Annotated in this window: 62 protein-coding genes and 1 tRNA gene (2 of these 63 cut by a window edge); 36 read left to right on the top strand and 27 right to left on the bottom strand. The window is 63.2% G+C overall.

Translation table 11 applies throughout. The features are described 5' to 3' along the window. The 7 genes in view from JVX98_RS28185 to JVX98_RS28155 are tightly spaced (at most 17 nt apart) and all read left to right on the top strand, a layout consistent with a single transcriptional unit that may run on beyond the window. Positions 1 to 75 carry the 3' portion of a dATP/dGTP pyrophosphohydrolase domain-containing protein gene (locus JVX98_RS28185; RefSeq protein WP_246764973.1) on the top strand. 645 nt of this gene lie to the left of the window's left edge, so the window shows 75 of its 720 coding nt (coding positions 646-720); its start codon lies off the left edge, out of view; it ends in the stop codon at positions 73 to 75. Between the two features lie 4 nt (positions 76 to 79). Beyond that, complete coding sequence (dnaN, locus tag JVX98_RS28180) at positions 80 to 1,255, top strand: DNA polymerase III subunit beta (protein ID WP_205238195.1); 1,176 nt, start codon at positions 80 to 82, stop codon at positions 1,253 to 1,255. Further along, the gene (locus tag JVX98_RS28175) at positions 1,252 to 1,422 is read left to right on the top strand and encodes a hypothetical protein (RefSeq protein WP_205238194.1); all 171 of its coding nucleotides are present in this window, start codon (positions 1,252 to 1,254) and stop codon (positions 1,420 to 1,422) included. The genes dnaN and JVX98_RS28175 overlap by 4 nt, the downstream gene beginning before the upstream one ends. Continuing rightward, on the top strand, positions 1,419 to 1,946 hold the full coding sequence (locus tag JVX98_RS28170; protein WP_205238193.1) for a hypothetical protein: 528 nt from the start codon (positions 1,419 to 1,421) through the stop codon (positions 1,944 to 1,946). Before JVX98_RS28175 ends, JVX98_RS28170 begins: the two co-directional genes overlap by 4 nt. Next, complete coding sequence (locus tag JVX98_RS28165; RefSeq protein ID WP_205239540.1) at positions 1,946 to 2,320, top strand: HNH endonuclease signature motif containing protein; 375 nt, start codon at positions 1,946 to 1,948, stop codon at positions 2,318 to 2,320. Before JVX98_RS28170 ends, JVX98_RS28165 begins: the two co-directional genes overlap by 1 nt. Further along, positions 2,320 to 2,559: an AlpA family transcriptional regulator gene (locus JVX98_RS28160; protein WP_205238192.1), complete on the top strand. Its 240-nt coding sequence runs from the start codon at positions 2,320 to 2,322 to the stop codon at positions 2,557 to 2,559. The genes JVX98_RS28165 and JVX98_RS28160 overlap by 1 nt, the downstream gene beginning before the upstream one ends. Positions 2,560 to 2,576: 17 nt before the next feature. Then, entirely contained in the window at positions 2,577 to 3,671 is a 1,095-nt protein-coding gene (locus JVX98_RS28155; protein ID WP_205238191.1) for a tyrosine-type recombinase/integrase, read from the top strand. 57 nt (positions 3,672 to 3,728) lie between these two features. On the opposite strand, the gene JVX98_RS28150 is transcribed toward JVX98_RS28155, so the two are convergent. Beyond that, positions 3,729 to 3,804, bottom strand: a tRNA-Ile gene (locus JVX98_RS28150). Between the two features lie 262 nt (positions 3,805 to 4,066). Between JVX98_RS28150 and JVX98_RS28145 the strand changes: the two genes are divergently transcribed. Further along, a complete protein-coding gene (locus tag JVX98_RS28145; protein WP_205238190.1) occupies positions 4,067 to 4,807 on the top strand; it encodes an SIMPL domain-containing protein in 741 nt (246 codons plus the stop codon). 739 nt (positions 4,808 to 5,546) lie between these two features. On the opposite strand, the gene JVX98_RS28140 is transcribed toward JVX98_RS28145, so the two are convergent. The 4 genes from JVX98_RS28140 to JVX98_RS28125 all read right to left on the bottom strand — a co-directional run bounded on the left by JVX98_RS28140 (position 5,547) and on the right by JVX98_RS28125 (position 7,732). Beyond that, positions 5,547 to 5,933: a hypothetical protein gene (locus JVX98_RS28140; RefSeq protein ID WP_192446862.1), complete on the bottom strand. Its 387-nt coding sequence runs from the start codon at positions 5,931 to 5,933 to the stop codon at positions 5,547 to 5,549. A 393-nt stretch (positions 5,934 to 6,326) separates the two neighbouring features. Beyond that, on the bottom strand, positions 6,327 to 6,731 hold the full coding sequence (locus JVX98_RS28135; RefSeq protein ID WP_205238189.1) for a ketosteroid isomerase-related protein: 405 nt from the start codon (positions 6,729 to 6,731) through the stop codon (positions 6,327 to 6,329). 98 nt (positions 6,732 to 6,829) lie between these two features. Next, complete coding sequence (locus JVX98_RS28130; RefSeq protein ID WP_205238188.1) at positions 6,830 to 7,252, bottom strand: secondary thiamine-phosphate synthase enzyme YjbQ; 423 nt, start codon at positions 7,250 to 7,252, stop codon at positions 6,830 to 6,832. A gap of 126 nt (positions 7,253 to 7,378) precedes the next feature. Beyond that, positions 7,379 to 7,732, bottom strand: coding sequence for a DUF1428 domain-containing protein (locus tag JVX98_RS28125; protein ID WP_043613276.1), 354 nt, complete (start codon positions 7,730 to 7,732; stop codon positions 7,379 to 7,381). Positions 7,733 to 7,892: 160 nt separating this feature from the next. Here JVX98_RS28125 and JVX98_RS28120 point away from each other — a divergent pair, with 160 nt between their 5' ends. Then, positions 7,893 to 8,345 (top strand): VOC family protein, encoded by a 453-nt coding sequence (locus JVX98_RS28120; RefSeq protein ID WP_205238187.1) that lies wholly within the window; start codon positions 7,893 to 7,895, stop codon positions 8,343 to 8,345. A 44-nt stretch (positions 8,346 to 8,389) separates the two neighbouring features. On the opposite strand, the gene JVX98_RS28115 is transcribed toward JVX98_RS28120, so the two are convergent. Continuing rightward, on the bottom strand, positions 8,390 to 8,959 hold the full coding sequence (locus JVX98_RS28115) for a hypothetical protein (RefSeq protein WP_192446866.1): 570 nt from the start codon (positions 8,957 to 8,959) through the stop codon (positions 8,390 to 8,392). Between the two features lie 254 nt (positions 8,960 to 9,213). Here JVX98_RS28115 and JVX98_RS28110 point away from each other — a divergent pair, with 254 nt between their 5' ends. Continuing rightward, positions 9,214 to 9,627, top strand: a complete 414-nt coding sequence (locus JVX98_RS28110) for a lysozyme inhibitor LprI family protein (protein ID WP_205238186.1) — start codon at positions 9,214 to 9,216, stop codon at positions 9,625 to 9,627. Then, on the top strand, positions 9,603 to 10,448 hold the full coding sequence (locus JVX98_RS28105; RefSeq protein WP_205238185.1) for a DUF2066 domain-containing protein: 846 nt from the start codon (positions 9,603 to 9,605) through the stop codon (positions 10,446 to 10,448). The genes JVX98_RS28110 and JVX98_RS28105 overlap by 25 nt, the downstream gene beginning before the upstream one ends. A 55-nt stretch (positions 10,449 to 10,503) precedes the next feature. Here JVX98_RS28105 and JVX98_RS28100 read toward each other — a convergent pair whose 3' ends face one another. The 3 genes from JVX98_RS28100 to JVX98_RS28090 all read right to left on the bottom strand — a co-directional run bounded on the left by JVX98_RS28100 (position 10,504) and on the right by JVX98_RS28090 (position 13,855). Then, complete coding sequence (locus tag JVX98_RS28100; RefSeq protein WP_034803438.1) at positions 10,504 to 10,797, bottom strand: GYD domain-containing protein; 294 nt, start codon at positions 10,795 to 10,797, stop codon at positions 10,504 to 10,506. A 193-nt stretch (positions 10,798 to 10,990) separates the two neighbouring features. Next, the gene (gene rpoD / locus JVX98_RS28095; RefSeq protein WP_043613292.1) at positions 10,991 to 13,048 is read right to left on the bottom strand and encodes an RNA polymerase sigma factor RpoD; all 2,058 of its coding nucleotides are present in this window, start codon (positions 13,046 to 13,048) and stop codon (positions 10,991 to 10,993) included. A 462-nt stretch (positions 13,049 to 13,510) separates the two neighbouring features. After that, on the bottom strand, positions 13,511 to 13,855 hold the full coding sequence (locus JVX98_RS28090; protein WP_043613295.1) for a GFA family protein: 345 nt from the start codon (positions 13,853 to 13,855) through the stop codon (positions 13,511 to 13,513). Between the two features lie 217 nt (positions 13,856 to 14,072). Between JVX98_RS28090 and JVX98_RS28085 the strand changes: the two genes are divergently transcribed. Continuing rightward, positions 14,073 to 14,531 carry a hypothetical protein gene (locus JVX98_RS28085; RefSeq protein ID WP_205238184.1) on the top strand — a complete coding sequence of 153 codons (459 nt, stop codon included), beginning with the start codon at positions 14,073 to 14,075 and terminating at the stop codon, positions 14,529 to 14,531. Between the two features lie 36 nt (positions 14,532 to 14,567). On the opposite strand, the gene tdh is transcribed toward JVX98_RS28085, so the two are convergent. Then, entirely contained in the window at positions 14,568 to 15,602 is a 1,035-nt protein-coding gene (gene tdh, locus JVX98_RS28080; RefSeq protein ID WP_192446870.1) for an L-threonine 3-dehydrogenase, read from the bottom strand. Between the two features lie 11 nt (positions 15,603 to 15,613). Next, positions 15,614 to 16,801, bottom strand: coding sequence for a glycine C-acetyltransferase (locus JVX98_RS28075; RefSeq protein ID WP_205238183.1), 1,188 nt, complete (start codon positions 16,799 to 16,801; stop codon positions 15,614 to 15,616). On the opposite strand from JVX98_RS28075, the gene JVX98_RS28070 reads away from it, so the two are divergent. Next, positions 16,800 to 16,940 carry a hypothetical protein gene (locus JVX98_RS28070; RefSeq protein WP_192446872.1) on the top strand — a complete coding sequence of 47 codons (141 nt, stop codon included), beginning with the start codon at positions 16,800 to 16,802 and terminating at the stop codon, positions 16,938 to 16,940. The genes JVX98_RS28075 and JVX98_RS28070 overlap by 2 nt on opposite strands. A 64-nt stretch (positions 16,941 to 17,004) precedes the next feature. On the opposite strand, the gene recQ is transcribed toward JVX98_RS28070, so the two are convergent. Further along, on the bottom strand, positions 17,005 to 18,882 hold the full coding sequence (recQ, locus tag JVX98_RS28065; protein WP_205238182.1) for a DNA helicase RecQ: 1,878 nt from the start codon (positions 18,880 to 18,882) through the stop codon (positions 17,005 to 17,007). Between the two features lie 198 nt (positions 18,883 to 19,080). Between recQ and JVX98_RS28060 the strand changes: the two genes are divergently transcribed. Further along, positions 19,081 to 19,920, top strand: a complete 840-nt coding sequence (locus JVX98_RS28060) for a hypothetical protein (RefSeq protein WP_043624522.1) — start codon at positions 19,081 to 19,083, stop codon at positions 19,918 to 19,920. Between the two features lie 58 nt (positions 19,921 to 19,978). Here JVX98_RS28060 and dnaG read toward each other — a convergent pair whose 3' ends face one another. Then, positions 19,979 to 21,991 (bottom strand): DNA primase, encoded by a 2,013-nt coding sequence (gene dnaG / locus JVX98_RS28055; RefSeq protein WP_205238181.1) that lies wholly within the window; start codon positions 21,989 to 21,991, stop codon positions 19,979 to 19,981. A 215-nt stretch (positions 21,992 to 22,206) separates the two neighbouring features. Between dnaG and JVX98_RS28050 the strand changes: the two genes are divergently transcribed. Beyond that, the gene (locus JVX98_RS28050) at positions 22,207 to 23,112 is read left to right on the top strand and encodes a hypothetical protein (protein WP_246764972.1); all 906 of its coding nucleotides are present in this window, start codon (positions 22,207 to 22,209) and stop codon (positions 23,110 to 23,112) included. Positions 23,113 to 23,118: 6 nt separating this feature from the next. Here the strand turns inward: JVX98_RS28050 and JVX98_RS28045 are convergent, their stop codons facing one another. After that, positions 23,119 to 23,568: a GatB/YqeY domain-containing protein gene (locus JVX98_RS28045; protein ID WP_192446875.1), complete on the bottom strand. Its 450-nt coding sequence runs from the start codon at positions 23,566 to 23,568 to the stop codon at positions 23,119 to 23,121. 328 nt (positions 23,569 to 23,896) lie between these two features. Between JVX98_RS28045 and carA the strand changes: the two genes are divergently transcribed. After that, a complete protein-coding gene (carA, locus tag JVX98_RS28040; RefSeq protein ID WP_205238180.1) occupies positions 23,897 to 25,102 on the top strand; it encodes a glutamine-hydrolyzing carbamoyl-phosphate synthase small subunit in 1,206 nt (401 codons plus the stop codon). Between the two features lie 81 nt (positions 25,103 to 25,183). Here the strand turns inward: carA and JVX98_RS28035 are convergent, their stop codons facing one another. Continuing rightward, entirely contained in the window at positions 25,184 to 26,074 is an 891-nt protein-coding gene (locus JVX98_RS28035; RefSeq protein WP_192446877.1) for a LysR substrate-binding domain-containing protein, read from the bottom strand. A gap of 117 nt (positions 26,075 to 26,191) precedes the next feature. Here JVX98_RS28035 and JVX98_RS28030 point away from each other — a divergent pair, with 117 nt between their 5' ends. From JVX98_RS28030 to JVX98_RS28020, 3 genes are all read left to right on the top strand, one after another. After that, positions 26,192 to 26,953, top strand: coding sequence for an SDR family oxidoreductase (locus JVX98_RS28030; protein ID WP_205238179.1), 762 nt, complete (start codon positions 26,192 to 26,194; stop codon positions 26,951 to 26,953). Positions 26,954 to 26,977: 24 nt separating this feature from the next. Beyond that, positions 26,978 to 27,844, top strand: coding sequence for an NAD(P)-dependent oxidoreductase (locus tag JVX98_RS28025; protein WP_205238178.1), 867 nt, complete (start codon positions 26,978 to 26,980; stop codon positions 27,842 to 27,844). 117 nt (positions 27,845 to 27,961) lie between these two features. Then, positions 27,962 to 28,267 (top strand): hypothetical protein, encoded by a 306-nt coding sequence (locus tag JVX98_RS28020; protein ID WP_043624500.1) that lies wholly within the window; start codon positions 27,962 to 27,964, stop codon positions 28,265 to 28,267. A 128-nt stretch (positions 28,268 to 28,395) separates the two neighbouring features. Here JVX98_RS28020 and JVX98_RS28015 read toward each other — a convergent pair whose 3' ends face one another. Continuing rightward, on the bottom strand, positions 28,396 to 29,598 hold the full coding sequence (locus JVX98_RS28015; protein WP_192446880.1) for a pyridoxal phosphate-dependent aminotransferase: 1,203 nt from the start codon (positions 29,596 to 29,598) through the stop codon (positions 28,396 to 28,398). Positions 29,599 to 30,057: 459 nt separating this feature from the next. Between JVX98_RS28015 and JVX98_RS28010 the strand changes: the two genes are divergently transcribed. From JVX98_RS28010 to JVX98_RS28000, 3 genes are all read left to right on the top strand, one after another. Next, the gene (locus tag JVX98_RS28010; protein WP_205238177.1) at positions 30,058 to 32,409 is read left to right on the top strand and encodes a marine proteobacterial sortase target protein; all 2,352 of its coding nucleotides are present in this window, start codon (positions 30,058 to 30,060) and stop codon (positions 32,407 to 32,409) included. After that, a complete protein-coding gene (locus JVX98_RS28005) occupies positions 32,315 to 33,067 on the top strand; it encodes a class GN sortase (RefSeq protein WP_205238176.1) in 753 nt (250 codons plus the stop codon). The genes JVX98_RS28010 and JVX98_RS28005 overlap by 95 nt, the downstream gene beginning before the upstream one ends. Positions 33,068 to 33,151: 84 nt before the next feature. After that, positions 33,152 to 34,339 carry a PQQ-dependent sugar dehydrogenase gene (locus tag JVX98_RS28000; protein WP_192446883.1) on the top strand — a complete coding sequence of 396 codons (1,188 nt, stop codon included), beginning with the start codon at positions 33,152 to 33,154 and terminating at the stop codon, positions 34,337 to 34,339. A gap of 18 nt (positions 34,340 to 34,357) precedes the next feature. Here JVX98_RS28000 and JVX98_RS27995 read toward each other — a convergent pair whose 3' ends face one another. Beyond that, positions 34,358 to 34,780, bottom strand: a complete 423-nt coding sequence (locus tag JVX98_RS27995) for a hypothetical protein (protein WP_205238175.1) — start codon at positions 34,778 to 34,780, stop codon at positions 34,358 to 34,360. A 172-nt stretch (positions 34,781 to 34,952) separates the two neighbouring features. Between JVX98_RS27995 and JVX98_RS27990 the strand changes: the two genes are divergently transcribed. Then, positions 34,953 to 35,849 carry a DMT family transporter gene (locus JVX98_RS27990; RefSeq protein WP_205238174.1) on the top strand — a complete coding sequence of 299 codons (897 nt, stop codon included), beginning with the start codon at positions 34,953 to 34,955 and terminating at the stop codon, positions 35,847 to 35,849. Positions 35,850 to 36,047: 198 nt separating this feature from the next. Here the strand turns inward: JVX98_RS27990 and JVX98_RS27985 are convergent, their stop codons facing one another. Next, positions 36,048 to 36,320 carry a hypothetical protein gene (locus tag JVX98_RS27985; RefSeq protein WP_205238173.1) on the bottom strand — a complete coding sequence of 91 codons (273 nt, stop codon included), beginning with the start codon at positions 36,318 to 36,320 and terminating at the stop codon, positions 36,048 to 36,050. A 208-nt stretch (positions 36,321 to 36,528) separates the two neighbouring features. Between JVX98_RS27985 and JVX98_RS27980 the strand changes: the two genes are divergently transcribed. Together JVX98_RS27980 and JVX98_RS27975 are read left to right on the top strand one after the other, a co-directional pair. Then, a complete protein-coding gene (locus JVX98_RS27980) occupies positions 36,529 to 36,744 on the top strand; it encodes a cold-shock protein (RefSeq protein ID WP_043618050.1) in 216 nt (71 codons plus the stop codon). 145 nt (positions 36,745 to 36,889) lie between these two features. Then, the gene (locus JVX98_RS27975; RefSeq protein WP_043618053.1) at positions 36,890 to 37,336 is read left to right on the top strand and encodes a BA14K family protein; all 447 of its coding nucleotides are present in this window, start codon (positions 36,890 to 36,892) and stop codon (positions 37,334 to 37,336) included. Positions 37,337 to 37,412: 76 nt separating this feature from the next. Here JVX98_RS27975 and JVX98_RS27970 read toward each other — a convergent pair whose 3' ends face one another. Both JVX98_RS27970 and JVX98_RS27965 read right to left on the bottom strand, forming a co-directional pair. Further along, positions 37,413 to 38,054 (bottom strand): MBL fold metallo-hydrolase, encoded by a 642-nt coding sequence (locus tag JVX98_RS27970; protein ID WP_104667505.1) that lies wholly within the window; start codon positions 38,052 to 38,054, stop codon positions 37,413 to 37,415. A 172-nt stretch (positions 38,055 to 38,226) separates the two neighbouring features. Next, positions 38,227 to 38,391 carry a hypothetical protein gene (locus JVX98_RS27965; protein WP_205238172.1) on the bottom strand — a complete coding sequence of 55 codons (165 nt, stop codon included), beginning with the start codon at positions 38,389 to 38,391 and terminating at the stop codon, positions 38,227 to 38,229. A gap of 150 nt (positions 38,392 to 38,541) precedes the next feature. On the opposite strand from JVX98_RS27965, the gene JVX98_RS27960 reads away from it, so the two are divergent. Together JVX98_RS27960 and JVX98_RS27955 are read left to right on the top strand one after the other, a co-directional pair. Beyond that, entirely contained in the window at positions 38,542 to 39,165 is a 624-nt protein-coding gene (locus JVX98_RS27960) for a DUF1236 domain-containing protein (protein WP_192446889.1), read from the top strand. 321 nt (positions 39,166 to 39,486) lie between these two features. Further along, on the top strand, positions 39,487 to 39,753 hold the full coding sequence (locus JVX98_RS27955; protein WP_043618063.1) for a hypothetical protein: 267 nt from the start codon (positions 39,487 to 39,489) through the stop codon (positions 39,751 to 39,753). 80 nt (positions 39,754 to 39,833) lie between these two features. Here the strand turns inward: JVX98_RS27955 and JVX98_RS27950 are convergent, their stop codons facing one another. Then, on the bottom strand, positions 39,834 to 40,724 hold the full coding sequence (locus JVX98_RS27950; RefSeq protein ID WP_192446890.1) for a branched-chain amino acid aminotransferase: 891 nt from the start codon (positions 40,722 to 40,724) through the stop codon (positions 39,834 to 39,836). A gap of 268 nt (positions 40,725 to 40,992) precedes the next feature. On the opposite strand from JVX98_RS27950, the gene JVX98_RS27945 reads away from it, so the two are divergent. From JVX98_RS27945 to JVX98_RS27930, 4 genes are read left to right on the top strand one after another with little or no spacing between them, the layout of a single operon-like run. Continuing rightward, positions 40,993 to 41,472, top strand: a complete 480-nt coding sequence (locus JVX98_RS27945) for a MarR family winged helix-turn-helix transcriptional regulator (RefSeq protein WP_205238171.1) — start codon at positions 40,993 to 40,995, stop codon at positions 41,470 to 41,472. A gap of 45 nt (positions 41,473 to 41,517) precedes the next feature. Then, complete coding sequence (locus tag JVX98_RS27940; protein ID WP_043618070.1) at positions 41,518 to 42,219, top strand: response regulator; 702 nt, start codon at positions 41,518 to 41,520, stop codon at positions 42,217 to 42,219. A gap of 32 nt (positions 42,220 to 42,251) precedes the next feature. Beyond that, complete coding sequence (locus tag JVX98_RS27935; RefSeq protein WP_205238170.1) at positions 42,252 to 43,634, top strand: ATP-binding protein; 1,383 nt, start codon at positions 42,252 to 42,254, stop codon at positions 43,632 to 43,634. Between the two features lie 56 nt (positions 43,635 to 43,690). Continuing rightward, positions 43,691 to 44,194, top strand: coding sequence for a tetratricopeptide repeat protein (locus JVX98_RS27930; protein ID WP_205238169.1), 504 nt, complete (start codon positions 43,691 to 43,693; stop codon positions 44,192 to 44,194). A 4-nt stretch (positions 44,195 to 44,198) separates the two neighbouring features. Here the strand turns inward: JVX98_RS27930 and JVX98_RS27925 are convergent, their stop codons facing one another. From JVX98_RS27925 to JVX98_RS27900, 6 genes are all read right to left on the bottom strand, one after another. After that, positions 44,199 to 44,762, bottom strand: coding sequence for a protein-tyrosine phosphatase family protein (locus JVX98_RS27925; RefSeq protein WP_043618079.1), 564 nt, complete (start codon positions 44,760 to 44,762; stop codon positions 44,199 to 44,201). 4 nt (positions 44,763 to 44,766) lie between these two features. Next, positions 44,767 to 45,108 carry a tRNA-binding protein gene (locus JVX98_RS27920; protein ID WP_192446893.1) on the bottom strand — a complete coding sequence of 114 codons (342 nt, stop codon included), beginning with the start codon at positions 45,106 to 45,108 and terminating at the stop codon, positions 44,767 to 44,769. A gap of 38 nt (positions 45,109 to 45,146) precedes the next feature. Then, entirely contained in the window at positions 45,147 to 46,106 is a 960-nt protein-coding gene (locus tag JVX98_RS27915) for a LysR family transcriptional regulator (RefSeq protein ID WP_205238168.1), read from the bottom strand. Between the two features lie 349 nt (positions 46,107 to 46,455). Next, a complete protein-coding gene (proC, locus tag JVX98_RS27910) occupies positions 46,456 to 47,274 on the bottom strand; it encodes a pyrroline-5-carboxylate reductase (protein ID WP_205238167.1) in 819 nt (272 codons plus the stop codon). A 2-nt stretch (positions 47,275 to 47,276) separates the two neighbouring features. Beyond that, positions 47,277 to 47,777, bottom strand: a complete 501-nt coding sequence (locus JVX98_RS27905) for a YbjN domain-containing protein (RefSeq protein WP_034788736.1) — start codon at positions 47,775 to 47,777, stop codon at positions 47,277 to 47,279. 447 nt (positions 47,778 to 48,224) lie between these two features. Then, the gene (locus JVX98_RS27900) at positions 48,225 to 48,485 is read right to left on the bottom strand and encodes an accessory factor UbiK family protein (RefSeq protein ID WP_043618160.1); all 261 of its coding nucleotides are present in this window, start codon (positions 48,483 to 48,485) and stop codon (positions 48,225 to 48,227) included. 217 nt (positions 48,486 to 48,702) lie between these two features. Between JVX98_RS27900 and lgt the strand changes: the two genes are divergently transcribed. The 5 genes from lgt to JVX98_RS27875 all read left to right on the top strand — a co-directional run. Next, entirely contained in the window at positions 48,703 to 49,539 is an 837-nt protein-coding gene (gene lgt, locus JVX98_RS27895) for a prolipoprotein diacylglyceryl transferase (protein WP_205238166.1), read from the top strand. A gap of 61 nt (positions 49,540 to 49,600) precedes the next feature. Continuing rightward, a complete protein-coding gene (locus JVX98_RS27890) occupies positions 49,601 to 50,704 on the top strand; it encodes a class I SAM-dependent methyltransferase (RefSeq protein WP_205238165.1) in 1,104 nt (367 codons plus the stop codon). A 151-nt stretch (positions 50,705 to 50,855) separates the two neighbouring features. Continuing rightward, positions 50,856 to 51,650, top strand: coding sequence for a peptidoglycan editing factor PgeF (pgeF, locus tag JVX98_RS27885; RefSeq protein ID WP_205238164.1), 795 nt, complete (start codon positions 50,856 to 50,858; stop codon positions 51,648 to 51,650). Position 51,651: 1 nt separating this feature from the next. Further along, the gene (locus JVX98_RS27880; protein WP_205238163.1) at positions 51,652 to 52,803 is read left to right on the top strand and encodes a Xaa-Pro peptidase family protein; all 1,152 of its coding nucleotides are present in this window, start codon (positions 51,652 to 51,654) and stop codon (positions 52,801 to 52,803) included. 89 nt (positions 52,804 to 52,892) lie between these two features. After that, positions 52,893 to 53,365 carry the 5' portion of a hypothetical protein gene (locus JVX98_RS27875; RefSeq protein ID WP_205238162.1) on the top strand. It continues 367 nt past the right edge of the window, so the window shows 473 of its 840 coding nt (coding positions 1-473); the start codon lies at positions 52,893 to 52,895; its stop codon lies off the right edge, out of view.

The raw sequence follows: 53,365 nt of genomic DNA, 5'->3' as shown, positions 1-53,365 counted from the left end.
TCCCGCGAATTTAACCTTGCCCCCCCGTCCCACGCCAAGGCGGTTGCGGGTCTGCTCACGGGCGCGGAGGGCTGAACTGATGGCCGAGATCTGGTTCACCATCCACCGCTCCAACCTGCACCAGGCGCTCGCGCGCGTCATGGGGGCGATCGACAAGAGCAGCACAATCCCCATCCTGTCGCACGTGCTTCTGGATCCCCTGGCCGAGGGCGTGCTGTTGCGCGGCTCAAATCTCAGCTTGCAGATCGACGCAGAATGCGAGGCGATCTCAATCAGGGAGCCGATACCGTTCGCCATCCCCGCCGACAAGTTCAAGGCAATCCTCGCCAACCTGCCGGAAAATGCCGAAGTCAGCTTCGGCCCCGGTCGCAGCAAGGATAGCATCGCCATATCTGCCGGCAGCTCCCGGCACTCCATCCCCTTCCTGCCGGCGCAGGATTTCCCGCTGATCCCGATCAAGGTCGAACTCAACTGGACGGAGATTTCGGGCAAGCCGCTCGCGGCCGCGCTAGACAAGGCAACTTTCCCGCTGAAGAAGACCGACGACCGCCCTTGGATTACGGGCTATTGCCTGCACCCCGAGAAGGGCGGCGATGGCATGGTGGTCGCGACCACCGACGGCCTCAGCCTCGCGCGGGTTGTCGCCGCAACGGGCGGATGCCCCGCCCTGCCGTCGCAGCACGCGGCATACCCGCAGGTCATACTGCCGCAGCGTGCGGCTGAGAGCGTTCGCAAACTGCTCGACAACGCCGCCCATGGCGTGCTGATCGCTGCGACTGATTTCATTCTCGCGGTGAAGTTCGACGGGGTGACCATCACAGCAAAGCTGATCGACGGCACCTATCCCGAGTACGAACAGGTCATTCCCTCGCCGGGGGACAACAGCATCGGCGTCAAGATGGACGCGCTGTCGGCCTCCATCAAGCGCGTTTGCGTCGTGATCGACGACGCTGCGGTGGACGCGCTCTATCTCCGGCCGCGTGCCGGCCGCATCAACGTCGACATCGTCGGACGCGACGGCGGAGCCGCGCACGATTCCCTCGCTGGCGAAATCGAAGCGCCCGAGGATCTGGAAATCTGTCTCAACGGCGAACAGCTGTCGAAGATGCTGGCGAGCATCACCAGCCCGGAAATCAGCCTACACCCCATCATGCAGTCTGAGCGCGTGCTTGTGCGTCCGGTTGGCTCTCCCGGCGAGACCTACGTACTCAGCACCATGCGACCGCGCTACTCGGCGATGGAGCGAGCGGAATGAGTAGCGAACCGAAGCGCCGACGCAACGCAGCGTACCGCAAGGGCTTTCACGATGCGCTTTCGCGCGCGATCGCAATCGTAAGCCGCTGCGTCGAGGCAGAAGGTGACGACGATCCGGCCGAGCTGCCGGCACGTCTTCGCGCGATCACGCTGGAGGAGCGTCAGTGAACCTTCAAATCGCGAAGGAGAAGTATCGCGACGCGCGCCAGCTACTCGGCCTCGCCAGCGAGGAGTGGTGCGCCTCCTACGATGTCGAGCGCGGCCAGACCGAACTTTGTTCCAAGGAACCGATGACCGGCGAAGTTGAGGCAATCGCGCTCATCTTGCCGGAATGCAGCAGGGAAAACCGCCGCTTGATGGCGCACGCCCCAACGTACATGCGCGCGATGGATTTTCTGCTGCAGTACGCGTTCGATGAGATTACAAGGCTACGCCGACACATCGAGCAGCGCGCCGAGAAGCCGCGGAATTTTGCCGCCGAGTGCTCCATGAAATGCGCGGAACCGGCCTTCAAGAAGTATCTCGAAGAACGGCACGGGCTCGAAGCACCCCTGACCAATGACCGCGCAGCGACACGCGTGCGCTCCGTCCTCGCGATTTCGTCCCGCAGGGAGTTAAACGAAGATCCGGGCGCCGCCGAGCGATGGAAGCAGCTTCGCTCCGATTTCGACGCATGGAGGCGGCACGGATGATGATGAGCCGCCGCGAGCAGATCCGCGAAAAGATCATGGAGAGGGTCGTCGTCGACCCTGTAACCGACTGCTGGATCTGGCAAGGCCCGACATCGGGGAAATCCGGCCGAGGCAAGGACTACCCGCGTATGTCGCTTAGCGGCCAGACGGTCGCCGTGCATCTGGTCATGTGGACCAACGAGCACGGCTATATTCCGGGCAAAAAGCAGATCGACCACAAATGCCGCAACCGCCTTTGTGTCAATCCGGACCCGAAGCATACGGAGATGGTGACGCACAAGCAGAACCAGAAGCGCCGCGACCAGGCGCGCGCCGCCGCGGCAATGATCGGCCACAACGGCGGGCCCGCACTCGAATGTGAGGAGATTCGCTAGTGGCGAAATCCGATTTGATAGCCTATCCGCCCCGCGGGCTCAGTCGCCCGGAGGCTGCGCGCTACATCGGCGTCGGTGAGACCAAGTTCGACGAAATGGTGTCGGACCGGCTCATGCCCCGCCCCAAGCGGATAGGCGGACGCGTCGTCTGGGATCGCATCGCCCTCGATGTGGCGTTTTCTGCTTTGCCTGACGAGAGCAGCAACCGCATCGACGACTTGTTGTCAGGACGTGCATAGACGCCTATCTTCCCGCCATGAGCGAAGATCAAGAACCCCGCCCCTACCTTTCGTCCTACGAAGACCGCCACGGAAAAACCCGCTGGCGGTTTCGTCGTGCTGGCAAGACGATCCAGATTAAAGGCCTTCCCGGCGAGCCGGAGTTCGAGGCCGCCTACAGGGCGGCGGTAGAGGGCCGAGAATACAAGCCGGCCGTAATCGTGGATCTGCCCGGCAAGGCTCTCCCAGGCAGTTTCAGAGACGCATGGAAACGAGTTCAGAAGACGCCGGAATGGTTAGTGTTCGATCCAGCCACCAAAGACCAGAACACCCGCCTTGCAGACGAGTTCCTGAAGCTAAAAGTGGTGGATACCCATCCTGACGTTTGGGGCGATATGCTCGTGAAGGATGCGAAGCGGCGCCACATCAAAGGCATTATCGCGCACTTTGCCGCCACACCCCACAAGGCCAAGCACCTGCTGACGACTATCCGAAAGATGGTCTATGTCGCCCTTGACGAAGAGTGGATCGAGGCCGACCCGACGTGGAAGATGAACTACCGCCCCGAATACAAGGGCTGGCGGGCATGGACCATTGAGGAGCGCGAGAAGTTCGAGGCCCGCTGGCCACTCGGCAGCACGCCGCGCACAGCTTACGGCCTGGCACTCTGGCTCGGCAATCGTCGATCAGACGTCGCACGCGTGCGATGGGATTGGTTCGACTTTCGCCGCGGCGTCGTAATGGTCAAACAGAAGAAGGGCGACAAGGAGCTTGCCCTGCCCATCACGCCTATGTTGCGCGAAATCGTCGAGCCGTTGGAGCGCAACGGGGACTTTGTGCTCATCACCGCCTACGGAAAGCCGTTCTCGGAAAAATCTCTGACGGGCCGCATGGCCGATTGGACGCACAGCGCCGGCATGCCTAAGGGCTGCACCCTCCACGGACTCAGAAAGACCCTCGGCAAATTGTTGGCGGAGACCGGGGCAACGACTCGGCAGCTTATGGACACCCTTGGTCATGACGACATCGCGCACGCTGAACTCTACAGCCGTGAGGCCGAACAAAAGCGGTTAGCGAGGGACGCAATGACACGCCTGACCCGCCGCGTTCACCCGAAAAAACCGGCTGGCTAACCCATTGGCTAACCTACATGGCTAACCACCGCATAACTAATTGAAATCGTTGTATATTGGTGGGCCCGGAGGGACTCGAACCCCCAACCAAGCGGTTATGAGCCGCCGGCTCTAACCATTGAGCTACAGGCCCACTCTGGATCCGCTCCTGTCCTTAAACCGTAACGGTCCAAGGATAAGACACGGGGTGCAGCAACTTTAAGTGCTACGGTGGCCTTTGCGCTTCTGAACGAGGCGTGGCACCGTCTTGATCCAGGCCCGCGAACCAATGGCAGTTTGCGGGGTGGCCAAGGCTCTAGCGGAAAACCTTTTTGCGGACAAGCCATTGCCGCAATGCTCACACAATCGATAGCCAAGAAGACGCTTGGGACGGAACAACCGGAGAGACATTGAAGATGATTTCCACACGCACTGCCCGCACGCTTTCGATCGCCGCCTTCGCCGCAGCTTTTGCTGGCGTTGCCGCCGCTCAGGCGCAGGAGACGGACAAGGACAAGGCGACCATCATCGTTGCCGGCGAGGGCCGCGCGACGACCGCGCCGGACATGGCAGTCCTGCAGCTGAGCGTCGTCAAGGATGGCAAGACCGCGCGCGAAGCGCTGGACGCCAACAACAAGACCATGGCCGAAGTGCTGAAGGCGCTGAAGGACGGCGGCATTGCCGATCGCGACCTGCAGACGAGCGGCTTCATGCTCAACCCGCAATACAGCTATCCGACCAACACCGACGGTAGCAACCGCGCGCCGGAACTGATCGGCTACCAGGTGACCAACGGCGTCAGCGTCCGCGTTCGCGATCTCGCCAAGCTCGGCGAAGTGATCGACAAGTCGGTTTCGCTTGGCGTCAACCAGGGCGGCGGCGTGCAGTTCACCAACGACAAGCCGGAAGCCGTGATCACCGAAGCGCGCAAGGCCGCCGTTGCCGATGCCGTCGAGAAGGCCAAGGTGCTGGCCGAAGCTGCCGGCGTCTCGGTCGGCAAGATCGTCAATATCTCCGAGCAGGGCTTCCGCCCCGAGCCGGTGCCGATGATGCGCGCCGGCATGGCCAAGGAATATGCCGCCGACAGCGTTCCGGTCGCGACCGGCGAAAACAGCTACAACGTGACGGTCAACGTGACCTTCGAAATCAAGCAGTAAGCTTCCAGCAGGGCCTGCCGTTAAGCGCGGGCCCTCGCATCTTCCTTGCCCCTGGCTCCGGAACCGGCGCCAGGGGCAAATTCGTTTGGGGGACACGATTGCTGGACCTCAGACGCTCTTCGCCGGGCCAGACCGGCCGACGACCTAGCTGTCGCCGACCGCTGCCCTGATGACCGCTGGCTGCACCGGCAAACCGCACCCGGCAGTATCCGCGCACCCTTCTCCGATTGTGAGCAGCCGCTTGTCTTAGGGATAAGGCGCGGCGCCTTTTGACCGGATGACCTGTCCCGCGGCCAAGCCGCAAGGTCGTCGGTCAGGTACCGCAGATCAGCAGGCAGGGAGACGGTCGTTCGGTAGGCGCCCGCGATCGTCGAGCCGGTCAAGAAGCGTCAACAACGCCCTTCGATAAGGCCTGTGTTTGCGCGGCCTCAGACCGGAAAGAGGGACGCCCGCCTCGAAGATCGTACCGAGCCGCGCATTCCCTCTGACGTCGCGCCGCAACGCTGGAAATCGTCACGAGAAAGGCCAACCGTGTGTCGTGCGCCACGCAGGCCGTGCCGCATTGGGAAGACAGGCTCCGGATGCTAGCCGCCGTCAGGGATCAACGCCTCCGTCACGCCACGACGGAGAAGGCCGCGTGACCCGAGCGGCATGACAAACAAAAAGCCCCCCATGCCGTAGCATGAGGGGCCATTCTTCCGCCGGCCGGGGGAGACGAGGCGGGAAGATTGCTTGGATGTTACCAGCGGCCGATCGTCGGGCAGCCACGGGCGTTTGCGAAGACGATCGTCTGGCGGTAGCCGTCGCGACGGCCTTCGACGACGACGCGGCGCGAGGAAACGTCGGCAACATATGCGCGGCGGAAGCCACGGTCGCGAGCCTTGTCGACGGCCATCCAGGGCGCGCAACGGCCGCGGCGGTCACGGTCCCAGTGGCGGTCACGGCCGCGACCCCAGTCGCGCTCGTCGCCGTAACCACCGTTGTGATCGCGATACTGCACATCGACGCCGCCGCGCGGGCCGAAGCCGAATTCGATCGAGTCGGCCGAAGCGGTGGAGGCGGCGCCGAGCAGGCCGGTCATTCCGATGACGACAGCAGCAGCGGCGTTAAAAAAGCGGTTCTTCATAAGATCTCTCCAGGCTTGAAGGGTTCAAAGGGCAATCACCGTCCCAAGCGATTGATCAGAGGATAGGGTCGCCAAGCTGAACGACAGCGGAACCCGATGTTCATGGGAGGTTCAGGTTGCGAGAACCTGACGATCGGCCCCTGCGCCAAGGCACATCGATCTAGATAAGGTATTGCTTATAAACGAATATTTCGAAGGACTTTTCTCGAAACGCAAGCGCTGCGACGGTTCTCGCCCGGGCCCGGACGAGCAACGAATCAGGCGAAAAATCGGCATGCGAGAGACGACTCGCGCCGATATTTCCGGCTCAAAGCACGGTGAGGCGACCGACGGGCGGTGAAAAAAGCAAAAAGGAAGGGCGCCGGCGGTGCGCAACCGTCGGCAATCTGCGCCTCAACCGGCAAGCGCCCGTTCGAAGACGCGAATGTTGCGATAATGGCTGAGACGGGTGATGACGCCGTCCTCGACCTCGAAGACGAGGACGCTCGGAATGGAGTAGCTCTGGCCCGTTGCGGGCGGAAATCCCTCCATCGTCTCGCGGTAGGTGCCGCGCGCCGTCAAATCGGCGGCGACGCGCTGGCCGAAGGCGTCACGCATCAGCACCACGTCGCCGAACTGCTCGTCGAAGCGGCGCAGATAATTCATCAGCCAGGCGCGCAAGGGGCCGACGCCGACGGTGCGCTGACCGGTGAGCGAATCGAGCTCGACGTCCTCGTTGACGAGCCGCGCCAGCGCCTCGAAATCCCGCTGGTTCAGCGCTTCGATGAAGCGGCTGGCAATCGTCTGTGCATCGGTCATCCCTGCTCCTCCCCGGCATGAAAGGCCGGCTCTCAAGGCTCTACTCGTGCCCCTTTATCTAGAACCGCTCCGCCGCCATTCAATCGCGCGCCGGTCGATCAGGCGGAAAGATGCAGGACGATCTCGCGCCGATGCGGGCGGTCGCGGTGCTCAAAGAGATAGAGCCCCTGCCAGGTGCCGGTGAGCATGCGGCCGCCAGCGACGGGGATGCCGAGCGATACCGGCGTCAGCGCCGCCTTGATATGCGCCGGCATATCGTCAGGCCCCTCCTGGGTGTGCACGATCCAGCGCATGGAGGGATCGGAGGACGGCGGCACGAGGCGGCGGAAAAAGCCGTCGAGATCGCGCTTTACGTCCGGGTCGGCATTTTCCTGGATGAGAAGCGAACAGGAGGTGTGCCGCACGAAGACGGTGAGCAACCCCTCACCTCCCGCGTTGGCGCGCACGAATGCGGCCGCCTCGCCGGTAAATTCATAGAGCCCCTGGCCATGAGTGGCGATGCTGATGCGCGTTTGCGGCATGAAGGCCTCCGGCAGGCGGCCGCATCCGCCGGGGTGGCGGAGCGACCGGTTGATATGCCCAATGCTTCTATCCCCGGACCGTTCCCAGTCCAAGACGATCTGCCGCAAACCGCCGCGGTGGCGTGCCTACATCTGCAGGAAGGTCTCGAAGCCGCCATAGATCATGCGCTTGCCGTCGAACACCTGCTTCCAGGCATCGCCCTGCAGCCGCGGATCGGCCATGACCTTGGCAACGATCGCGTCGCGCTCGGCGCGAGACTTGTAGGTGATCCAGGAGAAAACCACCGTTTCATCGTCCTTGGCCTGGACCGAACGGGGAAAGGACGTCACTTCGCCATAGGGCGCGTCGTCCGCCAGGCATTCGTTGTAGGAGAGCGCACCGTGCTCCATCCACACCACGCCCGCCGCCTTCGCCATCGCCTTGTAAGCCTCGATATTCGCCTTCGGCACGGCAACGATAAAGCCATCCACATAGGTCATCGACATAGTCTCCTCTGTTCGTTCTACGAACATAGGACGCAGGGCGGCCAAGAGTTCCGACATCGACACGGAATTTTCTTTCGGGCCGTAGCGCGGGATTTGTCGGAATGGCGCTCCGCCGTTCGTCCTTGGCGCGTAGCATCCAAATCGGGAGACACCCATGCAGAAGATCACGCCGTTTCTCTGGTTCGACGATCAACTGGAGGACGCCATCGCTTTCTATACCGCCATTTTCCGCAACACCCACATCACCGACATCAAGCGCGGTCCCGACGGCAGGGCCTTCACCGCTTCCTTCGAGCTCGAGGGACAGCACTTCATGGGGCTTAACGGCGGGCCGCATTTCAAGTTCAGCGAGGCCGTGTCGTTCTTCCTGCGCTGCAGCGACCAGGCGGAGGTGGATTACTACTGGGACAGGCTGTCTGATGGCGGCACGCCGCAGCGCTGCGGCTGGCTGAAGGACCGGTTCGGTCTCGCCTGGCAGATCATTCCGGACGCGCTGATGCGCCATCTCGGCGATCCCGATCCGGCGCGTGCGGCCCGCGCCCAGCAGGCGATGATGGGCATGGTGAAGATCGATGTCGCGGAACTTGATCGCGCAGCCGCTGGTTAAGCGGAAGAACGGTCCCCTGGCGACGGCTCAACCGGGCTACGGCGTCAGCTGCCGCAGCCTCTGAGCTGCTTGCTGTAGACCTGGGCCATGCCGGCCGCCCGCTTGGCGCCGTTCTTGGCCGTATCGCTCCAGTTGCCTCGGGAATAGCCGCCGTGGCCATGGTAATAGGCGATGTAGAGCCTGTAGGCGTCGTTGAGGGCGATGCCGTTCCGCTGGGCGCTTTCGCGGTGGTACCAGGCGATAAAGCGGATCGCGTCGCCGAAGTTCGAACGCCGCGCCGCCCAGCGGCCTGTCTCGCTCTGATAGCGCGCCCAGGTGCCGTCGAGCGCCTGGGAATAACCATAGGCGGTCGAGGCGCGCGTCCAGGGAATGAAGCCGAAAAGCTTGGTGCGTGGCGGCCGGGCATTATGGCGGAAGCCGGATTCGGTGTAGATCGTCGCCATCAGGATCGGTACGGGCACGCCGTACTCACGCTGGGCGCTATAGGCTTCCCGGCGCCAATTGTTGAAAAGGCCATCTCGCTGCTCGAAAACCGCGCAGGCATTCCGGGTGTCTCTCGGCACCGTTCCGCAGCCGGCCAGCAACAGGAGGACGACGACAAATACGCAACGCATCGCTGAACCTCTTGCTTCCCCGGGGCAACCGCTTGCACGCGGCAAGACATGGCCTCGGGAAAATATGCTCGAACACCGCGTGCCGCCCGTCGGGGCAGCGGCGCTCCAGAAATTGATAAAACGTAAACGTTAAGGATCTCTTTTGATTCGAAGGATAACGATCGAAGGCCCGGCCATTGAACTTTCGCCACCGGAGGTTTTACGATCCACGGGAGACATGCCGCGCCAGCCATTGGGCGCAAAGGAGCGTATCGATGAAAATATCCGCCTTGATGGTGCTTGCCTTCACCGGCTTGTTCGCCGCGACTGGCCTCGCGCTCGCCGACGAATGCGCCGATGCGAGCGACCAGGCGACGATGAATGCCTGCGCCGACAAGGCGCTGAAGGCTTCCGACGCCGAACTGAACGCGCTCTACAGGCAAATCCAGGGGCGCCTGAAGGACGACGCGGAAAAGACGAAGCTGCTCATCACGGCGCAAAGGGCATGGGTCGCCTATCGCGACGCCGAATGCGACTTTGCAAGCTCCGGCGTCGCCGGTGGCTCGGCCCAGCCGATGATCACGCTTGAATGCCGCGACGATCGCACACAGAAGCGCGTCGCCGACTTCAAGACCTATCTGAGCTGCGAGGAGGGCGACCTCAGTTGCGTCCTGCCGCCGGCAAACTGAACCGGAAAAGAGCGACGGCCGCGGCACTCGCCGTGGCGCTCCTCTGCCTCGCCGGCGGCGGCGCCGGCGCGGCAGACATCGATGCGCTTTATCGCAGTGACGCGATCGTCACCGGCACGGGCGAAGCCAACCGCGAAGTCGGCTTTCGCGAATGCCTGCGTGAGGTGCTCGTCAAACTGTCCGGCGATCCGGCGATCACGGAGGCGCCCGGATTTGCGGCAGCGGAGGCCAGGGCCGACAGCTTCGTTTCGGCCTTCTCCTATCGCGACCGCCTGGAAGGCATCCCGATCCATGACGAACAGGGCACGCACGACCGCCCGCATGACCTCACCTGCCGATATCGGCCGGCAACGCTCGATTCGCTGCTCGCAGACCTCGGCCGCAAGCCATGGCTCTCCCCTCGCCCCAGGATCGCCGTGTGGCTGGCGGTCAAGGATCAGAAGCGCCGCTTCGTGCTGGCGCGCGACGGCAGTGAGAGCCCCTACATGGCGGATTCGCTTCAGGCAGCGGCAGAGCCACTGGCGCTCTCGGCCGTGCTGCCGGATGCGGCGACCGTCACTGCCCGCAAATCCGCGCTCGATACCCTGCCGCAAGCGGATCCCGCGCAACTCTTCTCGCCCGCGGCACAGGCCGACGGGGACGTGCCGCTTATCGGCACGCTCGTCTGGTCCGACGCCGCCCGTGGCTGGATCGCCCAATGGCAGATGGACGCGGGCGGCAGGCGTTACCGTTGGCAGGTGAGCGGCGTCAGCTTTGACGACGCCTTTCGCAACGCCATGCGCGGCGCGGCCCGCATCCTCTCGGGAAACGGTGCGCCGTGAACGAGGCATCTGGCGTTGTGGCCGCAATTTCCCTCACGGCCGCAACACCGGCTGTTCATCCAAGCGAGGCGATCAGTTCGCGATAGGCAGCCTCAGGGAAGGCTTTCAGCGTCGTCGAGCGCACATTGCCGGCCATGCCAAGCGTGAGCGCGAAGCGTGCGGCCACCGCATCGTCAGGCGCTTCGACGATGGCCACCATGTCGTAGTCACCCATGGTCAGGAAGAAATGCTTGAAGGAACCGCCCATCTCGCCGAGCACATTCCGTGCGAGGTCGAGCCTTTTCGGGGAATCACGCACATTCTTGACGCCCTGCTCGGTCCAGTTGAGGAGCATGACATACGTCGTCATCTAACACCTCCACGGGGGCACGCTTCACGCCCGCGGTGCGATTGCTCCCGCGTACAAGACGGGGTGCCCCAGATTACTGCGAAGGGGCGACTATACTCCCCGGCGAAAGCACCCACAATAAATCGCATGGGTGAGGCGGAAACGAAAAAGCCGGGCACTTGGCCCGGCTTTGATCTTTTGCGTGTATCCGACTTTAGCTGTCGAGGAAGCTTCTGAGCTTCCTGGAGCGGCTCGGATGCTTGAGCTTGCGAAGCGCCTTCGCCTCGATCTGACGGATACGTTCGCGGGTAACCGAGAACTGCTGGCCGACTTCTTCGAGCGTGTGGTCGGTGTTCATGCCGATGCCGAAGCGCATGCGCAGCACGCGCTCTTCGCGCGGCGTCAGCGAAGCGAGAACGCGGGTCGTCGTCTCGCGCAGGTTCGCCTGGATGGCGGCGTCGATCGGCAGCAGCGCGTTCTTGTCTTCGATGAAATCGCCGAGGTGCGAATCTTCTTCGTCACCGACGGGCGTTTCGAGCGAGATCGGCTCCTTGGCGATCTTCAGGACCTTGCGGACCTTTTCGAGCGGCATGGCGAGCTTTTCGGCCAGTTCTTCCGGCGTCGGTTCGCGGCCGATCTCGTGCAGCATCTGGCGCGAGGTACGAACGATCTTGTTGATCGTCTCGATCATGTGCACCGGAATACGGATCGTGCGGGCCTGGTCGGCGATCGACCGGGTGATCGCCTGACGGATCCACCAGGTGGCGTAGGTCGAGAACTTGTAACCGCGGCGGTACTCGAACTTGTCGACCGCCTTCATCAGGCCAATGTTGCCTTCCTGGATGAGGTCGAGGAACTGCAGGCCGCGGTTGGTGTACTTCTTGGCAATGGAGATGACGAGGCGCAGGTTCGCTTCGACCATTTCCTTCTTGGCGATGCGCGCTTCGCGCTCGCCCTTCTGCACCATGGATACGATCCGACGGAACTCGGCGATCGAGATGCCGGTTTCGGTCGCAAGGTTCTGGATCTCCTGGCGGATGTCGCGGATCGTCTGGTTTTCGCTCTTGGCGAATTCCTTCCAGCCCTTGCCGGCCAGGTTGCTGATCGACTTCATCCAGTTCGGGTCGAGTTCGGCACCCGAATACTGTTCCAGGAACGAGTCACGCTTGACGCCGTAGGATTCAGCAAGGCGCAGCAGGCGGCCTTCGTTCTGCATCAGGCGCTTGGAGATGTCGTAGAGCTGCTCGACCAGGCTGTCGACGCGGTTCTGGTTGAGCGACAGCGACTTTACCGCCTTGATCAGCTCGTCCTTGAGCTCCTTGTAGCGGCGCTCCTGGGCGGGCGAAAGTGTGCCGGTGGCAGCAAGGCGGGCTTCCACCTGCTGGTCCTGCAGCTTGCGCAGCTTCTTGTAGGTCTCGGCAATGATGTCGAGGGTTTCCATGACCTGCGGACGCAGTTCCGCTTCCATGGCCGCGAGCGAGAGGTTCGACTCGTCGTCGTCTTCCTCTTCTTCTTCGGCCGGCATGACATCGCCGCCGACATTGGTGATGTCGTCGTCGTTGGCAGGCGAACGGACCTTGCGGGTCTTTTCCTTTTCCTCGGCAGCCTTGCGGTCGGCCTCGATCTTTTCCGGGCTCTGGAACTGCGGCGCAGCCTTGGCCTCGGGACCGGAATAGGTGGTTTCGAGATCGATGATCTCGCGCAGCAGCGTCTGGCCTTCGTTCAGTTCGTCGCGCCAGATGATCAGCGCCTGGAAGGTCAGCGGGCTCTCACAGAGACCGGCGATCATCGTCTCGCGGCCAGCCTCGATGCGCTTGGCAATCGCGATTTCGCCTTCGCGGGAGAGAAGCTCGACCGAGCCCATTTCGCGCAGGTACATGCGCACCGGGTCGTCAGTACGATCGGTCGGCTCTTTCTTCTTGCTGGTCGCAAGCGACGTGCCGCTGGAAGGCGCGAGTTCGCCGCCTTCGCTGTCGCCGTCGTCGTCGCCGCCCTCGTCGTCACCGCCGCTGGCTGCCTCTTCGGCTTCCTCGTCCTCGATCACGTTGATGCCCATGTCGGACAGCATCGCCATCGTGTCTTCGATCTGTTCGGAGGTGACTTCTTCGGACGGAAGGACCGAGTTGAGCTCGTCCATCGTCACGTAGCCGCGCTTCTTGGCGGCCTTGATCATCTTCTTGACAGCGTCATCGGAAAGATCGAGAAGCGGGCCGTCCGGAGCGCCTTCGCGTTCTACGTCAGCTTCTTCGTTTTCTTTGACTTTGGTTGCCATTTAGTTCGTCGCTTTCCTTGTCGCAACCGGCGTGAGCCCGGTGCCAATGCCGCTCGAAGGTCCGGGTGCGCCGCGCACCCGCCACCGAATCATTTCCCCTGACGTAACGGGATGATGTTTAATTCCTGTTTAACCACGAGTGTACTCGTGGCAAAGCGGGCAAGCTCCGACAGTCCTGCCACTGAAACGTCTCTGGCATGATTCCCTAACCGCCGTGTCATCTCGCCATTTCTTATTCGGAAATGGTGATTCCCAGAATTTTCGATCCCGTCAAGCATTTCCGCTGAAAAACCGGATGATTCGGTAAAAATCACCGTTCCTATCGCTTTTTGGGGTTTATCAGCTTCCGCTGAAGATGTAGGCGCTGCCCGCCAAAAGACAAGGGTAGCAACAATTTAATCGGCAAGGTCTCGTTGTGCCATATCCGCACGCGCAACCAGAGCTGCATTTTCCGGCCCGATTCTAAACCGATCGGCCGTCATACTTGACGACCTTCACCGCCTCGATATCAAATTCGGGCAGGCAGCGCAGGTTGACCGCCGCCATCTTCCCATGCGGCCCGTCGCCCTCGCCGAACGGCGCGATGCCGCAGGTGTCGCAGAATCGGTGCTGGATCACATGCTTGTTGAAGAGGTAGGTCGAGAGGTCCGCTTCCGGCGTCGTCAGCGTCAGCTTGTCGCGGGCAACGAAGGCGAGCAGCCCGCCACGGCGACGGCAGAGCGAACAATTGCAGTCGATCGCTTCGTTGAATTCCCCTTCCACCTCGAAGGCGATCTTGCCGCAGTGACAGCTTCCCTCATAACGCATGCAGGCATCTCCTCTTCTTCCCGGCGCAACTGCGCCACCTCTGCCACCAAGATAGAGCGTCCCTGCCCTCAAGCAAGCGCAGGCAGCAGCCAGGCGCATGCACGCAAAACGATTCCCGAAGGAGCCGATTATCGATGCAAACTCGCAAGATTATTCCGGCTTTTCGCTTGCGCTTGACCTGATCGCGCAGGAACTTCGCTCCGAAACGGAGGCTCGAATGCTCATCAAGGAAACCGACGCCATGCGCGTGCTATCGATCGCGCGGCGGCTCACCATAGCCGATGTCAAAGGCGAGAGCGCCGCACTGGCGCCTGTCATCGAGGCGGAGATGGAGCGCGCCAGTCTGACGCCGGCGGGCCCCTGGATCTTCATCGCGCAGAACCTGCCGAAAAACGCCAAGACCCTGTTCGACTGGCGGATCTGCCGCCCGGTCTCAGGTGGCAAGGATTATCGCGGTGAACTCGATCTGGTCGAACTGGAGCCGATCATGGTGGCGTCCACGCTGCACCAGGGTCCGATGCGAAGCCTTTTCACGCAGGGCTACGCGCCGCTGGTCGCCACGATCGAAATGTCCAGGCACAATTTCTCCGGCGAGAGCCGCGAGATCTACCATCGCTGGGCGGGCCAGGGCGCCCGCTATCACGAGATCGAGATCCAGTTCGGCCTCGCCAACTGAGCCGCCGCTCTCACGGGTGCAACGGCCCTTGCGGCCTCACCAGTCCATGACGACCTTGCCGGAATTGCCGGAGCGCATCGCTTCGAAGCCGTCGCGGAATTCGTCGATCTTGATGCGGTGGGTGATGACCGGGGCAAGGTCGAGGCCGCCCTGCACGAAGGCGATCATCTTGTACCAGGTCTCGAACATCTCGCGGCCGTAGATGCCCTTGAGGTTGAGCATCTTGAAGATGACCTTGTTCCAGTCGATCTCGAAGCCGGCCGGTGCAATGCCGAGGATGGCGATCTTGCCGCCATTGTTCATCTTGTCGATCATGTCGCGGAAGGCGGGTGCTGCACCCGACATTTCCAGCCCGACGTCAAAACCCTCGGTCATGCCGATCGCCTTCATCACGTCGGCAAGGTTTTCCTTCGACGCGTCGACGACATGATCGATGCCGACGCTTTTCGCGAGCGCCAGCCGCGTCGGGTTGATGTCGGTGATGACCACCTTGCGCGCGCCCGAGCGCTTGGCGACCATCGCCCCCATGATGCCGATCGGGCCGGCGCCGGTCACAAGCACGTCCTCGCCGACGAGATCGAAGGAAAGGGCGGTGTGCACCGCATTGCCGAACGGATCGAAGATCGCCGCGACTTCATCCGGCACGTCCTCGGGGATCGGCACGACGTTATACTCCGGCAGGCAGACGAACTCGCCGAACGAGCCCGGCCGGTTGACGCCAACGCCGAGCGTGTTGCGGCAGAGATGCCCGCGCCCGGCCCGGCAGTTGCGGCACTTGCCGCAGACGATGTGGCCCTCGCCCGAGACCCGCTCGCCGACATGGTACTTGGTGACCGCCGAGCCGACCTCGGCGATCTCGCCCATGAACTCGTGGCCGACGACCATCGGCACCGGAATGGTCTTCTGCGCCCACTGGTCCCAGTTCCAGATGTGCACGTCCGTGCCGCAGATCGCCGATTTCTTCACCTTGATCAGCACGTCGTTCGGGCCGATCTCCGGCACCGGCACGCGCTCCATCCAGAGGCCCTCTTCCGGCTTCGACTTCACCAGCGCCTTCATCATGTTCGTCATCGGTCTCTCCCTCAGATCACACCGAGGTCGCGGCCGACCTCTTCGAAGGCGGCGATCGCCCGGCGGACGTCCGCTTCACTATGCGCTGCCGACATCTGCGTGCGGATGCGCGCCTGGCCCTTCGGCACCACCGGGAAGGAGAAGCCGATGACATAGACGCCCTTCTTCAGCATGCGTGCCGCCATCTCCTGAGCAAGGGCTGCATCACCGAGCATGACCGGGATGATCGGGTGGCCTTCGCCGGCCAGCGTGAAGCCGAGCTTCGACATCTCCGAGCGGAAGAGGTTCGCATTGGCGTAAAGCCTTTCGCGAAGCGCATCGCCGTTCTCGATCAGATCGAACACTTTGAGCGAGGCCGCGGCAATCACCGGCGCCAGCGTGTTGGAGAACAGATAGGGACGCGAGCGCTGGCGCAGCCAGTCGACCACTTCGGTCTTGGCCGAGGTGTAACCACCGGAGGCACCGCCAAGCGCCTTGCCGAGCGTGCCGGTGATGATGTCGATCCGGCCCTCGACGCCACAATGTTCGGCCGAGCCGCGACCATGTCTGCCGACGAAGCCGACCGCATGGCTGTCGTCGACCATGACCATGGCGCCGTACTTGTCGGCGAGATCGCAGACCCCTTTGAGATTGGCGATGATGCCATCCATCGAGAACACACCGTCGGTGGCGATCAGCTTGAAGCGGCTGCCCTCGGCCTTCTTCAGCTCCTCTTCAAGCGCTGCCATGTCATTGTTGGCATAACGGAAGCGCTTGGCCTTCGACAGCCGCACGCCGTCGATGATCGAGGCGTGGTTGAGCGCGTCGGAGATGATCGCGTCCTCTTCGCCCAAGAGCGTTTCGAACAGGCCGCCATTGGCGTCGAAACACGACGAATAGAGGATCGTGTCTTCCATGCCGAGGAACGACGAGATGCGGGCCTCGAGTGCTTTATGCTCCTCCTGTGTACCGCAGATGAAGCGCACAGAGGCCATGCCGTAGCCGTAGCGGTCGAGCGCCTGTTTGCCGGCCTCGGCAAGCTCCTCGTTATCGGCAAGGCCGAGATAGTTGTTGGCGCAGAAGTTGAGCACCCGCTCGCCCGAGGCGACCGCAATCTCACCCGCCTGCTTCGAGGTGATCACACGCTCCGACTTGTACAACCCGGCCGTCCTCAGGCCATCGAGTTCTGATCGGAGATGGGACAGGAAGGCTGAAGTCATGGCGCTCTCGCTTCAAGAAAACATCGCGTGGCTGACGAGTATCATGACGGCTTTTGACTTGCAGCAAAATCCGGCGCTCGGCCGGATCCAGCGTAAAAACGACAGGGCATTTCACGCTGCGATGGTGCGACGGAAATAATGTGTCGCCAAGTGCTTCGGCGCAGACATTTTCCGACGACAGAGAACCGCGAGGGCGACCGCCATCACCCGTCGAGATAGCCGTCGATGACCGCAAGGAATGCCTCGCCGTAGCGCTCGCGTTTGCTTTCACCGATGCCGGGAATGTCGAGCAGTTCGTCGAAATCGCGCGGGCGCTCCTTGGCAAGCGCAATCAAGGTCGCGTCGGGGAAGACGACATAGGGCGGGACGTTCAACTCCTTGGCGATCGAGAAGCGCTCGGCGCGGAGCAGTTCGAAGAGTTCGAGATCGGAGCCGGCCAGATCGGCCCGTTCGCGTTGCGCACCCGACTTCGCTCCACGCGCGGCCTTGCCCGACGTCGGTCGGTCCTTGCGGAACAGCACCTGGCGCTCGCGCTTGAACACCGCGCGTGCCTCCGGTTCGAGCTTTATCGCCCCGAAGGCGGTATGATCGACACTGACAAGTCCCGCCGCCAGCAATTGGCGGAAGACCGATTGCCAGGTGCGAGCCGGCAGGTCCTTGCCAGCGCCGAAGACCGGCATGTCGACATGGCCGAAACGCTCGGTCTTCTCGTTGACCGTGCCCATCAGCACATCGACCACATGACCGGTGCCGAAACGCTCGCCGGTGCGATAGACCGCCGCCAGCGCCTTGATCGCCGCTTCCGTCCCGTCCCAGGTCTCGACCGGTTTCAGGCAGGTATCGCAATGGCCGCAGCGGCCGGGATGGGCCTCGCCGAAATGCGCGAGGATCGCCTGGCGGCGGCAGCCGGCGGTCTCGCAGATCGCAAGCAACGCGTTGAGCTTGCCGCGCTCGATGCGCTTGATGTCGTCGGCAGCTCCCCCCTCATCGATCATCCGGCGGCGCTGCAGCACGTCGGCCATGCCATAGGCCATCCAGACCTCCGACGGCTGGCCGTCGCGCCCCGCACGCCCGGTCTCCTGGTAATAGGCCTCCACCGATCCCGGCAGATCGAGATGGGCGACGTAGCGCACGTCGGGCTTGTCGATGCCCATGCCGAAGGCGACGGTCGCAACGAGGCAGAGGCTCTCTTCCTTGAGGAACGCATCCTGGTGCTTGTCGCGAAGCGTCCGGTCCATGCCCGCATGATAGGGCAATGCCCTAATGCCCTGCGCATTCAGCCATTCGGCCGTATCTTCGACCTTGGCGCGCGACAGGCAATAGACGATACCGGACGCACCCTTGAAGCGGGAGAGAAAGCGCAGCAATTGTTGCCGCGGCTGGTCGCGCTCGACGATTTCATAGGCGATGTTCGGCCGGTCGAAGCTGGTGGTAAAAACCTCGGCATTGTTGAGCGCCAGCCGCTCGACGATATCGTCGCGCGTATGCGGATCGGCAGTGGCTGTGAGCGCGATGCGCGGCACGCCGGGGTAGCGCTCGGCAAGCAGCCCGAGCGCGCGGTACTCGGGGCGGAAGTCATGGCCCCACTGCGAAACGCAGTGCGCCTCGTCGATGGCAAAAAGCGCGATGCGGGCATTGCCGATGAGATCGGAAAACCCATCGGTCACGGTCCGCTCCGGCGTCACATAGAGAAGGTCGAGCGTGCCGTCGTGGATCTGCCGGCGCACGGCGATCGCCTCCTCGCGCGTCAGCGACGAGTTCAGCGCCGCCGCATTGACGCCGAGCTGTTTCAGCGCTTCCACCTGGTCACGCATCAGTGCGATCAGCGGCGAGACGACGACACCCAGCCCGGGGCGGCAGAGCGCCGGGATCTGGAAGCAGAGCGACTTGCCGGCGCCGGTCGGAAAGAGAACGACCGCATCGCCGCCAGCGGTCACATGCTCGACCACTTCCTGCTGCTTGCCGCGAAAGGCGGAATAGCCATAAACGCGCTTCAGCACGTCGAGCGGTGCCTGGCCGGCTTCGTCGAAGAGCTGGCTGGCAGCGCTTCTTGAGGGCGTCGCCCTTTCGACGAACTCCATCACATCTCCTTCGGGAATCAGCTTAGGCCATCATGGCCACATGCGCAGGCAATGCCATAGCCCTTGCCGCAACTGAAGAGACAAGGTCTGTTTTTCCCCGAAGGCCCTGCTGCGCTTCATCGGGGATTGCCCGGTTTGCCAGCTTGACCTTGATAACACATCAGTACTTTAGTGACCCGCAAAAATCAGGAAGTCACCATGGCGAACATTCTCGCGGCGAGCGGCGGCGTCAAGCAGGTCATTTGCATCAACTGGGGTACGAAGTACGGCGCACCGTTCATCAACCGGCTCTACGCCATGGTGGCGCGCAACATCACCCCACCCTTCACCTTCACCTGCTTCAACGACAATTTCGAAGGGTTGCGTCCGGAAATTCTCTGCGAGGACCTGCCGCCGCTGGACATCGGCGAAATGCCTAAGAACACGCCCGGCATCTGGCAGAAGTCGCGGCTTTGGGGGCCGAAGCTTGGCAATCTCAAGGGCCCCGTCCTGTTCCTGGACCTCGACCTGGTCATCGTCGGATCGCTCGATGGTTTCTTCGAGCAGGGGGAACCGGACGACGTCATCCTCGCCCGCAACCAGACGACGCCGTTCGAGCGCCTCGGCCAGACCTCGATTTTCCGCTTTCCGGTCGGAAAGCTGGTGCCATTGCAGGAGAGGTTCCGCGCCGACCCGCAAGGCATTGCCGACGAGTACCGTTTCGAGCAGCGCTTCGTCACGCGCAATGCGCCGGGCGGAGCCAAACTCTTTCCCCGCCGCTGGGTCTTGCATTTCCGGCAGGACTGCCGCCGGCCGTTTCCGCTCAACTACTTCCTGGCGCCGCGCCTGCCGAAGGACGCACGCGTCGTGCTATTCCCGCGCAACATCCTGCCGCAGCATGCGATCGAGGGGCGCTTCGGCAAGAAGGACAAGGTCTCCACGCCGCTCGGCCATATCCTCGGGCTGTTTGCATCCGACCGTTACGAGAAGAATGCGTTTCGCTACCTGCGCCACTACATTCGCCCATCGCCGTGGGTGGCCGAACATTGGCGCGAATAGTCGAGACCTCGTCGAGAGCAAGCCTGCTTTCGCCGTGCCGGCCGAAAAATTCGAGCACCTAGCGCGCCGCCGGCCCCTTCACGCGGCCTGACAGCACGCCGAAGCCCTCGATGATCGCTTCCTGGTTTTCAAGCCGCGTCACTTCGTGCTGCACCTCCTGAAGCGTCCGCAGCAACTGCGGCACCGCTTCGAGGTCACCCTCCTCGGTCGCATAGGCCAGTTCACGCTCAAGCTCGCGCACCTGCCAATGCAACGCCTTCGAGCGTTGGTGCAGCGCCAGCGCCTGCAGATAGCCTTCGCGGGCGTCCTCAGGCGCAGCCGCCGTCGTCGCCGTCCAGAGCCTGGCATAGCGGATCTGCTGGTCGATCGCGCCGATCAGCGCGCCAAACCCCTCGCCCTGCAACTGTTCGAGCAGATCGTCGCGGTTGAGCCGTGGCCCCTGCGCGGCCGCAGCATTCAACACCGCCGCCCAGCAGCGCTGCAACTCGCGGTGATCGAACTCGATCGTCGAGATCTCGTCATACTCGTCGAACAGCAATTGCGGGTGGTTGACGATCGTAAGCGCCAGCACGCTCTCTCTCAGAAGCGGGGCCACCTGTTGTCCGCTGACCAGCGTCGAACGCGCCAGCCGATCGGAGATCGCCGTCGGCCCGCTCGCATTCGGTCCCCGTGCCTGACCGGCGCCACGCGCTCCGCCGCCGCCGCCCTGCCGGCCGCCACGTTCGAAGGGACGCCGCTCGCCCCGCCCTGACCCCGAGGATTGCAGGAAGGCGTGCAACCGGTCGCGCATGTCCTGGCCATAGTGCCGGCGCACGCTTTCATCGGCGATCACGGATGTCACCTGCTTCAGCCGCGCTTCGAGCTCGGCGCGCTTTTCCGGCGTATCGAAGGCACCGCCCTGGACCTCGCGCTGCCAGACCATCTCGGCGAGCGAACGGGCATTGGCGAGCACCTTGTCGAAGGGCCCGCGGCCCTCCTGGCGCACGAGATCGTCGGGATCCTTGCCGTCGGGAAGCATGGCGAAGCGGACCGAGCGGCCGGGCTTCAAGTGCGGCAGCGCCAGGTCGACGCCGCGGTTGGCGGCGCGAATGCCCGCCCCGTCGCCGTCGAAGCAGAGCACCGGCTGCGACGTCATCTTCCACAAGAGATCGAGCTGGTTTTCGGTGAGCGCCGTGCCGAGCGGTGCCACGGCGTTTTCGACACCTGCCTGGTGCAGCGCGATCACGTCCATATAGCCTTCGACGGCGATGATCGTTGCGGCCGCATCGTCGCCGCCGGGGTCGCGGGCGCCGCCTTGCGAAGCACGGCGCGCGCGGGCGAAATTGTAGAGAACGTTGCCCTTGTGGAAGAGCTCCGTCTCGTTGGAATTGAGGTACTTGGCCGGCGCGTCCGGTGACATGGCCCGACCACCGAACGCGATGACCTTTTCGCGCGACGACAGGATCGGGAACATGATGCGGTCGCGGAACCGGTCGTAGGAAACCGGCACGTCCGGCCCGTGCACCACGAGGCCGCAAGCCTCGATCTGCTCCTTGGCGACGCCCTTGCCGGCGAGATGTTCCTTGAGCGCATTGCGGCTGTCGGGCGCGTAGCCCAAACGGAAGGTCTCGATCGTGCGCCCCGTAAGCCCGCGCTCGCGCAGATAGGCGCGCGCCTTGGCGCCACCCGCCGTCTGAAGCTGGTCCTCGAAATACGCGGCCGCCATTTCCATCACGTCGAGCAGGCTCGTGCGTTCCTTCTCCCGGCGCTCGGCCTGCGGATCCGGCTGCGGCATGGCAACGCCCGCCATGTCGGCGACCTGCTGTACGGCTTCCGGAAAGCTCAGGCCTTCGAGATCGGTGAGAAAACGGAAATGGTCGCCCGAGACACCGCAGCCGAAGCAATGGTAGCGGCCCTTGCGGTCCTCGCAGTGAAAGCTCGGCGATTTCTCACCGTGAAAGGGGCAGCAGGCCCAATAATCGCCGCGCGAGACGTTGGTCTTGCGCCGGTCCCAGGTAACGCGCTTGGCAATCACGTCCGAAATCGGAACGCGATCGCGTATCTCGTCAAGAAAGGACTGTGAAAAGCGCATGGATACCTCTGGTCGATCCTCCATATAGGCGGCATGGCCGGCGGGCGCTACAACGGTGATCCTGCTTGCACGCTATTCACAGGAGCGAAACGGGAATCGCACACCGAATCACCAATCAAAAGTTGTGTATGAATATTTTCTAAGGACCAAAAGTAGCGCTTGACACCCCTTTGACGAAAAGGATCAATTCGCCGTCTCGAATTGGATCACTTGCCATGGCCGTTTCCGTCAAAGTGCTCGCCTCCAGTCCGGCTTTCTTCAGCGCGGTGCTGAGCTATGCGCGCGGCATGGTGGAGATGTATGCGGCAAACCCACGGCTCGCCTCGATCTTTGCCTCGCAGCAACGCTGGCTGATGGCCCAATCCGGCCTTGCGCTCTATCACGACCGCGATCCGGATGATCCCTCGAGCGGTCTCTACAGCGGCCGTTTCATCAACTATGCCGTCATGCACGGGATCGCCAGCCGCAACACCGCAGCATCCTTCGTGCAGGAAATGGTCGCCTACCGCTTCGCCCGCTACATCACGGTGCAGCCGGACAAACGCAGCCGGCCGCTGGAGCCTACCGAGGCGGCACTCGACTATGTCTGGAAATGGATGCAGTCCCATCTGGCCATCCTCGACTCCTCCGACGGCCAGTCGCGGCTGGCGCGGCTCAACGAAGAGCAGCACCGGTTCGGGCGGCTGCAGGCCGCGGTCGCCCAAGCGCTCGTCGGCAACGACACGGTCCGTCGTCCAGGCCCGACCTTCGACCTCTTCACCTGGGTCAATTCCGGCGGCGTGGTGATGGACGATCTCTTCTCGCGCATCGGCGACTTCGACCCCGAGGCGGCACGCCACGCGATTGGGCCGGTTTCGCCGAGCGATCTCAGCGAACGCTTCATCATCTCCAAGACCCACCTCAAGCGGATCTTCGACAAGGCAGCGCTTTTGGGAAATATGGGGTGGGAGCGGACGCCCGGTCGCGGCGCGGTCTGGCTGTCGAAAGCCTTCATTCGCGAATACTGGGATTACCAGGCGGAGAAGTTCGCCCTGATCGATCGCGCATTCGAGGCGACGTTTCCGGCGAGAGCCGAGATGGCGACGCCCGTCCTATCGCGACGGGCGCCGGCACTCACTTGAGCGGAGCTACTTGAGCAGTTCCTTCACCAGGCCCGAGGCCTTGGCGAAGTCCATCTGGCCGGGATAGCGCTCCTTGAGCACGTTCATGCACTTGCCCATGTCGCGCAGGCCATGTGCGCCGGTTTCGGCGATGACCGAGGCGCAGAGTTCCTTCACCCTGGCTTCCGGAAGCTGGGCCGGCAGGAACCGATTGATGATGACGATTTCCTCACGCTCCTGCGCGGCAAGCTCCGGCCGGCCGGCGTCGTCGTAGATACGAGCCGATTCTTCGCGCTGCTTGATCATCTTGGCGAGGATCTGCAGGATGTCGTCATCGCTGACCGGGTCCTTGCCGAGGCCCCGATTGGCAATGTCCCGATCCTTGATCGCCGCCTGGATCAGCCGCACGGTCGAGGTACGCCGTGCGTCCTTGGCTTTGAGGGCTTCCTTCAGTGCGTCAGCGAACAGGTCGCGCATGTCTATACTCCATGTCGAAACCGGCCCGCGGTGCTCTGCCCGGAACCGGTTCGAAACCATTATTGTTGTCGTCGTCTTAAACCAGTGTGACAGGTGCAATCAAACGGAATACGCAACCGCTTGAATTATAAGGAATTTTATTTCCAGACAATTCACAGCGGCTGGTTGACCCGGTTAAGCGCTTTGGGTATTTTCCCGCACCTGCACAACATCGGCATGAGAGCACTTTTCCGCGGGGTCTCCGCGCGTCCATGCCTGAGCAAAGAAATGGCGATCGACTGCCGGGCTTTCAAGCCCCCGCGCTCCACGCCGCAACGGGATAGGAACGATGACCGCGACACCCGCATGGACCACTGAAAAACCAACCGCACTGCTCGTTCTGGCCGACGGCACCGTGATCGAGGGCAAGGGCATCGGCGCGACCGGCAAGGTGCAGGCGGAAGTCTGCTTCAACACGGCGTTGACCGGCTACCAGGAAATCCTCACGGACCCCTCCTATCTCGGCCAGATCGTCACCTTCACCTTCCCGCACATCGGCAACGTCGGCGCCAATGACGAAGACATCGAAGACCTGACGCCGGCAGCACGCCACGGCGCGGTCGGCGTCATCTTCAAGGCCGACATCACCGAGCCGTCGAACTACCGCGCCGCCAAGCACCTCGACGTCTGGCTGAAGGCCCGCGGCATCATCGGCCTTTGCGGCATCGACACCCGCGCGCTCACCGCCTGGATCCGCGAAAACGGCATGCCGAACGCCGTCATCGCCCACGATCCCTCGGGCGTCTTTGATATCGACACGCTGAAGGCCGAAGCCAAGGCCTGGAGCGGCCTTGAAGGCCTCGACCTCGCCAAGGTCGCGACCTCCGGCCAGTCGTCGCGCTGGGACGAGCAGCCCTGGGTCTGGAACGAAGGCTATTCGACGCTCGGCGAAACCGACGCGGCCTACCACATCGTTGCGCTCGACTACGGCGTGAAGCGCAACATCCTGCGCCTCTTTGCCGGCCTCAATGCCCGCGTCACGGTCATGCCCGCCACGACCAGTGCCGACGAAGTTCTGGCGCAGAAGCCGGACGGCATTTTCCTGTCGAACGGCCCCGGCGACCCGGCAGCAACCGGGAAATACGCCGTGCCGGTCATCCAGGACCTCTTGAAGACCGACATTCCGCTCTTTGGCATCTGCCTCGGCCACCAGATGCTGGCGCTGGCACTCGGCGGCAAGACCGAGAAGATGCACCAGGGCCACCACGGCGCCAACCACCCGGTCAAGGACCACACCACGGGCAAGGTCGAGATCGTCTCGATGAACCACGGCTTCGCGGTCGATTCGAAGTCGCTGCCACAGGGTGTTGATGAGACTCACATTTCGCTCTTCGACGGCACCAATTGCGGCCTGCGCGTCGCCGGCAGGCCGGTGTTCTCGGTCCAGCACCACCCGGAAGCCTCCCCCGGCCCACAGGACAGCCACTACCTCTTCCGCCGCTTCATGAACCTCGTGCGCGAGAAGAAGGGCGAACCGGCCCTCGCCGAACGCTGAGCGACCGATCGAGACAAGCTTCCAGGGCCCGCTTAGAGCGGGCCTTTTCTTTTCGAGCGTGCGCCTTCGTTGCCGCCGAGCTCACCCTTCCTGCAGATGCGCGACGATGAAGTCGACGACGGCGCGGACCGACGGCAGTTGCCCACGCCGGTGCGGCATCAACAGCGTCGTCGTCACGCTGCCGGCCTCCCAGTCCGCAAGCACGCGCACCAGACTTCCGGCTTCGATTGCCGCCCGACAGATCTTTCTCGGCAACGCCGTGATGCCAAGACCGGAGACGGCAGCCTCGAGCAACACGTTGGATTCGTCCGCGAGGAACCGCGGCATTGGCCGAACCCTGACGACCACGCCCGCATCGTTGCGCATCGTCCATCCCTCTGCACTCAACGAGGCGAGCAGCCCGTCGTGACGCGAAAGGTCGCTGGGCTCGCGCGGATGCCCGCTGCTTTCCAGATAGGCCGGCGCTGCCACCAGGAGGATCGCATCCGTTGCCACCCGCCGCTGTACCATGCCGGAATCGGGCAACGGCGCGAAGTGATCGCGCACAGCGATATCGAAGCCCTCCTGCACCACATCGACGAAACGGTCCGTCGCGTGCAACATCACCTTCATCTTGGGATAGGTCTTCGCCAGCGGCGGCAGCAGCCCGGCCAGCATCATCTGTGCCGTCGGCACCGAGGCGGTGATCCTGACCGTGCCGCTCGGCTCGGCAAGGCGGCCCTTGACGATGGCTTCGGCCGCCTCCGCCTCTATCAACATCGCCGAGGCATGCCGGTAGAAATCCTCGCCGATCTCCGTCACGGCGAAGCGGCGCGACGTTCGGTTGATCAGCCGGACGCCAAGCGTCTTTTCCAGCTCGGCCACGCGCTTGCTCAGCGTCGATTTCGGTACGTTCAGCGCCCGCGCCGCCGGCGCGAACCCCTTGTGATCGACCACATGGACAAAGACGATGAAGTCGTTGAGATTGCGCATCACGGTCCCCAATGTCTGCAAATGTGAACGATACATCCACATTTGCCCGTCTTTCGCAACATCGTCCATAAAATTATCTCTTCCTCATCGAAGCCTGATATCGAAGGAAGAGAGACAATGGGTATCTATCAAGACAAGAAAGCCGTGGTCATCGGCGGCACGCATGGCATGGGCCTGGCGACGGTCGAGCGTCTCGTCAACGGCGGCGCCGAGGTGCTCCTGACCGGAAACAACGAAGAGAACCTCGCCCGGATCCAGCGGCGCTTCGGCGACCGCGTTCATGCGGTAAAATCGGATATCGCCGACCTCGGCGAGATCGCCGTGCTCGGGGCGACGGTCGGGCAGAAGCTGGGCTCGATCGACCTCCTGCACGTCAACGCCGGCACATCGCTGCTCGAGCCCTTCGACCAGGTGACGGAAGCATCCTACGATCGCCAGTTTACCATCAACACCAAGGGCGCCTTCTTCACCGTCCAGCGGCTGGCGCCTCTGATCCGCGACGGCGGCTCGATCGTCTTCACCTCGTCGGTTGCCGATGTCGGCGGCCATCCGGGAATGGCGGTCTATAGCGGCAGCAAGGCGGCGCTGATCTCGTTTGCCTCCGTCTTTGCCGCCGAGCTTCTGCCGCGCGGCATTAGGGTGAACTCGGTCAGCCCCGGCTTCATCGATACGCCGACCAAGGGCGTGGCAGGCGTCACCGACGCCGAGCGCGCCGAGTTCAAGGCGCTCGGCGATGCGATCACGCCGATGGGGCGCAACGGCACGGCGGACGAAGTCGCCCGCGCCGTACTGTTCCTCGCCTTCGACGCCACCTTCACCACCGGCGCACGCCTGACCGTCGATGGTGGCCTTGGCCAGCAATTGTCGGCTGCCGCCTGACGCGGTCCGGAGCGGAGAGACAACATGTCCAGATCCATCTCGATCATCGGGCTCGGCGCCATGGGCGCAGCCCTTGCCGGCGCCCTCATCGATGCGGGCAATGCCATCACCGTCTGGAACCGCAATCCGGCGCGGGCAGACGCTCTCATTGCCCGTGGCGCCCGCCGGGCAGCAACGGTCGCCGGGGCCATTGCGGCCGGCGACATCCTCATCCTGTGCCTCACCGACTACACCGCCGTCGAAATGACGCTGGTGGACGTCGGCACTGCCATTGCCGGCAAGACAGTCGTCAATCTCACCAATGGTCGTCCGGACGAAGTCCGGGCGGTCGCCGCCCGGCTTGGTGGACTTGGCGCGCGCTATCTCGACGGCGGCATCATGGCAACGCCGCCGATGATCGGCACGCCGCACGCCTTCGTTCTCTATAGTGGGGACAGCGCTGCATTCAGGGATGCCGAGGAACAACTCGCTGCTTTCGGCCAAAGCCACTATCTCGGCGAGGATCCTGTTCTCGCCGCGGTCAGCGACCTCGCCTTGCTGTCGGCGATGTACGGTCTCTTCGGCGGCTATCTGCACGCAACCGCGCTCGCCGGTAGGGTCGGTTTCACCGCCAAGCAGTTCCTGCCGCTGGTCGAGCCCTGGCTTGCCGCGATGATGACGGCGCTGCCCGATTACGCCGAACGGATCGACAGCGGCGACCACGCCCGCGACGTGATGTCGAACCTTCAGATGCAATCGGTAGCAATCACCAACATCATCGCCGCAAGCCGCGGCCTGGGCATCGATCCGGCTTTCATGGAGCCGATCGAAAGGCTGGCGAAAAAGCGCCTTGCCGCCGGCTTTGGCAGCGACGACGCCTCGGGCCTGATCGAGGCGATGCGGGGCAAATAGAGGCCGTCGCAGAGCTCCGGATGCAACTGCGCGCCGCAAGCAAGCGCCGCGGGCCATCTGCTTGTTGTTGACCCTCGGCCACCCTTCGCGCATCCTCAGTGCAACTGGAGGATGACGATGATTACAGGTCCACAGTGCCGCGCCGCCCGGGCGCTGATCGAAATTTCGCGCGAGATGCTTTCGAGCTTTTCGGGCGTCGACGAAGAGACGATCCTCAGGTTCGAGCGAAAGCTGGAAAAACCGGCCGACGCGGTAATCCTGTCGTTGAAGCACGCGCTCGAAAATGCCGGCGCAGTGTTTCTGCCGGAGGGCGAACGCGGGATCGGCGTACGGCTGAAGTTCACCCGCTCGGAGGCGCGTCGACTCTCCATCCTCGAAAGCGAGGGCGGCGTCGTTGGCGACGACGAGGTTCCCGGCGCCTGAGAATGGAATATGATTTCAAGACCTTAGCCGGCTGACTTGAATCGGCATGGCCAGCCTTTGAATCGCTTTGCGAACGAAAAAACCCGCCGTTTCCGGCGGGTTTTTTTGTCAGGTGCGGTTGTTCGCACTTACTTGCAGGCGGCGCAGAAGCGCTGGATGCGGCGGCAGGCTTCCTCGAGCTGGGCTTCCGACGTTGCATAGGAGATGCGGAAGTTCGGGCCGAGACCGAAGGCCGAACCGTGGACGACGGCGACGCCTTCGGATTCCAAGAGTTCGGACACGAAGTCTTCGTCCGTCTCGATGACCTTGCCCGACGGCGCGGTCTTGCCGATCAGGCCGGCGCAGGACGGGTAGACGTAGAAGGCGCCTTCCGGCGTCGGGCACGAGATGCCCTTGGCCTGGTTCAGCATCGACACCACGAGATCGCGGCGGCCTTCGAAGATCTTCTTGTTTTCGGGAATGAAGTCCTGGGTGCCGTTCAGCGCCTCGACGGCCGCCCACTGCGCGATCGAAGTCGCGCCCGAGGTCTGCTGGCCCTGGATCATGTCCATGGCCTTGATCAGCTGCAGCGGGCCGGCAGCATAGCCGATGCGCCAGCCGGTCATGGCATAGGCCTTGGAAACGCCGTTCATCGTCAGCGTACGGTCATAAAGGCCGGGCTCGACTTCGACCGGGGTCGCGAACTTGAAGTCGCCATAGGTCAGGTGCTCGTACATGTCGTCGGTGAGGATCCAGACATGCGGATGCTTCATCAGCACGTCGGTCAGTTCCTTGAGCTCGGCATGGCTGTAGGCAGCACCCGACGGGTTGGACGGCGAGTTGAAGATGAACCACTTGGTCTTCGGCGTGATCGCCTTGTCGAGGTCCTCGGCCTTGAGCTTGAAGTTGTTCTCCTGCTTGGTCGAGACGGTGACCGGGGTACCGCCGCACAGCGCCACCATTTCCGGGTAGGAAACCCAGTAAGGCGCCGGGATGACGACTTCATCGCCCGCGTTCAGGGTCGCCATGAAGGCGTTGAAAAGAATCTGCTTTCCACCGGTGCCGACAATCGTCTGGGCAGCCGTGTAGTCGAGGTTGTTCTCGCGCTTGAACTTCTTGGCGATGGCTTCGCGCAGTTCCGGGATACCGGAGACCGGCGTGTACTTCGTCTCGCCGCGATTGATCGCGTCGATGGCGGCCTTCTTGATATTGTCGGGCGTGTCGAAGTCCGGCTCTCCGGCGCCGAGGCCGATGACATCGCGGCCTTTCGCTTTCAGCTCACGGGCTTTCTGCGAAACGGCGATGGTGGCGGAAGGCTTTACACGGGAAAGGGCATCGGCAAGGAAGGCCATGGGTGAAGGTCCTGATCGTTTCGAGACGAGGTGATCGCTACGGAACTAAAAAGCCAGGCTCCATAGCGGTTAGGTCTATGTCGAAAGACGCCCGGTCTTGCAAGCGCCGGAACGGCAAAAACGCCGGAAACGCGGGCAAAAAGCGTTACCATGACAAAGTTTCATGAATGCGATCAGCATCGTCGATCGCAGGTCACGACACGGCGCGATGCATGACCGGCCGTCGAGCGCTGCGAAAACGGATTGTGGCGCCCGTTTGAACGACCACGAAACGTAACGATCCGAAACGGTTGTTGATCGCGATTTATTCAAAAAAATCAGCGCAGTCCGCCGAATTTGCAAATGCCATAATTTAGCCACGACAACTGTCGCGGAACGCCGCAATTCCGTCGCGCAACAGCCGGCTTCCGGGCTTTTCCTCCGATGATCCGAACACATTCGCATTACGGGGGTTATGCAATGTTTCTCGACGACGAAATCGCTTCCATGAAGACACGGCAGAGCGAAGCACGCTGGGGCATGTATCTGGCGCTCGCGGCCCTTGCCGCCTGCATCCTGATGTTCATCGGGCTGATGACCCAGGCCGCCGCGCAAACGGCTGATGCCAAGCCGCGGCAGATGGCGGGTTACGTTCGCCCCAACGACGTCGGCGCTGGCGCCCTGCTCTTCCCGTCGAAGGAACCGGGCTATTTCGTCGAGGCGCCGCGGCTTGCGACCGACGTCCAGATCGACGTCAACGGCCCGATCATGCGCACCCGCGTCACCCAGCGGTTCGAGAACCCGAGCAAGGGCTGGGTCGAGGGCACCTACGTCTTCCCCTTGCCCGAGGATTCGGCCGTCGATACGCTGAAGATGCAGATCGGCGACCGCTTCATCGAGGGCCAGGTGAAGCCGCGCCAGGCCGCCAAGGAAATCTACGAACAGGCCAAGGCCGAGGGCAAGAAGGCAGCGCTTCTCGAACAGCAGCGCCCGAACATCTTCACCAACCAGGTCGCCAATATCGGCCCGGGCGAAACGGTGGTGGTGCAGATCGAGTACCAGAGCGCGGTGCGCCAGTCGAACGGCCTCTATTCTCTCCGTTTCCCGATGGTCGTGGCGCCGCGCTACAATCCGCAGCCGATCGTCCAGACCGTCGATCTCGACAGCCGCACCGGCTACGCCGTCAGCGATCCGGTCCCGGATCGCGAGAAGATCGAAGCGCCGGTCCTCGACCCCAAGGAAAACGCCAGGATCAACCCCGTCACGCTGACCGTGAACCTCAAGGCCGGTTTTCCGCTCGGCGAAGTGAAATCCGGCTATCACGCGGTCGATATCGCCAGCCTCGACGATCTCAGCCGTCGGCTGACGCTGAAGGGCGACAGCGTGCCTGCGGACCGCGACTTCGAGCTCACCTGGAAGGCGATCGAGGGCAAAAGCCCCTATGCCGGCCTGTTCCGCGAGACGGTCGGCGGCAAGACCTATCTGCTTTCCTTCGTCACCCCGCCGGCCGCCGCAAGCGAGGCCGACGCCAAGCCGGTCAAGCGCGAGATCGTTTTCGTCATCGACAATTCCGGCTCCATGGCCGGCCCCTCGATGGAGCAGGCCAAGGAGAGCCTGGCGCTGGCGATCTCCAGGCTGAAGCCCGAGGACCGCTTCAACGTCATCCGCTTCGACGACACCATGTCGGTGCACTTCCCCGAACTGGTCGAAGCGACGCCGGAAAAGCGGGAGGATGCGATCGCCTATGTGCGCGGCCTGACGGCCGATGGCGGCACCGAGATGTTGCCGGCGCTGGAAGCGGCCCTTCGCACGCAAGGACCGGTTGAGGCCGGCGCCCTTCGCCAGGTGGTCTTCCTGACCGATGGCGCGATCGGCAACGAGACGCAGCTTTTCGACGAGATCCAGAAGAACCGCGGCGACGCCCGCGTCTTCACTGTCGGCATCGGCTCGGCCCCGAACAGCCACTTCATGACCAAGGCCGCCGAATATGGCCGCGGCACCTTTACGCTGATCGGCTCGGAGAGCGAAGTCGCCGCGCGCATGGGCGAACTCTTCACCAAGCTCGAAAGCCCCGCCATGACGGATATCTTGGCCGCCTTCGAGGGGGCATCGGCCGGCGACATCACACCCAACCCGATGCCCGATCTTTATCGCGGCGAGCCCGTGGTGCTGACGGCCGAGCTCGATGGCACCGCCCCCGAAGGCAAGCTGCAGATCCTCGGCAAGGCCGGCGACCAGCCCTGGCGGGTGGAGATGGATATCGCCAAGGCTTCGACCGGCGAAGGCATCGCCAAGCTCTGGGCCCGCCGCAAGATCGACGACCTCGAAGCGAGCGCATCGACGATCGCCGACCCGGCGACGCTCGACAAGCGGATCGAGACGGTGGCGCTCGCCCACCATCTCGTCTCCCGCGTTACCAGCCTCGTTGCCGTTGACGCGACGCCGTCGCGGCCCAGCAGCGAGAACCTCAGCGAAACGAAGCTGCCGCTCAATCTCCCCACCGGCTGGGACTTCGGCAAGGTCTTCGGCGAAGCCCCTGCCGAGATCGTCCCCGGCAAGGTCGACGAACGCGCCGCGCTCGAAAGCCGAGCCAAGCTTGCGATGGTGACGGCCGACCGGATGCTCGCCGCACCGACGGCGCGGGCGGCCGGTCTGATCGCTGAAGCCAACAACCAGGTGTCCCTGCCACAGACGGCAACGGAAGCCGACAAGCAGATCCTGATCGGCCTGATGCTGCTTGCCTTCGCGCTTCTTGCCGGCACGACCTTCGTCTTCTGGCGCGCGCCGATCGCCGCCGTCGTGCTTGCCGGAGTGCGCCGCCGTGGCCGCTGACAAGGATCAGTCCGCGCCACGGCCGGGCTTTCTCGCCCGCCTCTCGGCGGTCGAAACGATCGTGCTCGCGGTCATCGCGCTCATTGCCCTTGCCGGTCTGCTTCTGATCGGTAAGGGCTTCTACATGAAGGCCAAGGCTGAGGTCTCGCAGGTGCTGTTGAAGCGCACCTTCGAGGCGCAGCTTCATGGCAGCCCTGATGGTAAGCCCTGGCCTTGGGCCGATTTCCAGACGGCCGCCGAAATCTCGGCGCCACGGATCAACCGCTCGGCGATCGTTCTGGAAGGCGCAAGCGGCGAAGCGCTTGCCTTCGGGCCCGCCTGGCTGACGACGACGCCGCGCCCCGGCGACGAGGGTACCTCGGTCATCGCCGCCCATCGCGACACGCATTTTCGCTGGCTGAAGGACGTCAACCCTGGCGACCTCCTGGTGCTGACGCGCAAGGATGGCCGTCGCTTCCTGTTTCGGGCCGGCGAAAGCCGCGTTGCCCGCTGGGATGAAAGCGGCATCAACGCGTCCGCCAGCGGCCACCACCTGGCGCTCGCCACCTGCTGGCCCTTCGATGCGATCGAGCAGGGACCGATGCGCTACATCGTCGACGCCGAACTCATCGGCGAACAGCGCCCGGTGCAGCTGACGACGGGCTCGATCTCCAAATAAACCGCTTTTGATCGGATGTGACTTGAACCGCTCCCTCGATCGCCCCAGCTTGCCCCTTGGACGAGTCTGTGTAGGAGAAGCGGAATGGGGCAAACGGGCGCTGGAACATCGGGATGGGCTGGCAAGCGGCCGAGTGCGGTCTCCATCCTGGCCCTCTCCGTTGCACTGGCAGCTTTCGCACCTGCGAGCGCACGCGCACAGGATGCCCGCGAGTTCCCGAGCGAGAACGGCACCCTGCGCGTCGAGACGCTCGCGACCGGGCTCGAACACCCCTGGTCGGTCGAGGCACTCCCCGATGGCGGCCTGATTATCAGCGAACGTCCGGGTCGGCTTAGGATCCTGCGCGACGGCAAGCTCTCGAAGCCGCTGACGGGCGTGCCAGAGGTCGCCGAGCGTGGCCAGGGCGGCCTGCTCGACATCGCGCTCGATCCCCGTTTCGCCCAAAACCGGACGCTCTACCTGACGATGGCCGCCAATGGCAAAGGCGGCTACGGCACTGCCGTCGTCCGGGCGAAACTCGCCGCAGACGGAACCGGCCTTACCGACGTCAAGGAACTCTTCCGGATGAGCAAGTTCACCGGCAAGGGCCAGCATTTCGGCTCGCGCATCGCCATTGCGCCCGATGGCAGCCTGTTCTTCGGCATCGGCGACCGCGGCGAAGGTGAACGGGCGCAGGACCCGCGCGATCATGCCGGCGCCATCCTGCACATCAATGCCGACGGCAGCATTCCCGGATCGAACCCCTATCGCGGCGGCACCGGCGGCCTGCCGGAGATCTGGTCGAAGGGCCACCGCAATCCGCAAGGCATCGCCTTCGACCCGAAAGACGGCACGTTGCTGACCGTCGAGCACGGCGCGCGCGGTGGCGACGAGATCAACAATCCGAAGGCCGGCCACAATTACGGCTGGCCTGTCATTACCTACGGCAAGGATTATTCCGGCGCCGAGATCGGCGAAGGCACGTCGAAAGAGGGCCTCGACCAGCCGCTCTTCTATTGGGATCCCTCGATCGCGCCGGGCGCGCTTGCCGTCTATCGCGGCAAGATGTTTCCCGAATGGGACGGCGACCTTCTGGTGGCGGCGCTGAAGTACCAGTTGCTCGCTCGGCTCGAACGCGACGACAGCGGCGCGATCGGCTCCGAGGAGCGGTTGTTCGATGGCGAATTCGGCCGCATCCGCGACGTCGTCGTGGCACCCGACGGCGCCTTGCTGATGGTAACGGACGAGGAAGACGGCGCCGTGCTCAGGGTCTCCAAGGCCGCAGCGCAATAGGCGGCGTCCGCCACCGGCTCACGACAGCCGGTCGCGCAGTTGGCGCCGGAACATGAATTTCAGCCCGGACCAGACCGCGTCGACCGCGCAAACCTTCACATCCACCAGGCCGAGCGGCGCGCGCAACACGTCCTCCGTCAGTGTCGTCGGCCGTTTCGACGCCTTCTTCGGCCAGGAGATCCACAGCATGCCGTCCGGCTTCAACCTCGCAGCCAGCTTCGGGGCCAGCGCTTCCAAAGCCGATCGCTCCGTTTCGAACACATGCGCATAATCGATGTCGCGCGCGGCCACCGCGCCGATCTCGGTGTCGCACCTCCGAAAGCCGGGAAAACCGCTGATCGCATCGAGCCCGGCTGGCACCCCGAGAAGCAGGGCTTCCTGCCCGTCCTTCAGCCCCAGCTTGCGCCCGAACGGCGTGCCGGAATAGCCGGCATCGCTCATGGCCGCCGATCTCCGATGGGTGATTGGAGTTGAGCCCCCTCCTCGGCGCCCTCTCCTGGCGCCGTGTCTCCGGCCGTTTTCATCGACGACAACTCCGCCCGACCTTGGCGACGATGAGCCTTGCCCGGCGAAAACGCAACTGCTAGACGCGCATGTCCGAGGAGAGAACGACATGACGCGCATTCAGGCCAATCTGCTGCTTTTGATTTCAGGCGCCATCTGGGGCGCCGGCTTCGTTGCACAGTCGACGGCCATGGATAAGATCAGCCCGCTGTGGTTCATCTCGCTGCGTTTCGCAATCGCGACACTGGTCGCCATGCCGCTCGCCATCATGGAAACGAAACGCGCGGCCGAGCCGATCAAGCTGACGACCGTGCGCAATTTCATCTTCATCGGCTTGGCGCTCTTTGCCGGCGCCGTGACACAGCAATTCGGCCTGCTTGACACCAGCGTCACCAATTCCGGCTTCCTCACCGGTCTCTACGTCGTCTTCGTCCCGGTCCTGACGGTGGTCTTCCTGCGCCGCAAGCCGCATTGGGTGATCTGGCCGGGGGCGCTGATGGCGCTGTTCGGCATTTTCCTCCTGAGCGGCGGCACGCTGTCGACGCTGACGGGCGGCGACTATCTGACCGTTGTCTGCGCCCTGTTCTGGGCGGTGCAACTGCTGCTCATCGGCCTGTTCGCGCCGAGCAGCGGCCGGCCGATGCTGTTGTCGATGACGCAGTTTGCCGTCTGCGCCGTGCTCGGCTTCGTCCTCGCCGTGACGACCGAACCGCTGAGCTTTGCCGCCATCGAGGGCGCGCTCTTCGAAATCCTCTATGCCGGCGTCTTTTCGAGCGGCCTCGCCTTCATTCTCCAGGTCGTCGGGCAGCGCTACACCACGGCGCCGCAGGCTGCGATCTTCCTGTCGAGCGAGGCGCTCTTTGCTGCCCTCTTCGGCGTTGTCCTGCTTGGCGAGGTCATCACCCCGATCGGCTATGCCGGCTGCGCCATCATCTTTGCCGCCATGCTGACGGTCGAGATCGTGCCGGAACTGACGAAGGGCCGCCGCGCCGCAGCCGCTGCCTGAGGGCGCCTCAAGGAACTATAAGCACCCACCTCCAAGACGCTGAACTGAGGCTTTACTTGCTATTGCTCAGGGCAACAGGCCCGTTGCTTCGCAACGAAGGCGTGGCTTCGCCGTGCGTTTTCGCCCCGAAACGGTAGTTGTCGATTTTCTGCAAGAAATCTACGTAAGAAACCGCCGACATGAGAAGCCTCAAACATATCAGGGAGTTGCCGACGGCATGCTTGATAAGCGATTGGCCCGCTCTGCCAGCGCTGCACCGGAAATCAGCGAAAACCACTCAATTTTGCAGCAATTGTTTTCAAAAAGCTGTGATTTCAACAGCTTGCGATATATTTTGCGCAGCGCCCCGCAAAGCCGCAAATGACCGATTTTTGAGCAATGACAAGACGCAATACCAATCCCGAAAAGTTTTGCTTGCCAATTCAAAATAAACCCATCAATCTTACTTCCGTTCGGGCAATCTGCGAACACGGGAAGATCTTGAAATAAAAGCGGGCCGGAGACGCAAAAACTCCGGGCGGCCAGACCGATGGGAAGCAGCGATGCGACCTTTCCTATGGCTGGCTGCGGTAACCAGGACCCTTTCCTCAAACGTCGAGACCTGCCTGCCAACGCCCATTCGGGCAAAACTGCAATGCTGCCCGTCCGTCAAACGGGTGGAGAGAAAAGGACCTGACGCATGGCCGAAACTGGCACTGTAAAATTCTTCAACACCGACAAGGGCTTTGGTTTCATCAAGCCTGACAACGGTGGTGCAGATATCTTCGTACACATTTCCGCAGTCCAGGCTTCCGGCCTGACCGGTCTGACGGAAAACCAGAAGGTAAGCTTCGACACCGAACCGGATCGCCGCGGCAAAGGCCCGAAGGCGGTCAACCTGCAGATCTCCGGCTAACGCCGTTTTCTGCTGACAGATTCCAAGTTGAAGCCCGGCATTCTTGCCGGGTTTTTTTGTTCAGGCTCGGTTCAGTTTGGCCGCGTTAACCTTCCTGCATCATGAAGACCGGGTTGATCCGGTCCATGCGAAGGATTGAAGCCAAATGAACAAGTTCATCAAAGCCGCCGTTCTCTCGATCGCCGCAGCCGCTATGGTCATCCCGACCTTTGGCGCCGCCGAGGCAGGCGGCCGGCATCACCACAACAATGACGACGCATGGGCAGCCGGTGCAGCAGGTCTCGTTGCCGGCGCTCTGATCGGCGGCGCGATCGCTTCGCAGCCGCGTTACAACGGCGGCTACAACGAGCGCGTCTACATCGATCCGGAACCGGAATACGATTACTACGAGCCGCGTCCGGTCTATCGCCCTCGCCCGGTCTACCAGGCACGCCCTGTCGTCGTCGACAGCTACGGCGGCGGTTACCGCTCGCTCGAGCCCTGGACCCCGTCCTGGTACCGTTACTGCGCCCAGCGCTATCGTTCGTTCAACCCGGATAGCGGCACCTTCCGCGGCTACGACGGTCGCAGCTACTTCTGCACCGCCGGCTGATCAGCACGGCGCAAGAATCGAAAAGCCCATGTCTTGATCGAGACATGGGCTTTTTTTCATGCACGTGTGCGGGGGCTCAGAGCCCGCGCAGATAGGGATTGGTGCGGCGTTCCTCGCCGATCTGGCCGCCCGGGCCATGGCCACAGATGAAGCCGACGCTATCGCCGAGCGGCAGGATCTTGTCGCGGATCGAATCGAGCAATTGCTGGTGATTGCCGCCGGGCAGGTCGGTGCGGCCGATCGAACCATGAAAAAGCACGTCGCCGACATGGGCGAAGTTCTGTGCCCGGTTGAAATAGACCACGTGGCCCGGCGCATGGCCCGGGCAATGCAGGACTTCGAAGACATGGTCGCCGAAGGAGACGGTGTCGCCCTCTTCGAGCCAGCGATCGGGAATGACGTTCTGGACCTTCATCGCCAGCCCGAAGCGCTCCGCCTGGCTCTCCAGCCTTTCGAGCAGCGGCAGGTCGTCCTTGTGCGGACCGATGATTTCGAGCCCGAGCGCGTCCTTCAGTTCCTTGGCGCCGCCGGCATGGTCGATATGGCCGTGGGTGATCCAGATCGCCTTCAGCGTGATGCCGTTTTCACGGACGGTCTGCAGGATGAGATCGACATCGCCGCCCGGATCGACGATCACGCCTTCCTTGGTCTCGCTGTCGAACAGCACGGTGCAGTTCTGCTCGAAATGGGTAACCGGGATGATGCCCGCCTGTAACATGCGCGTCTGCCTCTCGAGAGCATGTCGCGCAAAAGTGTGTGAGCGGTATTGCGATAACGACATGCGATAAATCAGGAACCTAAAGCGTAGGAAGCGGATCTGGAAGATCGCAACGCTCTTTGGGATCTCGTCATCTTCCTATAGCGGCAATTGACGGCGGTGACAGCGCCAATCAGCGAAGCGAGGCAATTTGCGGCGCGGACAGCTGGGGCGCCGGCCATTGCACGGTGGTCATCAGCAGCGCCGAAATCGCGATCTCGGCAGCGACGACGATCCGCACCACCGGCTTGAGGCTGCGCGCGGCGACGTTGGTCTGATCCAGCTGAGCATTCTGCATTTTGTCCCCTCTCCCGTTGCCTGTTCTCCTGGCGTGTCCTGCCCTCGGCGACGGCTGGAGAATGTCACAGCGTCATATTTCGTGACGTTCCCGGGGGAACATCCGCGCGCTTGCCGGCGTTTGGCCCTCGTCAATATAAGGAGAAACACAATGGTGAAGCTTACCCGCCCCCTGTTGCGAGCCGCTGCGGCCGCGGGTTTGGTGTTGGCGATCGGTACCCCGTCCGCCTTTGCAGCCATGACCGCGACCACGGTGACGGACCTGAATATCCGCACGGGTCCGGGCCCTCAATATCCGACAGTCGGCCTTGCGGCCCGCGGCAGCACCGCGGTTATCGACGGCTGCGTCGAAGGCAGCAAGTGGTGCCGCATCGATGTCGGCGGCGTGCGCGGCTGGGTCTACGCCCAGTATTTGACGACGGATCTTGGCGGCTCGGCCGTCGTGGTCCAGGAGCGTCGTGCCGACCTCGCCATTCCCGCGGTCACCTATGAAGTGCAGCCCAATGACCCCGTGATCGTCAGCAGCGGCGACGAATTGATCGGCCCGGTCGAACAGATCGACCCGATCGTGCCGCCGGACAACGTGCGGACCTACGTCACGTCCAACCCCGGCGAGACCGTCTATCTCGATGGCGAAGTCGTCGTCGGTGCCGAACTGCCGCAGACCGTGGCCGTTCACCGCGTGCCCGATTACAGCTACGACTATGTCAGCATCAACGGCCAGCCCGTTCTGGTCGAGCCGGCAACGCGACGCATCGTCTACGTCTACCGCTAACAACCGAGACCTCCGGCAGCCATTCGGTTGCCGGAGCACCCCTGATCGCCTGAACTACCCTCCCTCGCCCTCCCGACGGCACGAATCATCCGCGGCAAGGCCAATGCCTGCAGCCGCCCCCGCCGCCGGCCTCATTTTCCCGCTTTGCCTGTAAGATTATGCGGTTGCCTAAAATCGAGCCATTTCAATTGGCTACGAAGCAGTCGCGGGAACGTCATTTCACTCAAATTGACAATAAACCAGAATAGGCTTCAACCTATTGATGCCGGATCATCGGCTTTTAGTGGCGCGTCCACGACGAGCCACGACACGGAGGGATCAATGGAAGCATTAATGCCTATCATTACCCAATTGATCGCGGGGGCGGCCGGCGGCAACGCGGCCAGCGCAGTGTTGAAGCAGCAGGCATTCGGTATCGTCGCACGCACCATCGTCGGCGCGATCGGAGGCCTCGGCGGCGGGTTCCTCATTCAGATGCTCGGCGGAGAAGCAGCCGCGACCGGTCTTGCCATGCAAGCCATCGGCGGCCTTGTCGGCGGCGGCGTGCTGAGCGGAATCGTCGGGCAGTTCTTGGGGAAGACCGCCTAACTCTGCGATCATATCCGTAGCAAGACAAAAGGCGGCCCCGGGGGCCGCCTTTTCTGCATTCGAGAGTATCGCGGGTGCCGTTACTCGGCCGCCGCGGCAATCGGATAGACTTCCTTCATGTAGTCGTTCATCAGCGTTTCGCAGATCGTTGCAGGCGTGAAGCGATAGGGGCCGATTTCGGAAACCGGCGTTACCTCCGCGGCCGAGCCGGTGAGGAAGCATTCGCTGAAACCGGACAGTTCCTCCGGCATGATCGCCCGCTCGACAACTTCATAGCCGCGGCGTTTGGCAAGCTCGATCACGGTGCGGCGGGTGATGCCGTCGAGGAAGCAATCCGGCACCGGCGTGTGGATGACGCCGTCCTTGACGAAGAAGATGTTGGCGCCGGTCGCCTCGGCCACGCGGCCGCGATAGTCAAGCATCATCGCATCCGCATAGCCCTTGGCCTCGGCCGCGTGCTTGGAGATGGTGCAGATCATGTAGAGACCGGCGGCCTTCGACTTCGAAGGTGCTGTCTGCGGATCCGGGCGGCGATATTCTGCGATATCGAGCCGGATGCCCTTGAGCTTTTCGGCCGGGTTGAAGTAGCTGCCCCACTGCCAAATGGCGATGGCAACGTTGATGCGGTTGTTCTGTGCCGAAACGCCCATCATTTCGCTGCCGCGCCAGGCGATCGGCCGCACATAGGCTTCGGAGAAGCCCTGGCGCTTCAGGAGCTCGACGCTGGCGGCATCCAGTTCCTCCACCGAATAGGGGATCTTGAAGCCGAGGATTTCGGCGGACTGATGAAGGCGCTGGTTGTGCTCGGTCAGCTTGAAGATGCGCCCACCATAGGCGCGCTCGCCCTCAAAGACCGCGCTGGCATAGTGCAGGCCGTGGGTCAGCACGTGTACCTTGGCGTCCTTCCACGCGACGAACTCGCCGTTGAACCAGATCTGTCCGTCCAACTGATCAAAAGGAACCGCTGCCATGGTGTCATCCTCCGGCGCATGCGCGCCATTCTTAGTTGATTATCGTCCTGCTTTCAGTCTATCGGCAAACTGATTGAGGGAAAATTCAATTTCGTGATTTTGGATTTGCGATCGGAACGGCACGGCATATCCTTTCAGATGTTGCCAACGCCAAATGTCTCGCTTACCGAGCATGGACGCTAACGACACGGTAAAAATATGTCAATAAAGCTGACGTATTTTTCCGAATGTTTCGCAAGTTGCAATCAGGCTGAAAGGAAATGACCGCGTGGCCGGCCAATCCAAAGAGAACACCCGGTATCTGAACGATGCCGCTGCCGATGACGATACGATCGATTTCGAGATCATCGAGCTGCTCTTCTTCGCCTATCGCGACTTCACCTCCGACCCGGACGCGATCCTGGAAAAGAGCGGCTTCGGACGGGCGCACCACCGTGTCGTGCACTTTGTCGACCGCGAGCCGGGCATGACGGTCGCCGACCTCCTGGACACGCTGAAGATTACCAAGCAGAGCCTTGCGCGCGTGCTGAAGCAGCTGATCGATTCCGGCTATATCCGCCAGGAAACCGGCCCTGAGGATCGGCGCCAGCGCATGCTCTATACGACGGAGGAAGGCCAGGCGCTGGCGCGTGCGCTTGCCGAGCCACAGTCCCGCCGCATAGCCGATGCATTGGCAAGAACCGGTCCGGGCGCGCGCGAAACGGTCAAGCGCTTCCTCACCGGTATGAAGAACAACGCCGCAGACTGACGCCCGCCGCAGCGCGGGTCTGGCCTGCAACTTGGGAAGCGTGGAATGACGACAAAAGCGACTGTCTCGGACGATGCGGCTCACCTTCTGGTCGTCGACGACGACCGGCGCATCCGCGATCTGCTCAACCGCTACCTGGTCGAACAGGGTTTTCGCGTGACGACTGCGTCCGATGCGGACGAGGCCCGCCGCAAACTCGTCGGCCTCGACTTCGACCTCCTGATCGTCGACGTGATGATGCCGGGCGAAAGCGGCATTTCGCTCACCCAGAGCCTCCGGCAGATCAAGACCGTGCCGATCCTGATGCTGACGGCGCTGGCGGAATCCAATTCCCGCATCGAGGGTCTCGAGGCCGGCGCCGACGACTATCTGTCGAAGCCCTTCGACCCGCGCGAACTGGTGCTGCGGATCAACAACATCCTGCGCCGCAACCAGCCGGCCCAGGCGCCCAAGGTCGACCAGGTCATCTTCGGCCCCTATACCTTCTCGGTGGTGCGCAAGGAACTCCGGCGCGGCGCCGACCATATCCGGCTGACCGACCGCGAGCAGGAGATCATGACGCTCTTTTCGCAACGCGCAGGCGAAACCATCCCGCGCCACGAACTGATCGGCGACGATGCCGAAGTCGGCGAGCGCACGATCGACGTGCAGATCAACCGCCTGCGGCGCAAGATCGAGGACGACCCGTCCAACCCCGTCTGGCTGCAGACGGTGCGCGGCATCGGCTACCGGCTGAGCGTGGACTGAAATGGCAGCCCTTCCGATGAGCGCGGCAGATCATGGCAAGCTTTGACGGCATAGAGCGCGGTGCATCCGGGGCGAACGACAACGCCTGGAGGCGTTTCACCCGCTGGCTGCGCCGTCGCCTGCCCATGGGCCTTTACGCCCGCTCGCTGCTGATCGTCATCATCCCGATGGTGCTCCTGCAGTCGGTGGTCGCCTTCATCTTCATGGAGCGCCACTGGCAGCTGGTGACGCAGCGCCTGTCGGCCGCCGTCACCGGCGACATTGCCGCGATCGTCGATCTCATCGACACCTTCCCCGCCGACCGCGATATCTCCGAGATCATCCGCATCGCCCGCGATCAGCTCGATCTCAGCATCTCCGTGGACCCGCCGGGCGAACTGCCACCGCCGCGCCCCAGCCCCTTCTTCGAAATCCTCGACCAGATCCTCGGCGAAGAGATTTCCAACCAGGTCCGCCGCCCCTTCTGGATCGATACGGTCGGCAACTCCAAGCTGGTCGAGATCCGCATCAAGCTCGACGACGGCCGCATCCTGCGCGTCTACGCCCGGCGCAACCAGGCCTATGCCTCCAACACCCACATCTTCCTCGTCTGGATGGTGGCGGCCTCGCTGGTACTGCTGACGATCGCGGTGCTCTTCCTGCGCGGCCAGATCCGCCCGATCCTGGCCTTGACCAAGGCGGCCGAAAGCTTCGGCAAGGGCCAGAAGATCGACGACTTCGCGCCGCGCGGCGCCGACGAGATCCGCCGCGCCGGCCTCGCCTTCATCCAGATGCGCGAGCGCATCGAACGCCAGATCGAACAGCGCACCGCGATGCTGACCGGCGTCAGCCACGATCTTCGAACCATCCTCACCCGCTTCAAGCTGCAGCTGGCGCTCGCCGGCAACAACCCGGATCTCGAGGGCCTGAACCAGGACGTCGAGGACATGCAGAACATGCTGGAAGGGTACCTCGCCTTCGCCCGCGGCGAGGCGGAGGAAGACGTCGGCCAGCTGAAACTTTCGGACCTGATGACCCGGCTCGCGGCCGAAGCCGAACTGCTCGGCAAGACGCTCACCACCTCCGTCGAGGGGGAAGACGATATCCGCGTCCGGCCAAACGCCTTCACCCGCCTCATCGCCAACATCGCCTCGAACGCCTATCGCTACGCCAACACCGTCAAGATCGATGCGCGCCACAGTGCCAAGTGGCTGACAATCACCATCGACGATGACGGCCCGGGCATTCCCGAGCGCTCGCGCGAGGACGTGTTCAAACCGTTCTTCCGCCTCGACGAAGCGCGCAATCTCGACAGCTCCGGCACCGGCCTTGGTCTGGCGATCGCCCGCGATATCGCCCGCAGCCACGGCGGCAACGTCACGCTGGGCGACAGCCCGCTCGGCGGCCTCAGGGCAACGGTGCGCGTGCCGGCTTGACGTCCCTCCCCGGGCGGGCCACTTCTGGCCGCGAACGGTGGCTGAGGGGAGCGGGCATGGTAGACGCCATCGATTGGGCTGACTGGGAACGACGGGTGGCCGAACTCTGGGCCGCCTTCGATACGATGCATGGCGAAAGCTTTGTCGCCCGCATCGATGCCCTCGCCGCCGAACTGCCGGCGGGACATGCCGTCGGGCTGTTCGAGCGAGCCTCGGCACAGGATTCGACCGGCCATGAGACGAAGGCGGAGCCGCTCTACCGGCAGGCGCTGGAAAACGGCCTTCAGGGAATTCGCCGCCGGCGCGCCACCATCCAGCTCGCCAGCACCCTGCGCAATCTCGGCCGCGCCGACGAAGGCGTCGCCCTGCTCACCGCCGAGCGCGACAAGCCATCGGATGAACTCGACGATGCGGTCGTCGCCTTCCTGGCGCTTTGCCTCGTCGACACCGGCCAGGCGCAACAGGCGGCCGCCCTTGCGCTCGGCAGCCTGTCGCGGCACCTGCCCCGCTACAACCGCTCGCTCAAACGCTACGCCGAGATGCTGATGCCGGAGAGTTGAACCGTCAGCGCTGGTAGATCGAGGTCAGGCCGCGTCGTTCGTTGAAGCGGTGCCAGGCGTCGATGCGGCGCGGATGACGGGCGCGCATGACATCGAGCGGTGCGAGCAGCCGGCCGTCGCGGCCAAGGGCTGCATCGAGGATCTCGATGATGCGGCGGTTCGGCCAGGGCTTGCGCGTGATGGTCAAGAGCGCTTGGAAGGCTTCGTCCTCTCGTCCCGCGCCAAGCTGGTGCGCAATCAGACCATAGGCAAAGGCCGTCGAGCGGCTGACGCCGGCATGGCAATGGACGAGAATGCGGCTCTCAGCATGCTCGGCCGCCGGGCGCATCGCCTCGAAAACCTCAAGCACCAGATCCGGGAAATGCTGGGTGGCTTTAAGGTTTTCCTGGTCGCGCATGCGCACGACCCGGTGGCTGGCGTCCGCAATCACCGGCACGTTGGCATCCGGCAGTTCCGGATCGAGCAGGGACAGCACATGACTTGCGCGCCAGTCGCGCGCGGCATCGGCGGCGCGCCAAAGGCAGGACACCTTGACGCGCTCGGGGATCACTTCGAAAGCAATGTTCATGGGATCACATCAACTTCTTGCCGTTGGGGACCGGCCGTTCGGTGGCAGCCAGCACGATCGCACCGGCCTCGTCTGCAAAGCCCAGCGTCAGCACTTCAGAGCGCACAGGCCCGATCTGGCGTGGCGGAAAATTGACCACACCCAGCACCTGCCGCCCGACGAGATCCTCCGGACGATAATGCACCGTGATTTGCGCTGATGACTTTTTTATGCCGAGTTCCGGGCCGAAATCGATTTTCAGCTTGATGGCCGGCTTGCGCGCTTCCGGAAACGGTTCGGCCTCGACGATGGTGCCCACGCGAATGTCCACGCGCTCGAAATCAGCAAATTCAATAGTTTCAGCCATCGTCATTCCCTATGTGAAATCTTCTCCGACGAGGTGGATTAAAGCATCGGGCGAGATTCCGAAAGCATGGCGTCCCCGGCAGGCTCCCCGCGAAATCTGGCCTCCTCCCACGGGCGGCGCGCAAACTGCTCGGCCAGAAAATCGACGAAAACACGCACACGAGGTGGCAAGAACCGCCGGTGCGGATAGACGATGGTGATCGGCTCCGCCTCGGCATAGTTGCTGTCGGTCAGCAGCGGCACCAGCAATCCCGCCTTGATATCGCCGCCCACAAGCAGTTCGGAAAGGCGCACGATGCCGATGCCCGCGAGCGCAAGCCGTCGGAGCGCTTCGGTGCTGTTGGCCTCGACGGAGCCACGAACACGGATCGCACGCCGGCCGTTGCCATCCTCGAACTCCCAGACATTGAGGCGGCCGCGGGCAGTGATGGCAAGGCAGGCATGCCGCTGCAGGTCGTCGGGCGTCTGCGGCGCGCCGTGCCGTTCGAGATAGGCGGGTGCCGCGCAGATGACCCGGCGGTTCGGGGCGAGCCGCCGGGTCACCAGCGTGCTGTCGTTTTGTTCCGCAACCCGCAGCGCGACATCCGCCTCGCCGTTCATGAGGTCGACGACCGCGTCGCTGAAATCGAGCTCCAGGTCGATCTCCGGAAACCGCGCGATGAAATCAGGCAGCATGGGCACGATCAGGCGGTGACCGAAGGCGCTGGGCAGGCTCACCCGCAGCCGCCCGCGCGGCACCGCCCCCGGCTGGATCGCAACCTCCGCATCTTCCATATCGCCGAGGATGCGGCGGCTCGATTCCGCATAGGCGCTGCCTTCGCTCGTCAGGCTGATGCTGCGCGTCGATCGCTGAAGCAGGCGCACGCCGAGGCGCGCCTCCAGCCGGCCGACGATCTTGCTGACCGCCGATGGCGTCATGCGCAACCGCCGCGCCGCCGCCGAGAAATCGCCCTCCTCGACGACCGCGAGAAACACCGCCATGGCTTCCTGTCGATCCATCTTATCTATTCCATTTCGTCACAGATAAACGGAATTTAACATGGATTATCGTGGCAGGCGACAGACTGTAGCTTGAGCCGGAACTCAGACAGCGAAGCTTGAGGAGTGACGGAAATGGGCAATCAGCGAGACAGTCTGCCGATGAGCTATGCGCTGCATTCCTGGGCGCGGCGTCAACGCGCCATTGCAATCGGCAACCTGTGCCGCCGCGCGATCGGCGCAATCTGGAGAGGTCTCTTCAACCGCCAGCCAAGCCGCGATCATGGGGCTTGCACTGGCGCCTACCCGACGCGAACGTCATAGGCCGGGCGCCTGCCGGCCCCGACATGGCGCCCGCCGCGTTTGATGTTCAGCCTGCGAGTTCTTCCGCGCGCTTGCGCGCCGCAGCGATCGCCTTGTCGAACAGCGGCTGCATGCCGTCGTCGGCCATCAGCACGGACAGTGCCGCGGCGGTCGTGCCGCCGGGCGAGGTCACGTTCTGGCGCAGCCGCGCGGCCTCGTCGGGCGACTGGTGCAACAGTTCGCCAGCCCCCGCGACGGTTTCCCGCGCGAGCCGCATGGCGAGGTCCGCCTCAAGGCCAGCCTTGCGGCCCGCCTCCGCCATGCACTCGACGAGGTAGAAGACATAGGCCGGGCCGCTGCCGGAGACGGCGGTGACGGCATCGATCTCGGCTTCGGTGCGGACCCATTCGACCGGGCCGCTGACCTTCAAGAGATCATGAACCTGAGTGCGCTGCTGATCGCTGACGCGGGCATTGGCAAAGGCGCCGGTGACACCGCGGCCGATCATGGCCGGCGTGTTCGGCATGGCGCGCACCGTGGCGGCGGCACCGAGATGGGTTTCGATGAAGGCCAGCGTCTTGCCGGCGGCAACCGATACGATGACCGTCTCCGGGCCAACGAGCGATTTCAGCGGCGGCAGGACCGCGTCCATCACCTGCGGCTTGACCGCAAGGAAGATAACGCCCGCCTGAACACCCGACGGTGCGGAGGTCGCATGCGTGACGCCGTTGTCGGCGATCAGCTGCGCCATGGCCGGCGGCGGACCGGGATCGACGACGAGAACATCCGCGCCTTTAACACCGCTCTTCAGCCAGCCGGAAAGCATGGCGCCGCCCATATTGCCGGCGCCGACGAGCACGATGGGACCGGAAGCGGCGTTCGTCATGATCAGGCTTCTCCAACCGTTTCGAACAGCACGGCATCGACGGCGCGCTGCGCGTCCATGCCGGACCAGACGACGAATTGAAACGCCTGATAATAGGATTCGCAAGCGTCGAGTGCGCTCGAAAGCAGAACTTCGACCTGCTGGTTGGTGGGCTCGGCACCGCCGGCGAGCAGCAGCGACTGGCGGAAGATCACCACTTCCTCCTGGCGCCACAGATCGAAGTGGCCCATCAGCACCTGCCCATTGATATGGGAGAGCAGACGGATGACTTCGTTGACCCGGCTTTCCGACACCTTGATGTCGAAGGCACAGGCCAGGTGCAGCGCCTCGAATTCCTCCATCCAGGAGAAGGAAACGTGGTAGTCCGCCCACTTGCCTTCGACCGTCATGGCGATTTCGTCTTCGCCGGATCGCTCGAACGACCAGTCGTTATTGGCAGCCACGAACTCGATCATATCGACCGGGTTGGATTGGCGCTCGACTTCCATTTCCAAAAGGCTCATGCATCACCCTGCATAGGTGTGGCACGGGCATGCGTCATCACGCTCACAAGACGCAACGCCGCAAACCCAACACCGATTACAAACACGTATGATTGCTGAACTCACATCCATCCTGGCTGACTTACCCTGCCCGGAGCTTACGTGGTTCGTTTCGAATCATCATTTAAAATCAGTGTATAATGGCGGAGTCAGGCTGCCAGCCCCTCGGTCCAAAAATAGCCGTGAACAATCGCGTCCACGTTGTCATCTGAATGAAGCGGTTGAGCTTAACTGACTCTGCCATAAGGGTTTTTTGGCAGTGTCCACAGGTGGAAAACTTTTCAGGTTTTATTAACCACCCGTCATGCCGTTTCAGACCTGCGCGGCTGATCGACAGCAAAACGCCCGCGGATGAGGTCCGCGGGCGAAGTAAAAACGCTGAAATGCCGTTATTTCAAGGGAATCGCGTTACTTGCCCGTATCGACGAGACGCGCTTCAAGAGCCTCAATACGGGCCAGAAGCGCATCGTTTTCCTCGCGCGCCTTGATGGCCATTTCCTTGACCATCTCGAACTCTTCGCGCTTGACGACGTCGAGCGAATTCAGCGCCCGCTCGGCCTGCGCCCGGAAGGCCGTTTCAACCTCGCGGCGCACGCCCTGGGCGGCGCCCGCAGCATCGGTCATCAGCTTGGCGAAGTCATCCAGCATGCGGTTGGTGCCTGTGCTCATCGTCGCGATCTCCATTTCAGCCATCGCCTCTTTAAAGAGCGATGCGGTCCATGGGTTTCAGGTAGGGTGACCGACCGCCCGATGCAAGAAAAATCACGCGCGTCTTCACGGCCCGCTTCACGACCCTGTGTCCGGGGCGCAAATCGTCGCCCTTGACCGGGGTGCAATCGCTCGCCATGTTCCGCCGAAACAACCGGCCCGGCACGAGAACAATAAATTGGAAACATTAGCGACCCGCCTCGCCATCCTCCCCTTCCCTGAAATCGATCCCGTCATCGTCCAGATCGGGCCGCTTGCCATCCACTGGTATGGGCTCGCCTATGTGGCGGGCATCCTCCTCGGCTGGTTCTACGCCCGGCGCCTGGCAATGAACACCGCGCTCTGGCGCGACGACAAGCCGGCGATCACGCTGCAGCAACTCGACGACTTCCTGCTGTGGGCAGCCGGCGGCATCGTGCTCGGCGGCCGTATCGGCTACATTCTCTTCTACGATCTTGGCTCCGTGCTCGCCAATCCGATCCGCGCGCTGGAAATCTGGAACGGCGGCATGTCGTTCCATGGCGGCTTCCTCGGCACCACGCTCGCGATGATCCTGTTTGCCCGCAAGAACAAGATCGCCATCTGGAGCCTGTTCGACATCGTCGCCGCCGTCGTCCCGATCGGCCTGTTCTTCGGCCGCATCGCCAACTTCATCAACGGCGAGCTCTGGGGTCGCCTGTCGTCGATGCCCTGGGCGATCGTATTCCCGACCGGCGGTCCGTTCGCCCGCCACCCGAGCCAGCTCTACGAGGCCGCCCTCGAGGGCATCGTCCTGCTCGCCGTGCTTGCCTGGTTCATTTACCGTCGCCACGCTTTGAAGTCGCCAGGGCTCGTTACCGGCATCTTCGTGCTCGGCTATGGCCTGAGCCGCATTTTCGTCGAATTCTTCCGCGAACCGGACGCGCAGATCGGCTATCTTGTCGGTGGCTGGCTGACCATGGGCATGCTTTTGTCATTGCCGATGGCGCTCGCCGGCATCTGGGCCATTGCCCGGGCGCGGCGCGCAGCCGCCTGAGAGCGGATGGGGCAAGGGCGTGCCGCTTTTCCGGCCGCCGCCCGGCGAATTGGACGAAGGCATGACGACACCACTTGCGGACAAGATCAAGGCGCTGATCAAGGCCCACGGGCCGATCAGCGTCACCGATTATTTCTCGCTTTGCCTGGCGGATCCGGAGCACGGCTACTACCGCGTGCACGAGCCCTTCGGCAAGGAAGGCGACTTCACCACGGCACCGGAAATCAGCCAGCTCTTCGGCGAGATGATCGGCATCTTCCTCGTCCATGCCTGGCAGCAGCACGGCAAGCCCGAGGGTGCAGTACTTGTCGAAATCGGCCCTGGCCGCGGTACGATGATGGCCGACATGCTGCGTGTCGTGCGCCGTCTCGCCCCCGATCTCTACGCCTCCGCCGGCGTGCATCTCGTCGAGACCAGCGAGCGGCTGCGCAAGGTCCAGTCGGAAACGCTCGCCGCCCATGGCCACAAGGTCGAGTGGCACACGAGCTTCGAGACCCTGCCGCAGGGCTTTCTGCTGCTGGCCGCCAACGAGCTTTTCGACGCCATCCCGATCCGGCAATTCGTGCGCACCGCGCAAGGTTTCCGCGAACGCATGGTCGGGCTCGATGCCGATGACGAACTGACCTTTGCCGTCGGCGTTGCCGGCATCGATCCCGATCTCCTTCCGACGCCGGCCCAAGGTATCGCCGAAGGCACGATCTTCGAGATCGCGCCTGCCCGCGACGCAGTCATGTCGGCCCTGTGCGAACGGCTGAAGGTCAGCGGCGGCACCGCCGTGATCATCGACTACGGCCATATGGCCACCAGCTACGGCGATACGCTGCAGGCCGTGCGCGACCACGAATACGATCCGCCGCTGGCCAGCCCCGGCCGCGCCGATCTCACCAGCCACGTCGATTTCGAGCAGCTCGCCCGCCGCGCCAAGACGGACGACGTGCAGATCAACGGTCTTGCCCACCAGGGTGATTTTCTTGTCGGCCTCGGTCTTCTGGAACGCGCCGCATCCCTTGGCCGCGACAAGGATGCGCTGACGCAGGAAACCATCCGCCAGGACGTCGAGAGGCTTGCCGGCGCAGGCGCCGGAAAGATGGGCGAACTGTTCAAGGTCCTGGCCGTCAGCAGCCCGCCGGTTCCGCTCTCGCCCTTCCGCAAACCGAAGGCCTGAACCGCCACCGGACAGCACCCCTGCCGTTCGGGAATTGACAGCCCTGCCGTCGCGGGTCAACATCGCGGCGGCAAATCAAGAGCCAGTCGTCGGGCCGGAGCGCGCCCCCAAACCCATTGATTTTCCTGATAAAGCAAAGGCGAATATACCAATGCAGCATGACGCCGCGCTCTCTCCTGTGCAAAGCTCGCTCTTCAGCGAGAAGGCCGGACCGGCAATCGCCCATGGTTATTTCACCCGAATCGGCGGCGTTTCCGAAGGGATCTATAGCGGCCTCAATGTCGGGCTCGGCTCCAAGGACGAGCGCGCCCATGTCAACGAGAACCGCGCCCGCGTCGCCCGCTGGTTCGGCGCCGCGCCCGAGCGCTTGGCAACCGTGCACCAGGTCCATTCCCCAGACGCCGTGGTGGTCGACGAAAGCTATGACGGCGCCCGCCCCGAGGCCGATGCGCTGGTGACGGCAACGCCCGGTATCGTGCTCGGCGTGCTCTCGGCCGATTGCGGCCCCATTCTCTTTGCAGATGCCGAAGCCAATGTCATCGGTGCGGCCCATGCCGGCTGGAAGGGCGCGCTCGGCGGCGTGCTCGAAAGCACGATCGACAGGATGGTTTCGCTCGGCGCCCGGCGCGAGCGCATCGTCGCCTGCCTCGGCCCGTCGATCAGCCGCCGCAACTATGAGGTCGGCTCGGAGTTCGTGGATCGCTTCGTCGCGGCGAACGAAAGCTACGCCTCGTTCTTCCGGCCTTCGGAGCGCGACGGCCATGCGATGTTCGACCTGCCGGGGCTGACGATCAAACGCCTGGTCGAAGCAGGCGTTACCGCCGAGATTCTCGACATCTGCACCTATGCCGACGAGGAGCGTTTCTTCTCCTATCGGCGCACGACCCACAGGCAGGAATCGGACTACGGCCGACAGATTTCCGCCATTTGCATACGAGGGACCTGACATGGCGCTTCATTTTGCCCAGGAAGAATATGCAAGCCGTCTTGAGCGGCTGACGGAGAAGATGCGCGAGGAGAAGCTGGACGCGGTGCTGCTTTTCGCCCAGGAGAGCATGTACTGGCTGACGGGCTACGACACCTTCGGCTACTGCTTCTTCCAGACGCTGGTCGTCAAGAAGGACGGCTCGATGGTGCTTTTGACGCGCTCGGCCGACCTGCGCCAGGCCCGTCATACATCGAACATCGAGCGTATCGAGATCTGGGTCGACCGGGCCAATGCCGACCCGACCATGGATCTCAAGAACCTCTTGAGCGAACTCGACCTGCTCGGCTGCCGCATCGGCATCGAATACGACACCCACGGCATGACCGGCCGCGCCGCGCGGCTGATCGACCGGCAGCTACAGACCTTTGGCGAGCTGATCGATGCCTCGCATCTGGTCGGCCGCCTGCGCCTGATCAAGAGCGATGCGGAAATCGCCCATGTCGAAAAGGCCGCAAGCCTTGCCGACGACGCGCTCGATGCCGCCCTGCCGCTCATTTGCCCCGGCGGCAACGAGGCCGACATTCTGGCCGCGATGCAGGGCACGATCCTTGCCGCCGGCGGCGATTATCCGGCCAACGAGTTCATCATCGGCTCCGGCGCCGATGCGCTGCTGTGCCGCTACAAGTCCGGGCGCCGCCTGCTCGACAGCCAGGACCAGCTTACGCTGGAATGGGCCGGCGTCAGCGCCCACTATCATGCAGCGATGATGCGCACCGTCGTCATCGGCGAGCCGACCAACCGCCATCGCGAACTCTACAGCGCCTGCCGCGAAACGATCCAGGCGATCGAGATGGTGCTTCGCCCCGGCAACACCTTCGGCACCGTCTTCGACGTGCACGCCAAGATCATGGACGAGCGTGGCCTTGCCCGCCACCGGCTGAACGCGTGCGGCTATTCGCTCGGAGCCCGCTTCTCCCCCTCCTGGATGGAGCAGCAGATGTTCCACCTCGGCAATCCACAGGAGATCGAGCCGAACATGTCGCTGTTCGTGCACATGATCATCATGGATTCCGACAGCGGCACCGCCATGACCCTCGGCCAGACCTACCTCACCACGGCGGACACGCCGCGTGCGTTGTCGCGTTACGGCCTGGACTTCATTTCTGCTTAGGGAAATCCGCCTAGACTTGCGTTCGTACTGGCAGACGACAGGAGACGTTTCAGGAAACTGCCGCGAAGAAACGGACGGACGGTTTGAACATGCGAAAGCTCACCACGCCCATCGTAGCTCTTGGCCTCGCCATTGCGCTCGCCGGCTGCAACAGCACCGAGATGCTGACGCCACAGGTTGACGTCGGCGGGGGGACCTTCCGCTCGCCGCCGGTGACACAATCCGACCTCGACGCCATGTCCACGCAAACGGCTATGGCGCCGGTGCAGCGCGAACCCGTCAGCCAGACCACCGCCTATTCGCCGCAGCCTGCCCCCTCGAACACGCCGACGGCCTATGCCACCGGCGACGCGACCTATACGGACCCGGCCGGTACCTTCGAGGGACAGGCAAACCGGCTTGCCGCCGGCTCGGCGCCGGTCCAGAACGCGATCGAGAGCCGCCAGGCACCGGTCGAACAGGCGCCAGTCCAGCACACACCCGTCCAGCAGACGGCGGCCGCAGCCGAAGAAATCCAGAGCCAGCCGACCGTCGCCGCGCTGCCGAAGGCGAGCTCGGCCGC

Origin of the sequence: Ensifer sp. PDNC004 (assembly GCF_016919405.1) — a bacterium.
In the GTDB taxonomy this organism is placed as follows: domain Bacteria; phylum Pseudomonadota; class Alphaproteobacteria; order Rhizobiales; family Rhizobiaceae; genus Ensifer.
This window is presented reverse-complemented; position numbering and strand designations above follow the sequence as displayed.

Coding starts and splice junctions, on each gene's coding strand:
- dnaN (WP_205238195.1), top strand. CDS start 80: ATGGCCGAGATCTGGTTCACCATCCACCGCTCCAACCTGCACCAGGCG.
- JVX98_RS28175 (WP_205238194.1), top strand. CDS start 1,252: ATGAGTAGCGAACCGAAGCGCCGACGCAACGCAGCGTACCGCAAGGGC.
- JVX98_RS28165 (WP_205239540.1), top strand. CDS start 1,946: ATGATGAGCCGCCGCGAGCAGATCCGCGAAAAGATCATGGAGAGGGTC.
- JVX98_RS28155 (WP_205238191.1), top strand. CDS start 2,577: ATGAGCGAAGATCAAGAACCCCGCCCCTACCTTTCGTCCTACGAAGAC.
- JVX98_RS28145 (WP_205238190.1), top strand. CDS start 4,067: ATGATTTCCACACGCACTGCCCGCACGCTTTCGATCGCCGCCTTCGCC.
- JVX98_RS28140 (WP_192446862.1), bottom strand. CDS start 5,933: ATGAAGAACCGCTTTTTTAACGCCGCTGCTGCTGTCGTCATCGGAATG.
- JVX98_RS28135 (WP_205238189.1), bottom strand. CDS start 6,731: ATGACCGATGCACAGACGATTGCCAGCCGCTTCATCGAAGCGCTGAAC.
- JVX98_RS28130 (WP_205238188.1), bottom strand. CDS start 7,252: ATGCCGCAAACGCGCATCAGCATCGCCACTCATGGCCAGGGGCTCTAT.
- JVX98_RS28125 (WP_043613276.1), bottom strand. CDS start 7,732: ATGACCTATGTGGATGGCTTTATCGTTGCCGTGCCGAAGGCGAATATC.
- JVX98_RS28120 (WP_205238187.1), top strand. CDS start 7,893: ATGCAGAAGATCACGCCGTTTCTCTGGTTCGACGATCAACTGGAGGAC.
- JVX98_RS28115 (WP_192446866.1), bottom strand. CDS start 8,959: ATGCGTTGCGTATTTGTCGTCGTCCTCCTGTTGCTGGCCGGCTGCGGA.
- JVX98_RS28110 (WP_205238186.1), top strand. CDS start 9,214: ATGAAAATATCCGCCTTGATGGTGCTTGCCTTCACCGGCTTGTTCGCC.
- JVX98_RS28100 (WP_034803438.1), bottom strand. CDS start 10,797: ATGACGACGTATGTCATGCTCCTCAACTGGACCGAGCAGGGCGTCAAG.
- rpoD (WP_043613292.1), bottom strand. CDS start 13,048: ATGGCAACCAAAGTCAAAGAAAACGAAGAAGCTGACGTAGAACGCGAA.
- JVX98_RS28090 (WP_043613295.1), bottom strand. CDS start 13,855: ATGCGTTATGAGGGAAGCTGTCACTGCGGCAAGATCGCCTTCGAGGTG.
- JVX98_RS28085 (WP_205238184.1), top strand. CDS start 14,073: ATGCTCATCAAGGAAACCGACGCCATGCGCGTGCTATCGATCGCGCGG.
- tdh (WP_192446870.1), bottom strand. CDS start 15,602: ATGACGAACATGATGAAGGCGCTGGTGAAGTCGAAGCCGGAAGAGGGC.
- JVX98_RS28070 (WP_192446872.1), top strand. CDS start 16,800: ATGGCGCTCTCGCTTCAAGAAAACATCGCGTGGCTGACGAGTATCATG.
- JVX98_RS28075 (WP_205238183.1), bottom strand. CDS start 16,801: ATGACTTCAGCCTTCCTGTCCCATCTCCGATCAGAACTCGATGGCCTG.
- recQ (WP_205238182.1), bottom strand. CDS start 18,882: ATGGAGTTCGTCGAAAGGGCGACGCCCTCAAGAAGCGCTGCCAGCCAG.
- JVX98_RS28060 (WP_043624522.1), top strand. CDS start 19,081: ATGGCGAACATTCTCGCGGCGAGCGGCGGCGTCAAGCAGGTCATTTGC.
- dnaG (WP_205238181.1), bottom strand. CDS start 21,991: ATGCGCTTTTCACAGTCCTTTCTTGACGAGATACGCGATCGCGTTCCG.
- JVX98_RS28050 (WP_246764972.1), top strand. CDS start 22,207: ATGGCCGTTTCCGTCAAAGTGCTCGCCTCCAGTCCGGCTTTCTTCAGC.
- JVX98_RS28045 (WP_192446875.1), bottom strand. CDS start 23,568: ATGCGCGACCTGTTCGCTGACGCACTGAAGGAAGCCCTCAAAGCCAAG.
- carA (WP_205238180.1), top strand. CDS start 23,897: ATGACCGCGACACCCGCATGGACCACTGAAAAACCAACCGCACTGCTC.
- JVX98_RS28035 (WP_192446877.1), bottom strand. CDS start 26,074: ATGCGCAATCTCAACGACTTCATCGTCTTTGTCCATGTGGTCGATCAC.
- JVX98_RS28030 (WP_205238179.1), top strand. CDS start 26,192: ATGGGTATCTATCAAGACAAGAAAGCCGTGGTCATCGGCGGCACGCAT.
- JVX98_RS28025 (WP_205238178.1), top strand. CDS start 26,978: ATGTCCAGATCCATCTCGATCATCGGGCTCGGCGCCATGGGCGCAGCC.
- JVX98_RS28020 (WP_043624500.1), top strand. CDS start 27,962: ATGATTACAGGTCCACAGTGCCGCGCCGCCCGGGCGCTGATCGAAATT.
- JVX98_RS28015 (WP_192446880.1), bottom strand. CDS start 29,598: ATGGCCTTCCTTGCCGATGCCCTTTCCCGTGTAAAGCCTTCCGCCACC.
- JVX98_RS28010 (WP_205238177.1), top strand. CDS start 30,058: ATGTTTCTCGACGACGAAATCGCTTCCATGAAGACACGGCAGAGCGAA.
- JVX98_RS28000 (WP_192446883.1), top strand. CDS start 33,152: ATGGGGCAAACGGGCGCTGGAACATCGGGATGGGCTGGCAAGCGGCCG.
- JVX98_RS27995 (WP_205238175.1), bottom strand. CDS start 34,780: ATGAGCGATGCCGGCTATTCCGGCACGCCGTTCGGGCGCAAGCTGGGG.
- JVX98_RS27990 (WP_205238174.1), top strand. CDS start 34,953: ATGACGCGCATTCAGGCCAATCTGCTGCTTTTGATTTCAGGCGCCATC.
- JVX98_RS27980 (WP_043618050.1), top strand. CDS start 36,529: ATGGCCGAAACTGGCACTGTAAAATTCTTCAACACCGACAAGGGCTTT.
- JVX98_RS27975 (WP_043618053.1), top strand. CDS start 36,890: ATGAACAAGTTCATCAAAGCCGCCGTTCTCTCGATCGCCGCAGCCGCT.
- JVX98_RS27970 (WP_104667505.1), bottom strand. CDS start 38,054: ATGTTACAGGCGGGCATCATCCCGGTTACCCATTTCGAGCAGAACTGC.
- JVX98_RS27965 (WP_205238172.1), bottom strand. CDS start 38,391: ATGCAGAATGCTCAGCTGGATCAGACCAACGTCGCCGCGCGCAGCCTC.
- JVX98_RS27960 (WP_192446889.1), top strand. CDS start 38,542: ATGGTGAAGCTTACCCGCCCCCTGTTGCGAGCCGCTGCGGCCGCGGGT.
- JVX98_RS27955 (WP_043618063.1), top strand. CDS start 39,487: ATGGAAGCATTAATGCCTATCATTACCCAATTGATCGCGGGGGCGGCC.
- JVX98_RS27950 (WP_192446890.1), bottom strand. CDS start 40,724: ATGGCAGCGGTTCCTTTTGATCAGTTGGACGGACAGATCTGGTTCAAC.
- JVX98_RS27940 (WP_043618070.1), top strand. CDS start 41,518: ATGACGACAAAAGCGACTGTCTCGGACGATGCGGCTCACCTTCTGGTC.
- JVX98_RS27935 (WP_205238170.1), top strand. CDS start 42,252: ATGGCAAGCTTTGACGGCATAGAGCGCGGTGCATCCGGGGCGAACGAC.
- JVX98_RS27930 (WP_205238169.1), top strand. CDS start 43,691: ATGGTAGACGCCATCGATTGGGCTGACTGGGAACGACGGGTGGCCGAA.
- JVX98_RS27925 (WP_043618079.1), bottom strand. CDS start 44,762: ATGAACATTGCTTTCGAAGTGATCCCCGAGCGCGTCAAGGTGTCCTGC.
- JVX98_RS27920 (WP_192446893.1), bottom strand. CDS start 45,108: ATGGCTGAAACTATTGAATTTGCTGATTTCGAGCGCGTGGACATTCGC.
- JVX98_RS27915 (WP_205238168.1), bottom strand. CDS start 46,106: ATGGATCGACAGGAAGCCATGGCGGTGTTTCTCGCGGTCGTCGAGGAG.
- proC (WP_205238167.1), bottom strand. CDS start 47,274: ATGACGAACGCCGCTTCCGGTCCCATCGTGCTCGTCGGCGCCGGCAAT.
- JVX98_RS27905 (WP_034788736.1), bottom strand. CDS start 47,777: ATGAGCCTTTTGGAAATGGAAGTCGAGCGCCAATCCAACCCGGTCGAT.
- JVX98_RS27900 (WP_043618160.1), bottom strand. CDS start 48,485: ATGAGCACAGGCACCAACCGCATGCTGGATGACTTCGCCAAGCTGATG.
- JVX98_RS27890 (WP_205238165.1), top strand. CDS start 49,601: ATGACGACACCACTTGCGGACAAGATCAAGGCGCTGATCAAGGCCCAC.
- pgeF (WP_205238164.1), top strand. CDS start 50,856: ATGCAGCATGACGCCGCGCTCTCTCCTGTGCAAAGCTCGCTCTTCAGC.
- JVX98_RS27880 (WP_205238163.1), top strand. CDS start 51,652: ATGGCGCTTCATTTTGCCCAGGAAGAATATGCAAGCCGTCTTGAGCGG.